At 47.4% G+C, this 57,671-nt stretch carries 38 protein-coding genes and 1 pseudogene (1 of these 39 running past the window's edge); 19 read left to right on the top strand and 20 right to left on the bottom strand.

The annotated features are described in order from the left end of the window. The 4 genes from NHN17_RS06040 to NHN17_RS06025 form a co-directional block, all read right to left on the bottom strand. Positions 1-2,808, bottom strand: the 5' portion of a protein-coding gene (locus tag NHN17_RS06040) for an efflux RND transporter permease subunit (RefSeq protein WP_255041222.1). 288 nt of this gene lie to the left of the window's left edge; the window shows 2,808 of its 3,096 coding nt (coding positions 1-2,808); it begins with the start codon at positions 2,806-2,808; its stop codon lies beyond the left edge, outside the window. Next, positions 2,808-3,884: an efflux RND transporter periplasmic adaptor subunit gene (locus NHN17_RS06035; protein ID WP_255041220.1), complete on the bottom strand. Its 1,077-nt coding sequence runs from the start codon at positions 3,882-3,884 to the stop codon at positions 2,808-2,810. The genes NHN17_RS06040 and NHN17_RS06035 overlap by 1 nt, the downstream gene beginning before the upstream one ends. A gap of 396 nt (positions 3,885-4,280) precedes the next feature. Continuing rightward, positions 4,281-6,563, bottom strand: a complete 2,283-nt coding sequence (locus NHN17_RS06030; RefSeq protein ID WP_255041219.1) for a patatin-like phospholipase family protein — start codon at positions 6,561-6,563, stop codon at positions 4,281-4,283. A gap of 118 nt (positions 6,564-6,681) precedes the next feature. Beyond that, complete coding sequence (locus tag NHN17_RS06025; protein WP_255041218.1) at positions 6,682-8,682, bottom strand: replication initiator protein RctB domain-containing protein; 2,001 nt, start codon at positions 8,680-8,682, stop codon at positions 6,682-6,684. 1,338 nt (positions 8,683-10,020) lie between these two features. On the opposite strand from NHN17_RS06025, the gene NHN17_RS06020 reads away from it, so the two are divergent. The 6 genes and pseudogenes from NHN17_RS06020 (at position 10,021) to NHN17_RS05995 (ending at position 17,684) form a co-directional block, all read left to right on the top strand. Beyond that, entirely contained in the window at positions 10,021-11,235 is a 1,215-nt protein-coding gene (locus NHN17_RS06020) for an AAA family ATPase (protein WP_255041217.1), read from the top strand. A gap of 7 nt (positions 11,236-11,242) precedes the next feature. Then, positions 11,243-12,217: a ParB/RepB/Spo0J family partition protein gene (locus tag NHN17_RS06015; RefSeq protein ID WP_255041216.1), complete on the top strand. Its 975-nt coding sequence runs from the start codon at positions 11,243-11,245 to the stop codon at positions 12,215-12,217. Positions 12,218-12,328: 111 nt separating this feature from the next. Next, on the top strand, positions 12,329-14,452 hold the full coding sequence (locus tag NHN17_RS06010; protein WP_255041214.1) for a tRNA(Met) cytidine acetyltransferase TmcA: 2,124 nt from the start codon (positions 12,329-12,331) through the stop codon (positions 14,450-14,452). Then, positions 14,452-15,195 carry a phosphatase gene (locus tag NHN17_RS06005; protein ID WP_255041213.1) on the top strand — a complete coding sequence of 248 codons (744 nt, stop codon included), beginning with the start codon at positions 14,452-14,454 and terminating at the stop codon, positions 15,193-15,195. The genes NHN17_RS06010 and NHN17_RS06005 overlap by 1 nt, the downstream gene beginning before the upstream one ends. A gap of 258 nt (positions 15,196-15,453) precedes the next feature. Continuing rightward, positions 15,454-15,858 (top strand): hypothetical protein, encoded by a 405-nt coding sequence (locus NHN17_RS06000; protein WP_255041212.1) that lies wholly within the window; start codon positions 15,454-15,456, stop codon positions 15,856-15,858. A 173-nt stretch (positions 15,859-16,031) separates the two neighbouring features. Beyond that, positions 16,032-17,684: pseudogene (locus NHN17_RS05995) on the top strand (flagellar assembly protein A). A gap of 68 nt (positions 17,685-17,752) precedes the next feature. On the opposite strand, the gene NHN17_RS05990 reads toward NHN17_RS05995, so the two are convergent. The 3 genes from NHN17_RS05990 to NHN17_RS05980 all read right to left on the bottom strand — a co-directional run bounded on the left by NHN17_RS05990 (position 17,753) and on the right by NHN17_RS05980 (position 23,051). After that, positions 17,753-19,705, bottom strand: coding sequence for an EAL domain-containing protein (locus NHN17_RS05990; RefSeq protein WP_255041211.1), 1,953 nt, complete (start codon positions 19,703-19,705; stop codon positions 17,753-17,755). A gap of 218 nt (positions 19,706-19,923) precedes the next feature. Next, a complete protein-coding gene (locus tag NHN17_RS05985; RefSeq protein ID WP_255041209.1) occupies positions 19,924-21,228 on the bottom strand; it encodes a sigma-54-dependent transcriptional regulator in 1,305 nt (434 codons plus the stop codon). Continuing rightward, on the bottom strand, positions 21,225-23,051 hold the full coding sequence (locus tag NHN17_RS05980) for a sensor histidine kinase (protein ID WP_255041207.1): 1,827 nt from the start codon (positions 23,049-23,051) through the stop codon (positions 21,225-21,227). The genes NHN17_RS05985 and NHN17_RS05980 overlap by 4 nt, the downstream gene beginning before the upstream one ends. A gap of 169 nt (positions 23,052-23,220) precedes the next feature. Here NHN17_RS05980 and pdxH point away from each other — a divergent pair, with 169 nt between their 5' ends. Continuing rightward, a complete protein-coding gene (gene pdxH / locus NHN17_RS05975) occupies positions 23,221-23,865 on the top strand; it encodes a pyridoxamine 5'-phosphate oxidase (RefSeq protein ID WP_255041206.1) in 645 nt (214 codons plus the stop codon). Positions 23,866-23,947: 82 nt separating this feature from the next. Here pdxH and NHN17_RS05970 read toward each other — a convergent pair whose 3' ends face one another. The 3 genes from NHN17_RS05970 to NHN17_RS05960 all read right to left on the bottom strand — a co-directional run bounded on the left by NHN17_RS05970 (position 23,948) and on the right by NHN17_RS05960 (position 26,751). Continuing rightward, positions 23,948-24,121 carry an addiction module component gene (locus NHN17_RS05970; protein WP_255041205.1) on the bottom strand — a complete coding sequence of 58 codons (174 nt, stop codon included), beginning with the start codon at positions 24,119-24,121 and terminating at the stop codon, positions 23,948-23,950. A 165-nt stretch (positions 24,122-24,286) separates the two neighbouring features. Further along, on the bottom strand, positions 24,287-24,997 hold the full coding sequence (locus NHN17_RS05965) for a helix-turn-helix transcriptional regulator (RefSeq protein ID WP_255041203.1): 711 nt from the start codon (positions 24,995-24,997) through the stop codon (positions 24,287-24,289). A gap of 794 nt (positions 24,998-25,791) precedes the next feature. Then, positions 25,792-26,751 (bottom strand): AEC family transporter, encoded by a 960-nt coding sequence (locus tag NHN17_RS05960; protein ID WP_255041201.1) that lies wholly within the window; start codon positions 26,749-26,751, stop codon positions 25,792-25,794. 590 nt (positions 26,752-27,341) lie between these two features. Here NHN17_RS05960 and NHN17_RS05955 point away from each other — a divergent pair. From NHN17_RS05955 to NHN17_RS05935, 5 genes are all read left to right on the top strand, one after another. Beyond that, positions 27,342-28,133, top strand: coding sequence for an AraC family transcriptional regulator (locus NHN17_RS05955; protein ID WP_255041200.1), 792 nt, complete (start codon positions 27,342-27,344; stop codon positions 28,131-28,133). Between the two features lie 434 nt (positions 28,134-28,567). Then, positions 28,568-31,705: a bifunctional proline dehydrogenase/L-glutamate gamma-semialdehyde dehydrogenase PutA gene (gene putA / locus NHN17_RS05950; protein ID WP_255041199.1), complete on the top strand. Its 3,138-nt coding sequence runs from the start codon at positions 28,568-28,570 to the stop codon at positions 31,703-31,705. Between the two features lie 25 nt (positions 31,706-31,730). After that, on the top strand, positions 31,731-32,423 hold the full coding sequence (locus tag NHN17_RS05945; RefSeq protein ID WP_255041198.1) for an aldehyde dehydrogenase family protein: 693 nt from the start codon (positions 31,731-31,733) through the stop codon (positions 32,421-32,423). Between the two features lie 138 nt (positions 32,424-32,561). Beyond that, on the top strand, positions 32,562-34,058 hold the full coding sequence (gene putP / locus NHN17_RS05940) for a sodium/proline symporter PutP (RefSeq protein ID WP_255041196.1): 1,497 nt from the start codon (positions 32,562-32,564) through the stop codon (positions 34,056-34,058). Positions 34,059-34,374: 316 nt separating this feature from the next. Beyond that, on the top strand, positions 34,375-35,484 hold the full coding sequence (locus NHN17_RS05935; protein ID WP_255041195.1) for a porin: 1,110 nt from the start codon (positions 34,375-34,377) through the stop codon (positions 35,482-35,484). Between the two features lie 212 nt (positions 35,485-35,696). On the opposite strand, the gene NHN17_RS05930 is transcribed toward NHN17_RS05935, so the two are convergent. Next, positions 35,697-37,067 (bottom strand): L-serine ammonia-lyase, encoded by a 1,371-nt coding sequence (locus NHN17_RS05930; RefSeq protein WP_255041193.1) that lies wholly within the window; start codon positions 37,065-37,067, stop codon positions 35,697-35,699. A gap of 9 nt (positions 37,068-37,076) precedes the next feature. Continuing rightward, positions 37,077-38,636, bottom strand: a complete 1,560-nt coding sequence (locus tag NHN17_RS05925; RefSeq protein WP_255041192.1) for a sodium:solute symporter family transporter — start codon at positions 38,634-38,636, stop codon at positions 37,077-37,079. Between the two features lie 355 nt (positions 38,637-38,991). On the opposite strand from NHN17_RS05925, the gene NHN17_RS05920 reads away from it, so the two are divergent. From NHN17_RS05920 to NHN17_RS05905, 4 genes are all read left to right on the top strand, one after another. After that, entirely contained in the window at positions 38,992-40,278 is a 1,287-nt protein-coding gene (locus NHN17_RS05920; protein ID WP_255041191.1) for an MFS transporter, read from the top strand. Between the two features lie 92 nt (positions 40,279-40,370). Continuing rightward, positions 40,371-41,387 carry a nuclear transport factor 2 family protein gene (locus tag NHN17_RS05915; RefSeq protein WP_255041190.1) on the top strand — a complete coding sequence of 339 codons (1,017 nt, stop codon included), beginning with the start codon at positions 40,371-40,373 and terminating at the stop codon, positions 41,385-41,387. Between the two features lie 163 nt (positions 41,388-41,550). Continuing rightward, on the top strand, positions 41,551-42,639 hold the full coding sequence (locus NHN17_RS05910) for a porin (protein ID WP_255041301.1): 1,089 nt from the start codon (positions 41,551-41,553) through the stop codon (positions 42,637-42,639). Positions 42,640-42,854: 215 nt separating this feature from the next. Next, positions 42,855-43,862, top strand: a complete 1,008-nt coding sequence (locus NHN17_RS05905; RefSeq protein ID WP_255041189.1) for a LacI family DNA-binding transcriptional regulator — start codon at positions 42,855-42,857, stop codon at positions 43,860-43,862. Between the two features lie 276 nt (positions 43,863-44,138). On the opposite strand, the gene NHN17_RS05900 is transcribed toward NHN17_RS05905, so the two are convergent. Beyond that, on the bottom strand, positions 44,139-45,269 hold the full coding sequence (locus NHN17_RS05900) for an HlyD family secretion protein (protein ID WP_255041188.1): 1,131 nt from the start codon (positions 45,267-45,269) through the stop codon (positions 44,139-44,141). After that, on the bottom strand, positions 45,269-45,652 hold the full coding sequence (locus NHN17_RS05895) for a DUF3302 domain-containing protein (protein WP_255041187.1): 384 nt from the start codon (positions 45,650-45,652) through the stop codon (positions 45,269-45,271). The genes NHN17_RS05900 and NHN17_RS05895 overlap by 1 nt, the downstream gene beginning before the upstream one ends. A gap of 306 nt (positions 45,653-45,958) precedes the next feature. Between NHN17_RS05895 and NHN17_RS05890 the strand changes: the two genes are divergently transcribed. After that, the gene (locus tag NHN17_RS05890; RefSeq protein ID WP_255041186.1) at positions 45,959-47,278 is read left to right on the top strand and encodes a tetratricopeptide repeat protein; all 1,320 of its coding nucleotides are present in this window, start codon (positions 45,959-45,961) and stop codon (positions 47,276-47,278) included. A gap of 67 nt (positions 47,279-47,345) precedes the next feature. Here NHN17_RS05890 and yieH read toward each other — a convergent pair whose 3' ends face one another. Continuing rightward, positions 47,346-48,014 (bottom strand): 6-phosphogluconate phosphatase, encoded by a 669-nt coding sequence (gene yieH, locus NHN17_RS05885; RefSeq protein ID WP_255041185.1) that lies wholly within the window; start codon positions 48,012-48,014, stop codon positions 47,346-47,348. Between the two features lie 326 nt (positions 48,015-48,340). On the opposite strand from yieH, the gene NHN17_RS05880 reads away from it, so the two are divergent. After that, positions 48,341-49,003 (top strand): CatB-related O-acetyltransferase, encoded by a 663-nt coding sequence (locus tag NHN17_RS05880; protein WP_255041184.1) that lies wholly within the window; start codon positions 48,341-48,343, stop codon positions 49,001-49,003. 373 nt (positions 49,004-49,376) lie between these two features. On the opposite strand, the gene NHN17_RS05875 is transcribed toward NHN17_RS05880, so the two are convergent. The 3 genes from NHN17_RS05875 to NHN17_RS05865 all read right to left on the bottom strand — a co-directional run bounded on the left by NHN17_RS05875 (position 49,377) and on the right by NHN17_RS05865 (position 53,425). After that, on the bottom strand, positions 49,377-50,828 hold the full coding sequence (locus tag NHN17_RS05875) for a sucrose-6-phosphate hydrolase (protein ID WP_255041183.1): 1,452 nt from the start codon (positions 50,826-50,828) through the stop codon (positions 49,377-49,379). Continuing rightward, positions 50,825-51,790, bottom strand: coding sequence for a fructokinase (gene cscK / locus NHN17_RS05870; RefSeq protein ID WP_255041182.1), 966 nt, complete (start codon positions 51,788-51,790; stop codon positions 50,825-50,827). Before cscK ends, NHN17_RS05875 begins: the two co-directional genes overlap by 4 nt. Before the next feature lie 195 nt (positions 51,791-51,985). Further along, positions 51,986-53,425 carry a sucrose-specific PTS transporter subunit IIBC gene (locus tag NHN17_RS05865; RefSeq protein ID WP_107348968.1) on the bottom strand — a complete coding sequence of 480 codons (1,440 nt, stop codon included), beginning with the start codon at positions 53,423-53,425 and terminating at the stop codon, positions 51,986-51,988. Between the two features lie 235 nt (positions 53,426-53,660). Between NHN17_RS05865 and NHN17_RS05860 the strand changes: the two genes are divergently transcribed. Then, positions 53,661-54,647: a LacI family DNA-binding transcriptional regulator gene (locus tag NHN17_RS05860; RefSeq protein WP_255041181.1), complete on the top strand. Its 987-nt coding sequence runs from the start codon at positions 53,661-53,663 to the stop codon at positions 54,645-54,647. A gap of 147 nt (positions 54,648-54,794) precedes the next feature. On the opposite strand, the gene NHN17_RS05855 is transcribed toward NHN17_RS05860, so the two are convergent. Next, positions 54,795-56,168: a carbohydrate porin gene (locus tag NHN17_RS05855; RefSeq protein WP_255041180.1), complete on the bottom strand. Its 1,374-nt coding sequence runs from the start codon at positions 56,166-56,168 to the stop codon at positions 54,795-54,797. A gap of 475 nt (positions 56,169-56,643) precedes the next feature. Then, a complete protein-coding gene (locus NHN17_RS25965; RefSeq protein WP_255041179.1) occupies positions 56,644-57,279 on the bottom strand; it encodes a helix-turn-helix transcriptional regulator in 636 nt (211 codons plus the stop codon). Between the last annotated feature and the right edge of the window lie 392 nt (positions 57,280-57,671).

The raw sequence follows: 57,671 nt of genomic DNA, 5'->3' as shown, positions 1-57,671 counted from the left end.
ATCGCGCAACTGGTTGGCGAACTCAACAATCAAGATCCCGTTTTTGGCCGACAAGCCAATCAGCATGATAAGGCCTATCTGCGAATAGATATTGAGGGTCTGATCAGTGAAGTAGAGCCCGAGCAATGCCCCCATTGTCGCTAGCGGCACGGTAAGCATAATAATCAACGGATGGATATAGCTCTCAAATTGCGCGGCGAGGACCAAAAAGACCACAACCAGTGCCAAGGCAAAGATAAACACAATCGATGTACTGGAGTCTTGATAGTCTTTGGACGCGCCTTTGTAATTGACCACAGCATCAGCAGGCAGCAACTCATCAACCAAGCCATTAAGATAGCCAAGGGCTTCGCCCAAGGTATAGCCGTCAGCCAAATTAGCCTCGAGGGTAATCGCCCTTACCCGGTTGTAACGGTTTAACTGTGATGCGCCAGCGTATTCATCAACACGGATGAGACTCGACAGCGGAACCAATGCCTCGGCCTGTTCAGCCCTGACATACAAATTGGCCAAGTCGGCAGCGGTATTTTGCCGTTCGCGCTGGCCTTCGATGACCACATCGTATTCTTCGCCGCGCCATGAATAAGTTGTTACCTGACGGGATCCGAGCATAGATTCGAGGGTCTGGCCAATCGTCTTTAACGACACCCCGAGATCGCCAGCCCGATCGCGATCTATCACGATCCTCAGCTGTGGCTTGGTTTCCTTGTAGTCATGATCCAGACCGACAATCTTGGGGTTACGAGCCGCCGCATCGAGTATGATATCCCGCCACTGGGCCAGCTCTTCATAGCTGCCGCCTCCCAATACGAACTGTACCGGTTTACCGACCCCGCGACCGAACGGCTGACGCATCACCGGAAAAGCCGTGATCCCGGCCAAATCACCCAAGCGCCGACGGATATCACCAATAATCGCCCCCGCCGGACGGCGCTCGGCCCAATCCTCCAGCACCACAATCGCAAAGCCATTGGAAAAATCAGCGAGCCGCCCCCATCCACGCGGCGCACGGATCAGCAAGCGTTTGATCTCGCCAGCTTCCACCAATGGCATCAAGCGGTGCTCGACCTCATCCATATAAGGCTGGATAAAATCAAAGCTCGCCCCCTGCGGGCCATTGATGATGATGAACATCGCCCCCCTGTCCTCCCGCGGGGCAAACTCAGAGGGAAGACGCTGTTGCAGCCAGCCACAGACAACCAATACCAGTACCAAGGCCACAATAACCCGGCGCGGGCGATTGATCGCATGGGCCAACATACCCTTGTAGCTCGCCGTTAGCGCGGCCATGGCACGACTACTGAGCCTGACCAAGCCGCTTTCCTTATCAACTGGCCGCATCAATTTCGAGGCCATCATAGGGCTTAACGTCAACGCCACCAAGGATGACAGTATTACCGCCGCACTGATGGCAATGGAGAACTCACGGAATAATTTACCCAGATCCCCTTCGAGAAAGCCGATCGGCAGAAAGACCGCCACCAGCACCACAGTCGTGGCAATAATGGCAAAACTAACCTGCTTGGCTCCGAGATACGCAGCTTTGAGCGGGGGCTCACCGCTACTGATACGGCGGTGAATGTTTTCCAGCATCACAATGGCATCATCAACCACGATACCGATAGCCAAAATCAGTGCCAACAAAGTCAACAAGTTAAGAGTAAAACCCAAGGCATAGAGCACCGTAAAGGCACCAATCAACGAGACCGGCAAGGTCAAGGCGGGGATCAGCATGGCACGGACACTACCAAGGAAAAGGTATATCACCACCACCACCAACCCGAGGGCGATCATCAGGGTTTTGTACACCTCGTCTATCGAGGCCTGGATGAACACAGAGGAGTCATAGGAGCGTTTAATCTCCATACCTGGCGGCAAGGTCGAGTTGAGCTGATCGACCAAGTCATTGGCCGCTTTGGCTACATCCAAGGTATTGGCTTTTGACTGGCGGGTGATCCCTATTCCAATCATGTCCTGGGTGTTGCCACGGAAGGTGATCCGCTCTTCTTCGGCGGCCAGTTCCACCTTGGCGACATCACCAAGCCTGATCAAATAACCATCATCACCGCTACCGATCACCAAGCGAACAAAATCTTCAGGGGCGACAAAGCTGCGCTGGGTACGAACCGTAAACTGCCGGCTCTGTGACTCCACCGAACCTGCAGGCAGTTCGATATTATCGTCCCTCAAGGCATCTTCGATATCCGTGACGGTCAAGCCCCTTGCCGCCAATTTCTGGCGGTCAATCCAGATCCTCAAGGCATAAGATTTGCCGCCGCCAAGGCGGATCCCTGCTACTCCGTCGATCACCGAGAAGCGATCAACCAAATAGCGGCTGGCATAATCTGTCAGCGCCAGCGTATCCATCCGATCAGAGACCAAGTTAAGCCACATGATCACTTCCGAACCCGCGGCTGCCTTCTGTACTTCAGGCGGGTCGGACTCATCGGGTAAGTTATTTAAAATACCAGAAATACGGTCACGAACATCATTGGCTGCGGCGTCGATATCACGGCCAATTGAGAACTCCAAAGTCACACTGGAACGACCATCACGGCTACTTGAACTAATAGAGCGGATCCCTTCGATACCGGCGATCCTATCTTCCACCAATTGGGTGATCCGCGTTTCAACTATAGCTGCCGACGCGCCCCTATAGCTGGTGGAAATTGTCACAACCGGCGGGTCAATATCAGGATACTCTCGCAATGGCAGCCGATCGAACGCCACCATACCAAACACCACCAACAACAGGCTGATCACCGAGCCCAGTACCGGACGGGTGACCGAGAGATCCGACAACCACATCAGCCAGCCTCCCTGAAGGTAAAGCGCTCTTGCTCGCGGACTTCCACTTTCTGCCCCGGCCTGATCCGTTGGATTCCCCGGGTGATCACCCGCTCACCTTCCTCTATGCCTAACAGCACTTCAGCCTCGCCCCGACGACGGAAACCCAGCTCGACTTCGCGCTGCTCAACAATGCCCTCCGCCCCAACCACAAACAAGAAATGTTGCTGCTGGCGGGGGACCAAGGCTTCTTCCGGCACCATCAACCCTTGATGTTCACCGACAATCAAGGACAGGGTCATCAGCATGCCGGGGCGTAACCGTAAATCACGGTTGGCAATATCAGCCCGTACCACCATTGCACGGGTCTGCGGGTTGATCCGACTACCAATACTGGCAACCTGACCACGGAATATTTCATCAGGATACGCTGCAGCGCTGGCCTCGATCACTGCACCTTGGGCTACCAAACCGAGAAACGCCTCGGGAATAGAAAAGTCGAGTTTTACTGTAGCAATATCATCAAGGGTGGTGATCACCGCTCCCGGTGTCACCAAGGCGCCGGGGCTGATCTGTCGAAAGCCCAATACACCTGAAAACGGCGCATGAATATACCTCGCTGCCAACTCGGCCTCAATCTGGGCCAACACCGCCTTGGCGACTTCGATATCGGTATAGATGGCATCCAGCTCAGAGCGGGCAATGGTATTGCGCTTGACCAACCCTTCAATTCGCTGATATTCACGATGCTGCTCTTTGAGGTTGGCCTTGGCAGCCCGTACCTTGGCTTGCTGCTCGTCAGCATGCAGGGTAACCAGTAACTGGCCAGCTGAAATAGACTGGCCATCTTCAAACAGCACCCTATCAACTTTTTCAGTCACCTTGGCCGTGAGCACTACCGACTCACGCGACTTTACGGTTCCCAACGCTTCCACTTCCCGCCGGACCAGCTTTTTTTGCACCTCAGCCACCACCACTGTTGGCGTCGGCATTGAACGTACGGCAGACACACCAGCTGACAAGTATTCCTTATAGGCAATACCCGCCACCAGCAAAACCAGGAGCAGTAAACTGAACAGAGTCCCTTTCAAACGCACGCAGTATCCTTCTGAGGGAATGGGAAAATTACAGCTGATATAATCAAGTATAGAAAGGGAGAAGCTGGTGGGTTATTTGTTGCAGATAAAAAAAAGCGAGCCGGTCGATGGCTCGCAAAATAACTCATATATTGCATTTCGAGAGGGTGACTAGGTCAACCTAGTATCCATACCGGTGAAAACCTAACTCATCGAAAGGGACAAAGGTTATATCCGTAGAGTATTTTGCCTCAGCTCTGAGGCATATTGTCAATAAAATGTCAGGAATAACAAAGCAATGATTGCCTTTGAGGTGACGGTTCCAACTTTAATGAAACGACCCTGTGACTCCCTGTCAAATCAGGAAGCAACCTCCACGCTGCTATCCTCCAACCGACGATAAACACTGCGAAATGACTAATCGAATGTTGTACCCAGCGATAGGTAGAAGGAATTTTGCCCTCCTTCTGCCATACCATAAGCAAGGTATACCGGTCCTATAGGGGTATCTAACCCCAAGAACAGGCTTCCAGCCGCTAAGCTGGAGCCAAAATCAATGTCCGACTTATCATCCCAAACACCGCCTTGCTCCAACGAACCACCGATATATACCGGAATCGACACGGCACCAAAATTATTATCCAGCAACCGGTAGCTATACATTAACGCCCCAAAAAGCTTATATCGGCCGTTAAGCTCGTAGCGGTGGTAACCCGACAGATTGAACAGTCCCCCCAGATCCTGCACATAAACCGGCAAGAGATCGTCGCCATCATAGCCACCCGCCTGCATGGTCGCGATCAAGCTATGCCTTTCATAGCTAAACGGTTTGAGTAATTTCACTTGTGCGTAGGCACTGTCGCTCGATACTGTTTCTTCATCGTTAAACGAACTGCGGCTCAAGCCAAGCCCCACTTCGGTATGGAGCATAAAACCTTCGCGTGGGAAGAACAGGCTGTCCAGATCATCATAAACAAAAGACACAAAGGGGCCGTGGGCCGAATAATCCTGATAATTAGTGGTATTGATTTCACTGACCTCACCGACACCACCACGGTAGCCCACCGCCAGCGAACTCCATGGTTGCAGGTTCCACCCCAGCTCGGCATAGCCATTGAAAACACTGTACTCAGTCTCGACATCCGTACCAGGATCTCGGCCAATCATGTCCGCTTGTTCGTCCGACAAAATAAATTCACGCACTTCGCGGTTCCAGTTGACACCAAACGAGGTATAGGTGTTCTTTTGGTAATCGAGTGGAAAGTAGAAGCTGGTATCAATTTTCTTCCAGCTCCCCAGCAGCCATTCGAACTGCCACTCGCCGCCCTTATCAGTCAGGTTGGTGTAGATATACTGGGTACCGAAGGCAAAATCTGAGCGGTTGGCAAAGTCATCCTCAAAAGCAAACTTCAGGTTAAGGTAGCCCGGGCCCCAGGATTTCTCACGGACATCCATCACCAAGGTGCTTTCATCATCCTTCTGCTCTATTTGATAGGTGACACGCTCGAAGATATCTTGTCGATTGAGTTTTTTTACCGCTTCGTCCATCTCTTCGTTGGTGATCACCCGATCAGCCTTGAGATCCATCACTTCGAGCAGCGCCAAATCAGAGCGTGAGGTATGGTTGTTCACCTCGATCCGATCGATATAGTAGGCCGGGCTGGCCAATACCTGTGAACGACGATCGAGCTTTGCACGCACATAGGCCTCGTAGTCTTGCTCTGGCAACTGATAGCGTTTGAGCTGCGGCAGTGCATTCAATGCTATCTTACGGCCGGCAACATAAGCCTGATCCATTTTATCGAAATCCGGTGCCAGCATGAAAGAGACATCCGGCTGGAGATAAACATCCCCCTCATCCATCAGCGCCATTTGTTGGTCAGAACTGGTATTGGTCATGAAAGTAGTGAGCTGGCCGATAATATTGAATGCACTATTGAGATCTTGCTCACCAAACAGCGCATCACGCAGATCAACCGCAATGATCACGTCAGCGCCCAACGCCTGAGCTGCATCAACAGGCATATTGTTGACGATGCCACCATCCACCAATATCTGATTGTCTATTCGCACCGGTTGAAGGGCACCCGGTACTGTCATCGAAGCCTGCATCGCCGTTGCCAGGTGCCCACTTTCAAGCACCACAGGCTGGACATGAACGATGTCCGTTGCCACAGCCCGGTAAGGTATCGCCAAATCGTCAAAACTATCGAGTGCGGGGAGATTGTCGGTTAGGCGGCCAAGCAAAATGGCCATGCCCTGCCCTTGGAAGGCACCGGGTTTGGATTGGTAGTTACCTTGAAGATCAATACCGATGTCGGTATAGATTTGATAATTGTCATTTTGCTGTTTGCGGCGCAATTCCAAATCATTACGACCAACCCGATCGTTGTAACCGCTCTGCCAATCAGCAACCATCGTTTTTTGCTGCACTTCTCGGGCAGACAGGCCCATGGCATACATGCCCCCCACATAGGCGCCCATACTGGTACCGGTGATCACATCAACCGGGATCCGGTTCTCCTCCAGTACCGCCAGTACCCCAATGTGGGCAGCCCCTTTGGCTCCACCGCCACTCAGTACCACGCCGATCTGCGGTCGAGACTCTGTCGCCACAGCACTGAAGCTCCCCAAAACAACACCGAAGATCCCGAGCCAAAAGCCGCCCAGCCAGCGCCGACACATTTTCCGCCACTCCATGACACATCCTATAACTGGAACTAATAGCAATAATATACCCAGTTAGCTGAACAACAGGCATAAAAAAATCCGGTCAGTTCCTCACTGACCGGATTTTTTTATGATTCATGACGAGAACTTAGCGACCGCTGGCAATATCGCTCAGCGCATGCATTACCTGATCATTAACGTGCCCTTCATAGACCAACTTACAGACTTTGCGCCTTACAGCCAGGCCAGAAATAAGCCGTTCAATCGACAAATGGCCTTGGTCGTGTTGGCCATTGTATAACTCAATAGTTTTGCTCAGGGTTTCGTAAGGAACGACATCCCCCCCCACCCGAAGCCAATCGAGCTTCTCCAGCAAGCTGTGGCACTCTTCACTGATAGAGGCAACTGAGTGTCCACTCATTGCCGATAACGCCGTTATACTGCGCTGTAGAGCTTCTGAGGAAGTATACTTGGACAAGGTAATGGTCAATTCATCCGCATTGATTTCAACCAAGTGTTTGCGAAGCTTCACACGGCGCCCTAAACGTCCCTTCGGACGGCTTTCTTTGCGCTGGATAGGTTCAAATTCACCATCAATGATCTCGGAAAGCTGATCAAGCTCTTTCTTAGGCAAAATTTCATTGCGCAGCGGGTTAGGCATCGTCGGTGCCATGGTGCGCTTGCCTTCGTTGGTCGTTTTCGCCCGCGAGAAACGGATCACTTCATCGACATCACAACGGATATCGATCTGGTAATCGCAATAACGCTTGCCTTCCTCGTGCGGTGTGATCGTCAAGTGATAACCCCACAAATTAACCGCAAAGACCTGATTTGTGATCTTCTCTTCGGCCAGTTTGCTCAGCTCGCGGATCAAGTCAGTTGAAAAACGGCGCCATTCAATGTTGCGAGCCAGTTTTTGGTTCAACTCACTCAGCATCATCGAGTCAGTGTAGCGACGTGACATCCGGCTTCGGAAGAACGAATACAGCTGGAAAACCAAGGTATGCTGGCGCAGGATCTCTGGTGGGAACAGAAAGAAATAATCCCGGGTCAGTAACTCATCGAAGAATGATGGCTCCCACACCAAAATATACAAATTCGGCTTGATCCTGATCTCACCATCATCCCCTTCCGTCGGTGCTTCTTCGGATGCGGTGATGGTTCGGGCCAGGAAACGGAAACGGTCACTCTTGAACCCTTCCGGCATATTCTCGCTCATCCAGCGACCGGTCAGCTCATGCAGTTGGAAATCTGTAAATTCAATGCGATCAATACTTTCGCGAATAGAGTCACGAGCCGGCCCACTGTCCTTCTTGCCCCTCAGAGCAAGAATATCCGTGATATATACTGGGGTTTTGTTACCCATGCTGCGCGATTGAATTTCATAATCAGCAATGTGATGATCGTGGTATTGCACCGTCAGGGTGAACAAGGCAAACAACGTCATCAGATCATCAACTGTCATGATCGATTTCGATGATCGTGTTTCAATGATTGCCTTGGTGCCACTGATCGCCACCATGGATTTCTGATAACTCTTTTTGGTACGAGGTGGGGCCAGCGCTTGGTCGATGATACCCGCCCAGCTGGTGGGAGAGATCACAATCTGATCAGCTTCGTCTAGCATGCTTGGCGGTGTACCCAATCCGTGCTCACTAAGCAATTGGCGGTTTACATGGTTTTGTGCCAATGCTTTTGAACGTTTTTGTTTTTCTTTCGCTTTGGATTGCTCTGAATTCAAGCTTCCAGTACCAAGCTGTGAGATCAACATGGCCGGGTTGATGAAATGATGCAACATGGTTTTACCCGCAAGCCCTTCTTCGAATCTTACGGGTTGTTGTTTGAACAAACCGATATTAACCGCCGCTCTTAAGCGTTGCTGGATCGCCGCCCGGGTCAAGTGTCCTTCCGTTGCTTCAACCAACTCTGTGGTTGATACCATACCATCATGAGTGGATAAGCCGCGTAGCGAAATCAAGTTAAGTAACTCGATAATGCTTTTAGTGACACCTTTGAAGTGTTGGTACTGTGGAAGCCAATCAATTAAGTTTGCCGGGATCGAGAACAAATGCCCATCTTTGTGGGATCGTGGAGCGAGGATCAATACCTTCTCAGGGTTGTTATTCTTTGATGAAAGCGCGGAATTCATTTGTCATTAGCCGTAGATGCACCATTTTTCCGTGAAAGATTAATAGAAATATGACAAGAAAGAAAGATCTTTTATTGGCTTTTTTTAAATTGATCTTATTGTTTATTTTGATCTTATTGATTATATGATCTTATGATCTGGACGTTAATAAGCGCGTAAGGCATTGAAACTTAAAGATATAAAAAGCGACCACTTCGAAAGCATGATCATGGCTGTTCTGGAAATATGATCAACAAGTAATAGAAACGATGATCATCATGAGGTTGGAAGTATGATCATCATCAATCTGCAAACATGATCATCAAGAGTTAGAAAGCATGATCATGGCACACTCACAGGTTATCCACAGGTCAAATTGAACATCAGCTTCAAAATGGGCTATTTCGATGTATTGGCGAATCCCAAAGTCTTCATTTTCCCCTTTTTGTCACCGGAAAGATGATCATGCTTGTGTCATTCAACGTTATTTTTAGTGTTCTTTTCCTCGGAGCACCCCGTAGCGAAGAAATATTGACCAAAGTTGATTTAACACTCGCCGTATTCTACAGGGTATTTATCATGTGTCCGAAGCGGATGTATGATCAAGCCGTAGCTCGTGCATTTCAATTTTAACACCAAAGGTTATTTTACAGCCTTTGATACGGAAAAAGATTACGCTTCTTTGTCTGCTAAGCCCTTATTAGACCTACATTCACCGTAATTTGAGCGGATATATCCATGCTTTCGGGGGGAACCGTTCTAAGATCGATTTACACCGTCAATCACTTGATCATTTTTCCGATCATACTAGCGTGCAGTCGAGTCTCCTGTGTGGCTGAATTTTCCCTTGATCATGCTTCGTGATCTTGCTGTCGATACGGGAACGATGATCAAGACTATGGGGCTTCAATCTAACGTAGATTAAGCTAAGCCACTAATTTCACGCTGATCGCCGTGATCATGTTTTGTCGGTGTTTGGTCGATCATAATGAAATTGAAGGATTTCATCATCATTTTTGTTAATTTTCATTGAATGCTATTCATCGGGGCCATTGGGGGTAAAATTTAATCAAAGTTACAGCGTCCGTAATCTAGCCAAAAAAGACACGCTTCCGGAATAATTGGGGGTTAATTGGATTTACAATGTAAAATAGTGACGCCGTAACACTTTAAATTTATCTCTCTTTCCAAGTTAATCACTCTCGTTTGTTCTCAAAATTCAAGAGGAATATGTCTGTTTTTTGCTTTACTTTGTGCTTTATGCTGAGATAAATATCACATGTCACCGTTCAGCTTTTTATTGTTTTAGTGTTTTTTTGTTGTACAATATAGCAAAATGTTTCAAGGTGAATAAAGACAATGAACAGGGAACAAACCATAGACAACTTGCTCAATATCGCCGAGCAGACGAAGCAGGTCCAAGCAGACCGAATTGAGATTGTGTTGGAGGAGCGTCGGGAAGAAGCGTTTCCTCCAATGTCGAAAGCATTGATGGAAAGTCGGTCAGGCCTTACCCGCCGTAAGCTGGATGATGCTATTTCACGCATGGAAGCGAATGGCCACCAATTTACGAAAAATAACGCAAATCATTATTCAATTAGCCTGGAAGAAGCGCATCAATTGATGGATGCGACAAAAAAGCCAGCATTTTACGAGCGTGAAGGTGCGGGGCGTAAACCGTGGATTGTTAATGTCCAAAACCAGAAAGGTGGCACCGGCAAATCGATGACAGCTGTACACCTTGCAGCATGCCTCGCGCTGGACTTGGATAAGCGCTACCGAATTTGCTTGATTGACTTGGATCCGCAGGGTTCGTTGCGTTTGTTCCTTAACCCACAGATCAGTGTCGGCGATCAGGAAACCATTTATTCAGCGGTTGATGTAATGCTGGAAAATGTGCCTGAAGGGCAGGATATCGACAAGGAATTCGTGATGGGTAATGTGGTAATGCCCACTCAATACCCGAACTTGAAGACCATTGCAGCCTTCCCTGAAGATGCCATGTTCAATGCTGATGCATGGCAGGATCTGGCTGAAAATCAGGACTTGAATATTGTTCGCCTGCTTAAGGAAAAGGTTATCGATCCTATTGCTGATGAGTTTGACATCATCATGATTGACACCGGTCCGCACATTGATCCGCTGGTATGGAATGCCATGTATGCTTCCAATGCCTTGATCATTCCCTGTGCGGCAAAACGTCTCGACTGGGCCTCTACCGTTAACTTTTTCCAGCATTTGCCTACAGTTTACGAGATGTTCCCAGAAGATTGGCATGGTTTGGAATTCATCCGACTGATGCCGACCATGTTCGAGGATGACAACAAGAAGCAGGTATCGGTGCTGACCGAAATGAACTACCTGCTTCGTGAGCAAGTCATGATGGCCACGGTACCGCGAAGCCGTGCCTTTGAGACTTGTGCCGATACCTACAGCACTGTATTCGACCTAACGGCGGCCGAATTTGAAGGGGGTAAAAAGACCCTTTCAACAGCGCAAGATGCGATCCAACGTGTTGGTCTAGAGTTAGAGCGTGTAATGCACTCTCACTGGGCTAACCTGAACCGGGAGTAATAAGTGGATGGCGATTAAAACCAAAGATCTTAATGCGCGTTTGTTCGGTAAAGCTGACAAACGACGCGCAACAACGCCAACAGAGGCCCAAACAGCGGCACGTGATAAAGCATCCGTTATTGAGTTGGCGGTAGCTGGCGAGGACACTGTTGCGTTTGAATTAATCAAAATCCAAGCCAACCAGGTTGCTGAAAAAACGCGTGTTTTTGCTGAGAATGCCCGTGAACAGGCTTTCCTTAACGAGCATGCGCTGGCTGATATCCTCAACACGCTTAAAGATCGTGGACAGCAGTACCCAGCTGTTGGTCGTTGGTTGGATGATGGCCGAATCGAGGTGCTTGACGGTAGCCGCCGTCGCATGTCATGTATCTTGGCTGAGAAAGATTTCCTTATCTATGTCGGTAAGGGGATTAATGGCGAGCACGCCAAATTCCTTTCTGATGTCGCTAATGCGCATAAACCGCTGTCATTGTTTGAACGTGGTAAGGAAATGCAGGCGCTGCTTGAAACCGGTAAAGTCGCCGATCAAAAAGAGCTCGCGAGGTATTGTCAGTGTAGCGAAGCCTTGGTCAGTGGGGCATTGAAGGCAGCATCTTTGCCAATGGAATTGCTGATGGCTTACCCGAGTGTCGGAGAACTTGGCCGACCGACGATTGTTAAGCTTCACCGTCTGTTCTTCGGCCTCAACAATGATCAACAACAGTCATTTGTTACCGAAATTTCTGCCGGTGATGAAGCGATGTGGAAGTCAATCGATGCTTCTGGTATTACCCGTATTACCCGTGAGGTGACCAGTAAACTTGAGCAGATTGGTGAGACTCTTCAGCCAAAAGTCGAGATCGAGAAGCCTAAACCGCAAGAGTTGGTGAAGGGAAAAATCAGTTATTTGCGCGATGGTGACAAGCTTCAGCTTAAGCTGAAAAAGTTGACCGAGCGACAAGCCGATGAAATCCTCACCTACCTTGCCGATTATTTGAAATAGAATATTCAGCTGACTCTGTATATTAAAACCACGCTTTTGAGCGTGGTTTTTTTTCGCACCACTACCGGCATATTGGTATTATCGGGTAGTTGTTTGCCATTGAGTTATAGCATGTCCCTACTTTCTGAATTCTGCCGTTCACTCACTTCGATTGCGGCTGCTCGTAATATCCGATACCTTGTTGTTGCCAAGGGCGGCACAAACTGGTCGGCGCAAGTTTTAGATGCTTTTGCACCTCATTATCCGAATCGGCTTTTTTGTGGCGAGCCACTCTGTGCGGATATAGACGCTATTCCTTTCAAGAAAGCCAAATTATGGTTAGGTAGGGAATGTCAGATGCTGACTTTTAACGGACATAGTGGGCAGGGAGCTCATGCTCTGGATGTTCAAGCCCTTGGTGCATTGTCCGGTACCGTCGTTGGTGGAGGGATCTTGCTGTTGTTATTGCCACCTGAGTGGTTTGAAAATTGCGGTTCAAATTTTACCAGACGGTTGAGTGAATTGTTTCAGCATCCCAACGTCGTGATACTCGAGCCGGACTTGGATTTGCCGGCATTGCCTTTTCATGATTTAGCGAAGATGGATACTCTTGGCCCAACAGAAGCTACTTTCCCTTTTGGTACTTTGACCGCTTGCCAAGCTAGTGCCGTTGAATCTATTCGCCGGGTAGTGACAGGTCACCGTAAGCGACCTTTGGTTTTAACCGCGGATCGCGGTCGGGGAAAGTCAGCGTCGCTGGGATTAGCCGCGGCCAGTTTGCTGGCTGAGCGAAACATCAAAATTGTTGTCACCGCCCCCTCTTTTGCAGCTTGTCAGGCAGTGTTTCGTCATGCTGCGGATCAGTTTGGAGTGCCATTTACCAACCAAAAATGTCTTGAACTTGGCAAAGGTTCGCTGGCTTTTATTGCTCCGGATGTGTTGTCATCAGAAAAGCCAAACGCCGATCTGGTGATGGTAGATGAAGCTGCGGCTATACCGGCCCCTGTTCTCAACATGCTACTCAACAGTTTTGGACGTTTGGTGTTTTCCAGTACTGTACATGGTTATGAGGGAACGGGACGTGGTTTCGCTGTTAAGTTTCGTCAGCTGCTGGATAAACTCATGCCACAGTGGCGTGCGTTTGAAATGAAGCAAGCGATCCGTTGGGCAGATAATGATCCGTTGGAAAACTGGATTTTCAAAGCCTTGCTGCTTGATGCTGAGCCTGCCACGTCAGGCCTTGATCCCAATACGGCACAGTTTGAATATCTTGATAAAAACCAGCTGCTCGTTTCGGAAAAACTTCTTTCTTCATTATTTGGTTTATTGATCAATGCACACTATCAAACGTCGCCTGCCGATTTGGTAAACTTACTTGATGATGACAGCTTGCATATTTGGGTCTGCCGAAATGATGATAATGTGTTGGGTTGTTGTTTGATTGTCGATGAAGGGGGCTTCTCTCCAGAACTTGCCGAGCAAATCCAACTTGGTGTACGAAGGCCACGAGGCCATCTACTTGCCCAGTCTCTTGCTGCTCATCTTGGTATTTCTGAAGCCGCAATGCAACGTTCTGGCCGTATACTAAGAATTGCGGTTCACGCCGATTTTCAGCAGCAAGGCATTGGTCAGCAATTATTGTCCTCAGTCAGGCTCTGGTCACAGGGTCGATATAATTTCCTCGGCACCAGCTTCGGTTATGTCGCCGAGCTTTTGCATTTTTGGCAGCGAGCAGGGTATATGCCTGTTCGTTTGGGCCTGCAAAAAGATGCCTCGAGTGGGTATCCATCCTTGCTGTGTGTACAACCTATTTGTGATTTAAGTCAGCAGTGGTTTACCAGGGCGAGGGTTTTATTTGCGATAGGTTTGACTACTAATGCATGTGAAGCTTTTCGCGAGATGGCAATTGAAGAGTTTCTGCCGCTGTTGATTGAGTCATTATCGCTTAAAGCCATGCAGCCAGCCCTTCCGACTCAATGGGTAGAAGATCAACTTTCGTTATATTGCCAAGGTGGCTTGGGGTACGAATCAGTGTTGCCTGCGCTGCAGCAATATCTGTATCACCGCTTGCTTCATATCGGACAGTCTTGCGAATTGGCTACGTTTCATTTGGCAGTGTCTAAAGTTATTCAACGCAAACCTTGGCAAGACATTGTCCAACAATTCCAACTGACGGGCCGTAAACAGGCAGAGCAGGCTTTACGTGATTTTGTCAGATCTGATTTTAAAAAGAATTCTTTAGCAAGGAGCGAGTAATGAAATTTGTTGTCGACACCCATAGCCATACAGTCTCTAGCGGGCACGCGTATAGCACGGTATTAGAGAACGCGGCTGCTGCTGCAGACAAAGGTCTGCAATTAATGTGCGTCACTGACCATGCCTCCTCAATGCCTGGCGCCCCTCATTTTTGGCATTTTGCCAACCAGAAAATCTTGCCTCGCTTTCTTCATGGGGTAGGTATCTTACGAGGTGTTGAAGCAAACATAATGAATGTTGAAGGGGAAATTGATATCTCTGCCAAAGTGGAAGGTCACCTTGACTGGATTCTGGCGAGTTTCCATGAGCCAGTGTTTGCGCCATCTTCATCGACGCAACATACAGAAGCGTTGCTTAATGTTATTAAGTCAGGTCGTGTTGATGCGTTGGGTCATTTAGGCAACCCTAATTTTGATTTCGACTTTGAGCGTGTTCTGGCGGCAGCGGCTGAGGCCAACGTGTTGGTTGAGATAAATAATTCTTCGCTGTCAGGCTCTAGGATAGGAAGCCAGCCAAGGTGTGAACGTATTGCTGAAATTGGTAAAGAGGTTGGCGTGTCGTTCACAACAGGGTCTGATGCTCACTTTGCTTACGACATAGGAAAATTTGATTCTGCGGCAGCATTGTTTGACAAAGTGAATATCGACGAGTCTTCCATTGTTACAACGAGCGCATCTCGGTTTATTGAATTTCTTGAGTCTCGTGGTCATGCGCCGATTGAAGAGTTCCAGTCTCTTCGTTAAGATAATTTACAGTGTAAATTTCAGCATAACAATGTGCGTGAAGTTTTATTTGAAAAGGTGGCTGTTGCCACCTTTTTTGTTGTCAAAATTTACACTGTAAATCTCAGGTGAGACTGCTTTGTGATTTAGATTTGTATTCTTTTGCCTCATTGTCTACGATTTAAGAATGCCACTAAATTTTTGCTTGGGCTTTGTGTCGTATACAAAGGCTAATTATTGTTATTGTGGTAGGCAAAAAAATAATAATAAGGAGTCAGCATGAGTTTAATAAAAGATGTTCCTCCAGCGCTAAAAGAGATGATTCATTCATCTGTTTGCCAAGATTCTGATATCGAAAAGTGCTACTCCGTTGGTCGTGGCGGTATCGCTGGTCGTCTGTTTGGCCACCTTCTCAGCAGTGGTGAAACCATCGACAGTCATGATTATGGAGTAAAAGTAACGGTAAACAGAATTACCCGCCAAATGATCTATTTTGAATCATCGACCCCCCTGCCTTTGACAGCCTGCTATCAACTGTATCTCCAACCGGTTGGTATGTTGGAAGGCTATCTGCGACAAGATAAAATTTCCGTAAATAAAAAGCACCCTAATAATGGTAGTTATATGTTTATTACTGACCAATGGCTGACGTCTCATCAGTTACGCACTATCGCCTTGGTCTGACTTGTATGAATTGTTATTGCTAAATCAATATGCATTCAACTGCCTATTGTTGAGTTATTGATAAATTTCACATGAATTTGTGACTGAACATATACTAGGTAGCTGATTTGTTACTGTAATATTGAGGGGTACCATTACTTTATTGTTCGCCAATAGCAGAAAAAGGAGTTGATATGGCAGAGCTTTTTCTGCGTATCTCTGATGATGGACAATCAGTGTTATTTGCGGCAACCGCAGACCAGCAAACAATACCAACGCGTGGGGTGTTACTCGAACAACTTACTATCGTTGGTGCTGGCAATTTCTATTTGTTCGAAAAAGCGATTGATTCAGCGCTTGCTGTCACTAGCCATGACAATGATATTGACTCACAAACCACTGAGCTTGAGCCTATTGTTATCGCGGAGCGGCGTAACGCTAGCCTCGTGGTGAAAGCTGACCCTGATTTTATGCGTGCTGCTATTACCCTAACAGCACCTTATGGGGGAACTCATACTACCGGGCCTGATATTCTAGAAGCGCTGAAGCAGAACAGGATCATCAAAGGGATCCGTAAAACTCAACTTCATCAACTTTTGCATGAAGCCCATAGCCTCTTGCCCGGTGAAAAAATCACTTTGCCCGTGGCTTTCGGCCGCTTACCCGAAAACGGTGCTGACGCCTGGTTTGAATCACTGGTCGATGATGCAGGTCACCGTATATTGAGGCCTCAAGCGACAGATGATGGCAAGGTGGATATGCGTGATTTGGGTGAACTGATCACGGTTAAAGCTGGCCAGGCATTGATGCGACGCATTCCTGCGACGGAAGGTGTTGTGGGTTATACCGTAGAGGGGAAGGTTTTACCGGCTAAACCAGGTAAGGACAACCAGTTTCAACCAGGTGAAGGGACGCTTATCAGCGAGCAGGATCCTAACTTGTTATTGGCAGAAAAACCCGGGATCCCTGTTGCTAAACCCCGAGGAATGCAAGTTGATGAGGCATTAATCATAAAAGGGGTGAATGTCGCAACGGGTCATATTAATTTTGATGGGAGTATCTTGATCACTGGGGATGTAACACCCGGTATGAAGGTTACAGCTTCGGGGAATATAACTGTCGCTGGTTTTGTTGAATTGGCTGAATTGAAAGCTGGCGGTGATATATCAATTATTAAGGGGATCATTGGGCGTAAGTTCGAAGGGAACAAGCTTGGCTGTTCTATCGAAGCCAAAGGCAGTGTCACGAGTAAGTTTGCCCAGTTTGCTGATATTTCCTGTGGGCAGAATGCGATGTTTACCTTACATGTCCTTCATAGTGTCATTCGTGCTGAGGGCGAAGTTGTTGTTATGGATTAGTTCAAGCGGCAAGGTAGCTTAAGCGGTGGGGTAACTGAAGCGGGTTATAGTATTCGTGCGGTCAACCTTGGTGCGTTGTCTGGTGTTCCTACGTTGTTAACTGCTTTTACCAAATTTGAATACCTTCTAAAGCAACTGCAAGATAAGCATCATGACTATCAGATCGAGCTTCAAAACGTCGATAAAATTAAGCAAGCAGAGCTTAAGCTGCTGAAGCTCCCTGAGCATAAGCGCCCTGTCGAATTAAGTGAACGGATTCATTATGCTGCCGAGCAACATAAGTTACAGATTGGTATGCTGGAATCTGACTATCAACAGTTACGCGACGAGTATGATGAGCTACGCTCTCGGGTCATGATCACTGCTGTTAATCGGCTCTATGCAGGGGTTCAAAGTCGATTGGAAAAAGAGAAATTGCTTATCACACAAGATCACGGTCCTTCCAAGCTTCATATCTTTGAGCATGTTTTTCAGTGCTCACCGCTTTAATCGGGGTCATTTAATTTACAGTGTAAATCTAATTTACACTGTAAATTAAAATACATTCTCTGACCTATTTAATGTAGATGCGGATGTGTCGGTAATCGCTTATCTTTAGCTTTCTGTTCAGTAAAGAAGCCTTGGAAGCCACTGACAAATAATTCAGATAGCCTCTCAAGCTGTGTTTCTGTTTCTACTCGGGTAGCAATGGTCATGACATTGAGGCTGTGAGCCGTTCTACATACTGACGACAGTAGTTGTTTTTTCAAATCATCGTTGAGCTGATGGGTATACGAAAAATCAACTTTCACGTAGTCGGGGCGGAACTCTTCAAGATAAGCGAGTGATTTGAAATAGCGGCCATAGCCGTCCACGCCGTAGCGAAATTTGTAAAAACGAATGGCTGAGCACAATAAGCCACAAGCATCGGGAGTTCGAATAAAGCATGATTCCGGAATTTCGAAATGCAAACGCTGAGACAGGTGTTGGTTACGCGATAGCATTTGATCAAGCCAGCGGTTGAATGCCGGATCCGTGATACTGTTTGTCGTGAGGTTGATAGAAAATGGTCCGCGGCTCTGGTCACCATTCAAGACATTCACATGGTGGGCAATGACGTGTTTGTCGAGCAACACCCCCGCACCGACATCTTCAATCGCACCGAGAAACTGATTTGCATTGTAGTGTGACTGTTCAGCTTTGAGCGATGAAAAAACTTCGAAATGGAGTGGTTGTTGATGCTCATTGACAACCGGTTGGTACTGATAGCTCATTGCGTTGTTATCGATGGCGTCGAGCAATAATGACTTCCATTGCTGCTTACCGAAACTCGGCACTTGGTGCTGGTTGTCTGCCAACTGTATCGGCTCAGCTGGGTTACGTGATGCTTGGGCCTGGATGTTATCAAGTTGACCTAGGACATGGCTGGCACTACTGGCCTGCTCAACCATCAACAAGCCCAAAAATGCGCTGTCTGTGATTTCACCTCGGTACGCTTTTTCTTGTTGTCGATGCACGTCAAACATTGCATCGGCAACTTGCAGTAACTTGTGTGTGGCGATATTGGGCAGTAGAACCGCAAACTCATCATAGGATAACCGAGCCAGATAAACTTGGGCATGAATGATGTTGGCATTGAGATCGTCGGCCAACTTGCGGGTAAAGGCATCTCCTTTTTCAAAACCATATTGCTGATACACTTCATCGAGTAAGGTTGATTTAAGTAAGATCAAACCACTTTGCTGTGGGTTCTCGAGCCAGGCATTGAGTTGATTAATAAAGTAGTGGCGATTACCAAGACCAGATACTTTGTCTTGATAGGCTTGGGCTTTCAGTTTATTGGCTTCATCGGCTTGTTGTTGAAAAATGTCATCGAGCCGTTTTTTAAAACGTCCGAACATTTTTACCCAGGCCTTTGCCTCAATGCTGTTTAATGTTCCCGGTGGAATTGAAAGCGAGTTATGACCAATAGTCGAAGACTGCAGTGCCAGTTGCGTAAGTGGCTGGAGCTTTCGCTTAAGCAGCACGAACAAAAGCAACAAAATGAGCAGATAGATGCCAGTACCAATCACTACCCCGGGCAGAAGCCTCAGCCAAAATGATGCTGTGATTTTATCGATAGGAACTTCAGCCGTAAATCGGATAGCTTCTTCGCTACTGCCGAACAAGATACGTTGCGATGAGATTGTTGGCCATAAACGAGTTGGTTGCGGAGTTATCTGTGTTGACTGGCTTAATGCCGGAGATGAAAAATGTTGGTTGGAGGCGAGCACCTGTACGTGTGATTGCACCTGCGGGGCGATTTGACCGACCTGGTCCAGCAGCATCGTGTAGTTAGCTTGGATATGATTGTCTTGTATATCCAATAACCCCAAGCGCTGTTCAAAATATGAGGTACTTAATTGCAGTTGTTGCTGAGCCTGCTCGATGAGAGCACCGCGTATACTCAGGGAATGTAAAGCGACAAAGCACAATAACAGGGTGGTGAAAGTACTCGCAACCCAAGAAAAAGTGTAGCGGAATAAGTTCATTGTTGATCTCCGCAAGCTCGAAGAGAAATTAATTGATTGGAACCGTTGAGGCGACTGAGGCTGTCAATTCTAGCGCTCTGGTAAAGGTATCAAAATTTCGCGCTAGCTAGACGTGCAGGGCTGACTAACATCTTGTTTTATGGAGATAGTTCGAAAAAATGTGTAAACCATTCCTGGTTTTCATTTGGCTTTGCTTTATGGTTCCGACAGTGGATGGGCTAGGCTTTAAAATCTTTCTTATCAATGTGATATTTTCTTAGTTTGTCATATAAGGTCTTTCGCGCAAGGCCCAGTTCTTGTTGTACCTCCTTTAGTCTCCCCTGATGGCGATTGAGCGCGTCGTGCAGTACTTTACATTCAAAATCGGCCACTCTTACCGCCAGTGTTGCTGCCGGTGATTGATCACTGCCATGCTGTGGCTGGGTGTCGAGCGCCTTGGCTCCCAACAATGCATAGCGCTCAGCAAACTGCCGCAGTTCGCGCACATTTCCCGGCCAACCTTGTTCAATCAACCACTGCTCTAATCGCGCGTCAATGTGCGGCGGTTCTATACCAAAACGGCTACAGTCCGTTCGAAGAAAGTTATGGAACAGCAGAGCTATATCGTTCCGCCGTTTATGAAGCGGTGGCAAATCTAGTGAGATGAAGCCCAACTTGAAATAAAGACTGTGCAACAGGCCGGCTTGGCTTTGTTGATGGTTGTCGGTATCGGCGCTGACAATAACCCGAACAGCCTTATTTTCTTTGCATAGTGATTCAATGAAATGTTCCAATGCAGGTTGAATTTGTGGCGGTGTTTGGCCGATGTGCTTAAGGTAGAGTGTGGCAAAGTAGGGGGATAGCTTTGTATCTGAACCACATGACTGCTCTGTGATACTCGCGATAAGCTCCCTCAGTTGCACTTCGGCGCCGGTTGCACTGCAATCAATGGTGACAAACGGTTGTTGTGGCTGTAAGCCATGGTCATGGACAAATCGGGCAACGAGGGATTTGCCACAACCACTGGGGCCGTGGATAAAAAGCGGAGTATGTGTTTTTGACTGGTGAGATAAGATCCGCCTCAGCTGTTTGATGGACGGGTCATTGCCTAAAATTCGAGGCCCGGGGCCACTTTGTACTTCAAGCTCTCGGCGTAGCTCCCTATTTTCCAGTACTAACTGACGCTTTTCGCCAGCCCGTTTGACGACATCGAGTAAGTGTTCCGTTGAAAATGGTTTTTCGAGAAAGTCATAAGCGCCGAGCCGCATGGCTTCAACGGCCATTGAAATATCTCCATGGCCGGTGAGCATGATGATGGAAAGCTCGGAATCTAATGTTAGCGCCTGTTTGAGAAAGGTGAGACCATCCATGCCGGGCATGTTGATATCGGAAATAATGACGCCTGGGAACTGATTAGTCAGCTGATCCAGAGCGGGTTTGGCGCTGGCAAAGAGAGCGACATCGTAATCCTCTATCTCGAGTGTTTGGCCAAGGGCATGTCGGACTGACTTTTCGTCATCTATAAAGATAACAGGGGTGTTCATGGTTTGCTCTCGCTCTCTAATGGTAAGCTGAGGGTAAATTCAGCACCTCCGCCGGGGTGATCACTGACGCTGAGTGTGCCATGGTACGCATCGATAATACGTTTGGATATTGTCATTCCAAGCCCTAAGCCATCCTCCTTGGTGGTGTAAAACGGCAAGAAAACCTGCTTTTTTTGTTCTGGACTTAATCCGGGACCATTATCCCATATTCGGCATTCAACCCGGCCTGAATGGACGATTAGCGTGATCCCAACCTGAGGTTCGGAGTGATTCTTGAGTGCCTGAAGGCTATTTTGCAATAAGTTAATCAACACTTGTTCAAATTGCACAGCATCGATATTAATGATTACATTGTCTGGAAAGTCCGCCAACCGAAGTACAACTCCTTGTTTGATTAACGCGTTGCGTACTAACGACAAGGAAGAGCGGATAGAGTCTGCGACATTGGTCCGAGGCGAGGCTTGGTAAAAATTTCGCTTGCGGGCGAAAACTTTGAATCGGGCGATGATGTCGGTGATCAACTGGTTAAGCTCGATGATTTCATCAATATTGCCACTGACCATATCATAACGCTGTTTGGCTAATAGTTTCCGGCTGTTCTCGGCATAGGTCCGAATGGCTGCGAGTGGCTGGTTGATTTCATGATTGATGCTGGCAGAAAGTTCACCCAGCATCGCGAGCTTGGCGGCTTGCAACAGTTCATCCTGGGTTTGTTTCAATTCTGCTTGGCTATGCTCGTATTGGCTTAGGGTGATTTTTAACTGCTGGTTAGTTTCTTGCAACCGTCGGGTACGCTGGCTTACCCGCCTTTCCAACCGACTGTTAAGGTTGGCCAGATCGATCCTGGCTCGGTAGGTTTGCCACCAAGAATGGACCGCGATACATAGCAGGGTGTAGATCAGGACAAACAACAACAGTACCTGCCCCATATATTCAAATGCTTTTGCTTGTGGTGTAAAGCCGAAGATGTACCAGCCAGCTTTATCCATGTCATGCTGAGCGGTGATATAGGTTTGCGACGTAGTAGCGGCAGCTCCATGCAAGGGGATGACGGGCTGCTGGTTGAATGCCGTAAGGTTCTCTGCTTGGGTAAGCGTGGCGATATCTACATGGCCATATTGCCGCGATTGTTTTATTTGTTGCTTCGTGGTGTCGCTTAGCGGTGTCAGCGAGTGATAAAGCCATTGGGATTCAGAGCTATAGAAAATGATTCCCAGGCGATCGGTTATCGCATATTCAATATCATCGTACTGCCAGATGTCGGCGAGTAATGAAAGATCCACCTTGATGGCGAGTACGCCTACAGGCTGTTGGTTTATCGTGACGGGCGCAGAAAAATAATACCCTCGTTTATCTGATCGTGCACCCAACGCAAAGTACTGTCCATTTTGCCCCTTGGCGGCCTGCTGAAAATAGGGACGATAACTGAAGTTTTGTCCTACAAATGAGTCCGGTTGTTGCCAATTGCTGGAAGCTAGCGTGGTGCCATTCATATCAATGAGGTACATAGTGTCGGCACCTAAGGTTTGGCTCCATTGCGCAAGTAGCTGGTTCACGGCTTGGAATTGATCACCAACCGTTGAAACGGGTTTGTGTTTGGTTAGAAGGGGAGCGAGCAACCGCGGATCACGGGCTAAAACATCGGGAAGCTGGTTGTAACGTTCAAGTTGGGTGTCAATTTTTGTACCCAGCTGAGTGACATCCACAATGAGTTTTTCGCTGAGGTGGCGCTGGATCTGTGACAAGGTGGCCCAACTGATGAGCATCGCGCCCACGCTGCCTATTAGCAGGGCAATGCAAAAAAATTTTTTCTTATCCGACATTGGAAGGCCTTTTTTTTCAATGTAACAAATTCAGCAGGTGGAAACGTCGAGCTTGGTTACAGAGTCGCGTGTTGGCTTAGACTGTCGGGCAATTTACTTGTGTTTCAATCAGACAAAGCGCACAATTTCAGCGTTATAAGATACATCCAGAGAATGAGCGGAGATAACAATGGAATTGTCTGATATTCGTCGCGACTATACACAGGGTGGTTTGCGCCGTCATGATTTGCCGGAGCAGCCGGAGCAACTATTCAACACCTGGCTTGAGCAGGCGATAGATGCAAAGCTGACCGATCCCACTGCGATGACAGTGGCGACTGTTGATGAGCACGGGCAGCCTTATCAGCGCATTGTGTTATTGAAGCACTTTGATAAAGATGGGTTTGTCTTTTATACCAATCTTGGTAGCCGCAAGGCGTTGCATTTGGCTGATAACAGCAAAATCAGCTTGCACTTTCCATGGCACCCTCTTGAGCGGCAGGTCCACATTACTGGCTGCGCGGAAAAGTTGTCAAAAATGGAAGTGCTGAAGTACTTCTCGTCACGACCAAAAGAGAGCCAGATTGCTGCATGGGCAAGTAAACAGAGCGCGCGAATTTCTGCCAGACAGGCGCTGGAAAGTAAGTATTTCGAGCTGAAAGATAAATTTGCCAAAGGTGAGGTGCCGGTGCCGACGTTTTGGGGCGGTTATCGGGTAAAAATCAATTCGATTGAATTCTGGCAGGGCGGTGCTAACCGCTTGCATGACCGTTTTTTGTATACCCGGATACAGGATGCAACCCAGCAATGGGGCATTGAGCGCCTGGCGCCTTGATCAAATCCATCATAAACATTTGATCAAGACTGGTATCACTGGGTTTAGACCAAAAAAGAGCAGCTCTTCGCTGCCCTTTTTTTTATGCCGCTAATTGCTGCTGACTAGTCACTATACTTACCCCTTCAGGGTGACGCACTTTAAGGGCTTTTTCGGCGTTAGTGATGGAATCGATTTCACTCACCGCTTGGATTTGGTATTTGCAAGGGATGTTGAAATGCGGGTGTACAACGTAGGTGACAGTAAATTGCTTCATAGTTTTTCCAGCATATCGTTGGCGCTTAGGCCGGTAAATTTAATGACTGGGCGAATTATAGGTAATTGGCCCAGTACAAAAATTGATCTGGAAACAAGCTTTGGATTGCAAAAAGGCAAACTAAGTCTGCGTCTTTTGCGGTTACAAATGACAAAATTGAGCCATCTATTCTTTCAAAATTACCGATAGCTGGCGTTTAAGCATACTTTCGGGGATATGCGAGCCAAAGCCCAGATCTAGCGCAATGTCGATAAGTTCGTTCTTTGAACGGGCATTGAACTTCTCGCGCAGTCGAATGACATAATTCTCTACTGTTTTAACCGAAACACCGAGCACCTTGGCCATATACTGTGGCTTTTTGCCGTAAAGCAGCAGAAAGAGTACTTCAGATTCACGGGTGTTAAGGTTTATGGCGTTGTGGTTGAGGTCAAGATTGAAAGAGGCTTGCTCTTTCGGATCGATACCAGCTGCCCGGCAAATCCAGTGGCCAACTTCTAATACTGCCGTATCTTTGAGTTCGACACCTGAAAAAATGGTTCCGACGACGTCGTTTTCATCGTTTTTCCAAGGGGTTTTAGTGAATAAGTGTGCACGCCAGCTGCCATCGGAATAAGGGTGGATATCCAGTACTCGCATTCTTTTTCCTGATGTCAGCACAAGATTATCTTGTTCCCTGAATGCTTCTGCACATTCAACCGTCGGGCTTGGCATGTCGAAATCGGTACGGCCGATACAATCTAAATGATGATCAACACCAATTATGTTTCCGTATTCGGAATTAGCATAAACGAAGACTGAATCTTTATCTTTACATCCCCAACACCCTGGGAGCTGATTAAATATATGTAGTAAAGAGGGGTCGACTTTATTTTTCACTACGTGTGCCTGAGTTAATAGAATAGAGCAGTTGCAACAGTGAAGTTTAATTGAATAGCTAGAGGTTACAATATCTGAATGACGGATTTTTGGACACATTTGTAAAAAAGATAAAAAAAAGCCGACCTAATAGGTCGGCAAAGACAAGAGTTTGACTCCGAAGAGCACAATCCTGTACGACGTGTAGAAGAGGTACCCAATCAGGTTCATATTCTTTGGTATGAGGGTTTATACCAAAGTGAACCCGCTTGGCATGTATCCAAAGTTGGATACTGTAGGCAGAAAGCGGTAAAACCGTCTTTCTGTCGACGGAAAGTACTATAACAATAGTGTGATAAGCAGGTAAGGGGGGAAATCACCTATTGACAAAGGTGTGGCAATGTGATTTTTGGGTTTTTTATGTTCGCTATAAAACATCGTGCATAAAAATGATTAATTGGAAAAATGTTTCATTTTCAGCGCGATTAATTTTGGCTGGTTGATTGAAAACGATAGATTATTCAGATGATTTGCATAACTTTCAGCCTGTTTTGATGCACATTTTTCGGTAATAAAATAGACAGTAATGTGTTGTGAAAGTAGGTCTGCCTAGCTATGCATATACCTGCAATCATAAGGTTTTATATTCAAAAGAAACCGCTAAAGTGTAACTATATTTATTTGTTTAAGCTGACTGTTTTTGAATAGGATTACTCTTTATTACAAATGGCTAATTACGCAGTGTAATTAGCCATCTGTAGCACCGCAATATCCTCTTTATTTTTAAGGGTAAATAAGACGGCAGTGACTTTGACTTAATTGACGTAATTAAACGTTCTAAGCAAAGTGATTCCTAAACTACTGGTGAATATCGATCCTAGCGTGGTAACGGCAATAATATTTGCTGCGAGGTAAGCGTTACCTCCCATATTTCTTGCCATAACATAGCTGGCAGCAGCTGTTGGGGCGGCACTCATCAGGAAGATAAGTCCGAGTTCGAGTTCCCTAAAGCCCAATCCAATACCTGCAAGGGTAATAAATAGCGGAGCTATCACGAGCTTTCCTATGCTGGCATACTGAGTATTCGCTGGCTCCTGCCGCAACTGGTTGAAATTTAGGCTTGCACCAGTACACAACAATGCCAGTGGCAATGTCATTCCTGCAAAGTACCCACCGGATTTAGTGATGAGTTCCGGTAGCGGAATGGCAAAAATAGAGAATGGTAGCGCGCAGATTATGCTGATGATCAGCGGATTCTTGATAATGGAGCGTAGCAGGAAGCGAGTATTGAGGCTTGGTAAATTTGGATTAGAGCGAGACAAGGTGATCACTGCAAGGATGTTATACGCGACAGTAATGACGGCTACGTATAACGAACCAAGGGCAAGACCATTGTCGCCGAAGGCATTACTGGCATAGGCAAGGCCGATGATACCGGTGTTGGCCCGAAAGGCACCTTGGACCACGACGCCGCGATCTATCTTCTGCTTGATTGTTCGCTTTGCCAATAATTCGAACATTAGATAAGTGAGAATATTCGCAGCCAGTGCAAACAGTAATAAATCAGGATTTCCTATTTCAGATATGTTGGAGCGGGAAACGCTCAGGAACAGCATTGCTGGTAAGGTAAGATTGAAAACCAGTTTGGAGCCGGTCTCTATAAATGCTTCCGTCAGCATACCGATACGTTTGAGGTAAATCCCTAATCCCAGCATCAGAAATATAGGGCCGGTGATGGAAAATGAATAATGTAGTTGTGCAAGCAGCTCTGTCATGATCGCCTATTCCTAGTATGAAGGCTATTTGTAACACAATTAGCCTCAAGATTGGAAACATGATCAAGGATCATTGTTTCGATCTATTTCTTATCGGCAATCAAAGATTGGCAACCTACTGAAAATATACGGAACGATGATCAAGAGGTGTGTCATAACGGGCAATGTAGTTCCGACTGGAACGATGATCAAGTTAGATCGTGATCTTGGCCTTTTTCCCAGAACGATGATCAAGAGAATCTCTGTTATTGACTGTTGAAAGTGCCAGCAGCTAGCCAAGGGAGCTTGGCCAATTGCACTCTTTTTAATTTAAAGCGTTGAAAGTATATCCGTTTTATATGATGGGAATGAATTGGTCTTTTGGGCTTTGTTAGCTAACAAATCTGATTGCTGGTTTTTAAATCAACAAAATAGAATCAGAATCACACTGGCCGTAAAATATCCCCACTTGATCATGGTTCCGATATAAGTCAATGGATTTCAAGATGAACGGTAATGATTGCTTAGCTGGTGTGGGCTGGGTATAGCTATTGGGGGAATTATGGTACTATCGATCTACGAATCACTGTCATATTCTTCGATCATTTAGCATGAAAGAAAAGCTAAACACGCCAATGTTCAAACCTTCTGAAATCGTTACATTGCCGGCGCAGATGGATCACCATAACCATGGCTATAACCAGGTGGTGATTGGTTTATCAGGGCAAACAGAATTTGATATCGAAGGAGCGGGTAATCTGGTATGTCCCGGTCAGGGATGTTTGGTAACGGCAGACTCAGAGCATGCCTTTTCCGGTGTTGGTAATAATGAAATTTTGGTATTGAATGTTGCTAATGAGCAATTTCAGGCATCTTATTCTCAAGATCATATTGCCCAGTTGTTTGATCAATCGGGTTATTTCCACCTTGACCGCCAAGCACAGCACCTCATTCAGGCCCTGACTGCTGAGATGGCTGCCCATCCAGATGATTTGCTGCTCAGCAGAGCATGTACCGATACTTTGATGTGTGTGCTGCATCGCCACTTCAAGCCGCTGAAACTTGATCGCCAAACCTACCGGTTGAACATGGATGTGATTGATCAATATATTCTTCAGCACCTGACCCGAAAAATTTCTGTTTCCCAGTTGGCTGGCTTGGTCTTTTTGGGGGAAAGTCAATTTCATCATCTGTTCAAAGAGCAGACAGGAGCCACTCCTCACCAATATGTATTGAAAAAGCGGCTAGAACTGGCAAGGGAGCTTATTGAAGAGTCCCTGCTAAGTGTTGCGCAAGTGGCCCAGAGTACAGGCTTTGCCAGTCAGAGCAGTTTTACCCAAGCCTTTACCCGATTGTATGGCAAGCCGCCAGCGCGCTATCGCCGTGACAACCCCGCAAATTAATCTGATCATCAATATCTACCCATTTGTTGAAAACTTGTAGCATTCCTTCTCTGGTCTAACTGTTTTTCCTATTTGATATTCCCTTTAAGCTACACATCATGCTGATGAGTAGCTTCACTGTGCACATCCAATGTCTGAGCTTACTCTATCATTGTTCCGTTCTCCCTTGATCATCGTTCTGGATTTGTGTGATTTTTCAGCAGTGTCAGGCTTTGGGTTACGGGAAAATGCATATTTTTTAAATAATTCCCGTCGAACTTTGTTAAAAGCCGGACTTTTACTAAAAAGTATCGGAGAATATAGCAAGACTATCGGAGTGTTGGAAAATAAAATCCCCTTACTGGTAACACCGATGTAACAATTTTCTTGGGTAGGGGCAGTCAGTAACTGAAAATGCTGTTTACCTTATCCGGTACACTATTGAGGGAATCACTATGTTCAATGCGGCAGAAGTACTTCAGCCTGATTTTATTGAGCGTCCACTGGATGAGCTCTGGTCTCAGATTTCGCCACTGTACAGTGTGGATGAATCACAATGGCTGGGTCAGTTGATGCCGTTGGCTGAGCCAACAGCGCAAGAGCGGAAGTTTACATCTGACCAAGCCACCAGCCTGATCGAGCGGGTTCGATCCGATCAGAACGCGATCCAGATGATTGATGCTCTGCTGCTTGAATATAGCTTGGACACCAAAGAAGGGATTTTGCTGATGTGCCTGGCTGAAGCGTTGATGCGTATTCCAGATGCCGCCACGGCCGGTGCCCTGATCCGTGACAAACTCAGCGTGGCAGATTGGAAGTCGCACCTGAAAAGCTCCGATTCGTTATTTGTTAATGCGTCTACCTGGGGTCTAATGCTGACTGGTAAAGTGGTTAGCCTGGATGCCAAGGAAAGTGGCGCACCAAGCCATGTTATTAACCGCCTTGTTAACAAAATGTCTGAGCCGGTGATCCGCCAAGCCATGAATCAGGCGATGAAGATCATGGGTCACCAGTTTGTCCTTGGCCGTACCATTGCTGAAGCGATGAAAAATGGCAAAAGTAAACGTGACCAAGGCTTTACCTATTCCTTCGATATGCTGGGTGAAGCTGCTCTAACCGCTCAGGATGCCCAGAAATATTTCAAAGATTATGTAATGGCTGTTGAGGCGGTAGGTCGTGACAGCTATGCCAGCGAAAGTGGCAGTAATACCCGCTCACCAGACCCAACGGTTTCCATCAAGCTTTCAGCCTTGCATCCACGCTATGACGTGGCTAACGAAGCCCGCGTGCTGGATGAAATGTACGAGTCGGTGTTGTCGCTGCTTAAGCGCGCCCGCGAACTCAATGTCGGCATTACCATTGATGCCGAAGAGGCCGATCGTCTTGAGCTTTCATTGAAGCTATTCGAAAAACTCTACCGCTCTAATGACGTGAAAGGATGGGGACGCTTTGGCTTGGTCATACAGGCTTACTCTAAACGCGCTTTGCCGGTGCTGGCGTGGTTAGCTGCATTGGCTAAAGAGCAGGGCGATGTTATCCCGCTACGTTTGGTCAAAGGGGCTTATTGGGATAGCGAACTGAAACTGTCTCAGCAGAGTGGTTTTAGTGGCTATCCTGTATTTACCCGTAAGGAAGCGACCGATGCGTCTTATCTGGCTTGTGCCCGATTCTTGTTGGCCCCTCATCTTAATGGTCTGATTTATCCGCAGTTTGCCAGCCATAATGCCCATACGGTATCGGCGGTAATGGCGATGGCCCAGTCACACCGCAACTTCGAGTTCCAGCGTCTGCATGGCATGGGGGATGCACTGTATAACCATGTGATGAAGATGCACCAGACCAACGTCAGGATCTATGCCCCGGTTGGTAGCCATAAAGATTTACTGCCATATTTGGTCCGTCGCTTATTGGAAAACGGTGCGAACAGTTCGTTCGTCCACCGTTTGGTTGATGCCAACTGCCCGGTAGAAAGCCTGATCCAGCACCCGGTTGATACCTTAAAGTCACGTCCTACGTTGCACAACAGCCTGATCCCGTTACCGCCGCAGATTTTCGGAGACGAGCGTAAGAACTCTGCTGGGGTCAATATTGAGATTGCTTCGCAGTGGCAGCCATTTAATGAATCTGTTCAGGCATTTGCCCAGCATCAATGGCTGGCCGGCCCTATTATCAATGGGGTTGCAGTAACGGATAGCGAAAACACTTTTGCCGTGACTGCGCCCTATGATCGTCGCGAGAGCGTGGGAACGGTGGCCTTTGCTAATCAAGAACAGGTTAAACAAGCAATTGCTATCGCTGCGGGTACTTTCCCGCAGTGGTCGGCCTGCCCTGCTTCCGAGCGTGCAGAGTGCTTGCAGCGTCTGGCAGATTTGCTGGAAGCGCATACTGGTGAACTGGTGGCTTTATGCCATCGCGAAGCGGGTAAAACGATTCAGGACGGCATTGACGAGATCCGCGAGGCGGTGGACTTCTGCCGCTTCTACGCCAATCAGGCATCGGAGGAGTTTGCCCAGCCCAAATCTGTAATGGGCTTTGACGGTACAACCCGTCAGCTAAGCTACCAGGGGCGCGGTGTGTTCGCTTGTATCAGCCCGTGGAATTTCCCGTTGGCAATTTTCCTTGGTCAGGTGTCTGCGGCGCTGGCTGCGGGTAATACCGTGGTGGCCAAACCGGCCGAGCAAACTTCGCTTATTGCTTTTAGAGCGATTGAGCTGATGCTTGAAGCCGGTGTTCCTGCTGGCGCTATCCAGCTGTTGCCGGGCACCGGTGCCGAGGTGGGAGCGCCATTGACCGCTGATACCCGTATTGCCGGGGTGGCGTTTACCGGTTCGACAGAAACGGCCCAGCGGATCAACCGTAGTTTGGCTGCCCGAGATTGTGAGCCGGTTCCGTTTATTGCCGAGACCGGTGGCCAGAATGCCATGATTGTCGACAGTACTGCCCTGCCTGAGCAAGTGGTGCGCGATGTGGTGCGTTCGGCTTTTGCCTCTGCGGGTCAGCGTTGTTCGGCACTGCGTGTCTTGTTTATTCAGCAAGATATCGCCGATAGGGTGATAGGCCTGATTAAAGGAGCAATGGCTGAGCTGTCGGTGGGACGCCCTGAGCTGCACAGCACTGATGTTGGCCCGGTAGTCGATGCCACGGCCCGCGACAAGCTGTTAACCCATATCCAGTCGCTGAAAAACCAAGCTACGTTAGTGGCACAGGCTACGATTCCAGCGACTTGCCAGTACGGTGATTTCGTTGCACCGTCGGCGTTTGAAATCCCTTCTATTGATGTTCTGGAGAATGAAAACTTTGGCCCAATCTTGCATATCGTTCGCTTCAAAGCCAACGAGCTTGATCAGGTGATCGACCAAATCAACCACACGGGTTTTGGCTTGACGATGGGTGTACATAGCCGCAACGAGCGAACCTACAGCCATATCGAGCGCCGTGCCCGTGTCGGAAACTGCTACATCAACCGGGATCAGGTGGGTGCGGTGGTTGGCGTTCAGCCCTTCGGTGGACAGGGACTGTCGGGGACTGGCCCGAAAGCGGGTGGCCCGCACTACCTGTACCGCTTTACCCAAGATTGTGTTGAAGCCCAATAACCGTCGAGAAATTTAAGGAGTGATCATGACGATTCAAACATTGGTAAATACAAGCTCGGCGGCATGGGAAGGCTGGAACAACCTAGGCTATGAAGCGCGTACCCGTATCTTGCGTCATTGGACCGATCAGCTGGCAACTGAATGCCGTGCCATGGTGGAGTTTCAGTGTCGTCATGCTGAAGAGCATGTGGCTCAGACCTGGTTGATGCCGGGTCCAACCGGTGAAACCAACGAGCTTTACTGTGCCGGACGTGGCAGCTTTATTGTCACCGCAGACAGTGATACACCGCTGGTGGCAGTGGTTGGCCAGTTGTCCGCTGCATTGGTGACGGGCAATACTGTGTATGTCTGCTTAGCTGCAGATTACCCGGTAAAAGCGAAAGATTTGGCCGCACAGCTGGAGCAAAGCGGCTGTGCTGGCGGGGTGATCACCGCTATCGATAACGATCAGCTTGCTGACTTGGCCAGCCACCCTTCGGTGGCTGGCGTGGCCTATGCTGGCAAGCTGTCAACGACCCAGGCGCTTGCGCGCCAACTTGCTGCCCGAACCGGTTTGCTTGCTCAGCTTATCAGTGAGACTGATACCGACAAGCTTCCTGTTATCGGCAGTCCAACATACTTACTGCGTTTTGTGACCGAGAGAACACGGACCATCAACATTACAGCGGTTGGCGGTAATGCCACCTTGCTCGAGTTGGGGAGTGGTGAGGAACACTAACCGAGGGTTGGGCCGCTAAATACGGGGAAACTAGCTTGCAACCTGCGGGCGGCCAATTAACAACCCATCGCTGATTTCAGCGTTATAATCAAATCGCCCTGCAATGAACAGGGGGCTTTAAGTGAGGGAACTCAAAAAATGATAGAGAACAGCTTTGCTATTACAGCAACGTTCATCGCCTACCTGATTGGTATGCTGGCCATTGGCTACATCGCCTATAAGCGTACGTCAAATTCAGCCGATTACTTCCTCGGTGGACGCACGTTGGGGCCTTGGCCTGCAGCACTGTCTGCTGGGGCATCGGACATGAGTGGCTGGTTGCTACTGGGTCTGCCTGGCTACGCTTATGCGGCGGGTATCGAGTCATTGTGGCTGGCTGGCGGCTTGCTACTCGGTACATGGCTCAACTGGCTGATCTGTGCCAAACGTCTGCGTACATACAGTATTACGACCGACAATGCGCTGACCATCCCTGAGTTTTTGGCCCGCCGATTCAACGATAAATCCAAGTTGCTCCAAACTATTTCAGCATTCTTTATCTTGCTGTTTTTCCTTTTCTATACCAGCTCGGGTTTGGTTGCCGGTGGTAAGTTGTTCGAGACGGTCTTCGGTCTTGATTACACTATTGCGGTCGTTGTCGGTACGGTGTGCGTGGTCTCATACACCTTGTTCGGTGGTTTCCTCGCCGTATCTTGGACCGACTTGGTACAGGGCTTGTTGATGTCGGCGGCGTTGCTGATTGTGCCTATTGCTGCGATGAACGGTAGCCCGGGCGATCTGGCAATAGCACTGGAAGCGAAAAACCCTGAGCTGATGTCCTTGTTCAACGATGTGAAGGGGGAACCGCTATCGGCCATTGCGATTATCTCGCTGGCTGCTTGGGGTCTAGGGTATTTTGGTCAGCCGCATATTTTGGCGCGATTTAAGGCAACCCGAAGCAACGCTGATATCACTACCGCTCGACGCATAGCGGTTGGTTGGACTGCCCTGTCCATGGCTGGTGCTGTATTGGTGGGTCTGGTGGGGATCTTGTTTGTTGATAACCAGCTAGCCGGTAACTTGGATGACGGTGAACGTATCTTCATGTTACTGGTGAACTCGATGTTCCACCCTGTGATTGCCGGTATTTTGCTTGCCGCGATTTTGGCGGCGATCATGAGTACGGCGGATTCCCAGTTGTTGGTGTCATCTTCGGCGTTGGCAGAAGACTTCTATAAGCAGGTATTCCGTCCGCAAGCAACCTCTGAAGAGATTGTCACCGTTGGCCGTATTGCGGTTATCGTCTTGTCGATTGTTGCCCTGATGCTGGCAATGAACCCAGACAGCACTGTACTTGGTCTTGTGTCATACGCATGGGCAGGCTTTGGTGCGGCATTCGGCCCAGCATTGCTGCTGAGTTTGTTCTGGAAAGAGATGAACCGTAACGGCGCACTGGCCGGTATTATCACCGGTGCACTCACCGTGGTGATCTGGAAACAGCTGACCGGTGGTATTTTTGATCTTTACGAAATTGTCCCAGGCTTTATCTTTGCCACAATCACCATTGTTGTGGTGAGCAAGATGACCGGTGGTGCGTCGGAAGAAGTGGAAGCACAGTTCGACACTTACCAGAATAATTTGGTTGAGTTTAAGTAATCGTTTTGGCGTAAACCATCATTAAAACAAGCGGCTTCTCTTTTGAGAAGCCGTTTTTTTATCGGAAAAACAAAGCCGACACAGTTGTTTTGACTGATTTTTAATCACTTGAACGAATGGGTTAAAAAATTTCTCGAGTATGCCTTTTCGATATAACCTTATGATTTAATAGGTATAAGCCGGGTCTGTGATGTAAAATAAGCGAAAACAACCCCATTTGTGTACTAGTTTACTATTACATTGTTGCGGTTGTTCTGATAGTTTGTGCTGGCAAACACGCATTATTGTCAAAACTATCACTAGAAGTACCTATTAAATGAAGCTGAAAATTTCCTCTGTAGTCATCTCTACCCTTTTACTCGCTGGTCAGGCATCGGCATTTACTCTTTATGAAGATGACCAAAACAAATTCGATGTGGGTGGCGTTTTCGTTCTTGATGCATTCCAACCTGTATGGGGTGAGGATGACATTTTCTCTGCCACCAGAAGTATTTTGAACATGGGCTTTGAGCGCCAACTTCAGCAAGGTTGGACGCTGGATGCAAAATTTGAGTGGGATCAGTTTCTGAATAACCCAACCTCGGGCAGCAGTAATTTCCGTAACCGCTTGGGTTATGTGAGCATCAATAACGAGGAGCTGGGCAGCTTGCGTTTCGGTAAGCAATGGTCTGCCTACCATGATGTTGCCCGCTACATGGATAACCTGATCATCATCGACCCGGATGCAACGCCTATCTACTCAGAGGGTACTGACGGTGGCTTTGCTGCGACTGGTCGTGGTGATAACTTGGTAGCTTACCGTTACAGCAATAACGGCGTGAACGTATCGGCGCACTACGGTTTTACCAGCAATGGTGAAACTGGCAGCTTTGAGGATGAAGACAAGCAAGTTCAAAGCGATACGGTTAAGCGTGACTACAACTATGCGCTATCGACCAGCTACGATTTTGACTCAGGTGTAAGCCTGGGTGTGGCTTACCTTGAAAACAAAGTTGAAGTGGCTAACGCTCAGAATGTGAATGGTCTTGAAGACGGTGACAAGCAAACCGCACTCACTGTCGGTGGTCAGTATGTTGCCGGTGGCCTGAAAGTGGCAGCTGTTTATACCCAAGGTGAAAACATTCACAAAGCCGGTCTACAGGGTGGCCCACGCACCGAGTGGGCAGATGCCAACGCCGTTGATGTGTACGCCCATTACGCGCTTGAATCTGGTTTACGTCCATATGCTTACGTCTCGCATGTCGACTTCGACGGTGAAGGCGATGTGACTGGCGACCGCCAAGTCTATGCTGTCGGCCTATCTTATGCCTTCACGCCGAAAACGGTACTGTCATTCGAAGCCAAGCGTAACGAGCTGAATGAGTTCCGCGGCGAGTCTAGCCGTACCGATAATGGCGGTGGCTTCAACTTCGCTTACGTATTCTAGTCTCGCTTCCAAGCATAGACGAGCATAGACGAGCAGATATAAGGCTGGCATTGGTGTCAGCCTTTTTTGTATTCATTGACCTAACTCAAGCTAATTTCATGTGTGGTACCAACCTGGATACGCCGTTGAACTATAGATTGCACAGGAAAAATTGTTGTTATCAAGGCAGAGGTTGCAGTAACGGCCGAGCCTTGAAAGCTCGGCCTGGGTGTTTATTCACATGGTGGTGCTAGATGGATCATTGCCAAGCCGCCTAAAGAGGTTTCGCGGTACTTCTTGTTCATGTCCTTACCGGTTTGGTACATGGTGTCGATGACCTTGTCGAGGGAGATGAGCGATTTGCTGTTGCGTTTGAGTGCCATGCGTGAGGCATTGATGGCTTTCATCGCGCCCATCGCATTGCGTTCGATACATGGGATCTGAACCAAGCCACCGATCGGGTCACAGGTCATTCCTAGGGAGTGCTCCATGGCAATTTCTGCCGCCATGCAGATCTGTTCGTTGCTGCCACCGCGGATCGCTGTTAACCCTGCAGCCGCCATCGAGGACGATACACCGATTTCGCCCTGACAGCCCACTTCTGCACCCGAGATAGATGCATTCATTTTGTAGAGCATGCCTATGGCCGCAGAGACAGCTAAGAAGTCCTTGATTTGCTTATCGTTTAGCTCTTGGATGAACTTGTTGTAGTACATCAGTACGGCAGGGATCACCCCCGCAGCCCCATTGGTGGGTGAGGTGACGACTTGGCCGCCAGCTGCGTTTTCCTCGCTGACGGCAAAGGCGAACAGGTTTACCCAATCCAATATCACCATCGGATCGTTTTCGATCTCTTGGTTGGACTCTAGCTTTTTCAGCAGGGCCGGCGCGCGGCGCACCACATGTAGGCCCCCTTCCAGGACTCCCTCAGTTTCAAAACCACGGGCCATACAACTCGACATCACCTGCCAGATTTGAGCTGCTTTGGCATCCAGTTCATCTTGGCTGCGGAAGGCTAGTTCATTACGCAAGAACATCGCCCCGATGCTGATGCCTTCGCGCTCAGTAAGCGCGAGAATATCTTCCGCGGACTTAAACGTGTAGGGAACGGTCACTTCGTTGGTGGCTTTGCCGTTTTGCAACTCGTTGGCGGTTGCAATAAAACCGCCACCAATAGAATAATAGGTCTCGATGAAAAGTTGCTTACCGGCCTGGTTGAAGGCGGTAATGGTCATGCCGTTTTCGTGCAAGGGTAAGTTACTGCTGTGGAACAGCATGTCAGTATCGACATCAAAACTGATGGTTTTTTTACCCGCAAACTGCAAAGTCTTGTTCGTCACTCCTTCAGCCATCGCCTTGTTGGCCGCTTGTATATCAATCGCATCAGGCTTGTTGTTCATCAAGCCTAAGATTGATGCACGGTCAGTGTGGTGTCCTTTGCCTGTTAGTGACAACGAACCGTATAAATCCACTTGCACCCGTGCCACATCGTCTAACATGGCATCGACTTTCTGGCAGAAATCGAAACCAGCCAGCATGGGTCCGTTGGTGTGGGAGCTGGATGGGCCTACACCCACTTTGTAGATATCGAAAATAGATAGCATGATCGTTCCTTAAAATAATACTTTTGCCAGTAAACTTGGCAAAAAGAAGCATGTCAGCACTGTAAAAGCTGCGAATACTAAAAGCATATACTGGCTGGTCGTTGGTGCATGGTAGAGGCTTTTTTGTTGTTCGAAAAAGGCAAGTTGGCTTGCCGTTGTTTGTCCTATCAGTCGGCTGACAATTAACCCTGTCGCGATAAATACCACGGTGCCTGCTGGGGCATACCAAGGCCAAGCCACTCCAGCGGATTGGCACAGTAAGATAGCCAATATACTGGCGATACTGGCTGCGATGATGCCTGCTTCGTTAGAAGATCGTGAGAAGATCCCTAACAAGAAAGATCCGAGACGGATGCCAACAAAGATGGATGTCAGGCTCGCGATACTTTTGAGTACACTTTCATTGGAAATTGCCAACATGGCTGGGATCACAACAAGCATGGCGCAACTCAGACTCAGGCGTCGTGCCACTTTTTCATAGTGGATATTGTCTTTATCCGGCTTGATAAAGCGCTTATAAATATCGAAAGTAGCGACTGTTGCCATTGAGTTGTAGGAGGAGTCTAGGGTCGACATTGCAGCGGCAGAAAGCGCAGCCATGATTAATCCTACTATCAATGGGTGAGTATGATTGAAGACAAAGTCCAAGATCACGTCGTTGCTATTTTCAAAAGGTTGTCCTTGATAGAACACAAACAACAGCACACCCATCAAGCTGAAAAATAGGTAAACGAAAAAGGCACCATAACCACAGACAAGCATCGACTTCTGTGCGGTTTCTACCGAGCGGGTCGCAAGTGTACGTTGAATAATCAGCTGGTTAGAACCATATACACTCAAATGGAGAAAGCTCACTGCGATAAGGCCAGCCATTAACGTGGTGTCATCACCAAAGCTGGTGGATAAGTTTGCCATTGACAGTTTGGCTGCTACGGCACTGGATAGTTCTGGGAGCGCACCCAAATCAGGCAGACTCATGACCAGTGTTACAAAAATCGCCACACAACCCGCAAGTAAGAAACCGGATTGCATAACATCAGTCCAGATCACTGTTGAAATCCCGCCCGCATAGGTATAAAGCGCCGTAAACAGGCTGATATAAATGATTGCTTCTTCAACGCTTATTGGCAGGATCCTAACCAGGATAAGCGAAACGGCGTACAAGATAATACCAGAAGTAATACACTGAACTACTATAAAAACCAATGAGTTAATTGTTCTTGTTATGACGCCGAAGCGGTGCTCGAGGTATTCGTAGATAGAGGTTAACCCCAGCTTGTAGAAAATGGGGATAAAGAACACCACGCTAAAGAAAATAACGATGGGGTAATTGAGGTGGATAGCAATTGCCTGCATGCCATCACTGTATACCCAGCCCGGCATTCCGACAAAAGTCATGGCACTAATATAGGTGGCTAGAATTGAAACCCCTACTGTTAACCAGCCAAACTGTTTCCCACCCGTCGAAAAATCGCCTCTATTGGATGTTTTTTTGTTTACTAAGTAGCTAATAAATATAGTAAATACCAGGTATATCAGCACGACAAGAATTCTTGAGTACGCAACCATAATGGGTTTGCCTTGTTGTTTCTATGGGCGTTGCCCGAATAATTATCGCGATGGATAGTACATAAAATCACCTTGATGTGGGACTTCATTGGTATGTTTGCGTGATCGTGATCAATGTTGACAGGGTTTTTAGTGTTATCTGTATAAAAAACATACTGAGTGTGATCGATGTCCCATGAAATCCTTTTTTGGGTACGCATTCATGTAAAATTGATTTGTATCACGGTTTTTACCCTGCATGGCTGTGTAATATCTGCCACCAGAAAGCGGAAGGGGGGATAGACCCTCTACACAGCTTCGGTCACCCAATTGTTTAACAAGGGTGATACAAATAAATTTAGAGGATTATTCGCTCATGACAAGCAAGAAACACATGAACGAAGTTCCAATGGTGCAACGCGCAGCTGCCTATTTGGCGATTTTGGTTGGTTACGTGTTTTACTGTTACAACTTCGTGGTTATAGATTACGTCCGTCCCTACATCGTCGACGCCTATGACAGTATCACCCTTGCACATACTGCCCAGTTCTATACTTGGCAATCACTTGGTGCCCTGATTGGCGCCCTAAGTTGTGCTTGGTTCGCAAGCCAGTTCGGCAAGAAAAACGTACTGATCACAATTACTGCGATCAATGGTGCTGCGACAATCCTTAACATGAGTTTTACCAGCTATGAAGGCTGGGCGGCAATGCGTTTCATTGTTGGTATCGCACTGGGTGGTTATTTCACGGTTGCGGTTTCATTGATGATTGGTCTATTCACTGACTCTGTTCGCGGTAAATTGACGGCATTTGCTTCATCTATGTTCTCTGTGGCTGTCATGGCAATGGGTGCGTATGCAGCTTACCTAGCAAGCATTGATGCTGCATGGGAAAATATGATGATTGTTGGTGGTGTTCCACCACTAGTTGCTGCTGTTGTTATGTTCTTTGTTCTACCAAGTGACAAAAAAGTGATTGCGTTTGGTGAAGAAGTACAGCAAGACGCAAATGGTAAGGATATTGAGGCGAAGAAAGGATCATGGGGCGAGATGTTCCGCGGTACTAATCTACGCATCACATTAACGTGTCTTCTGCTTTCTGGCATGAACTTTTACGGCTTCCAATTCTTCAATGGTTTCGTAACAACGTACCTAAAAGAAGTACGCATGTTCGATGGTCAAACCATGGGCGTTATCTTCTCAATCTCAGCATTTGGTAGCCTATTAGGTGCGTGGGTTTGGGGTGCAGTTGCCGATAAGTGGGGCCGTAAGGTGAATGCATTCGGCTTCATCCTTGCCGGTATCATGGCGTCAATCTTCTTTATCGCACCATCTGACGCTACTTTCATGGGGCTAAACATGCTAGCGATCCTTGGCCTTGTTTATAACTTTGGTCTTGCATCAAGTGCGGTTTGGGGTGGTTACTTCTCAGAATTGTTCCCAGCACACCTTCGTAGTTTCGGCGCTGCTCTGTTCCACGGTGGCCGTCTGATTGGTATGTGGGCACCCATGGTGTTGGTATTCATCCAAGAGCGTTCAGACCTACAAACAGCAATGTGGGGCTCGCCAATCGTATGGATCTTAGCGGGTCTACTATGGCTATCTCTACCAGAAACGCTTAAAAGCGGCGTGTTCTCAAAGAAAGATAAAGCAACAGCTTAACGAAATTTTGGGCTTCGCCGAAGCGAAGCCTACAACCATTATCAACGACAGACTGTGCTCTGTTGAGATTAAATAAAGACAGGATTTGCATTATGAGCAAGTATCAAGAAGCGAAACACGTTGTACGTAACTACTTCGACGCAATGGAAAACGCAACTCACGAAAACGTTGCTGAAGTACTAAAAGCACATACATCTGAAGGTTACCTATGGCGTGGCGTTTACCCATTCCGCGAGCAAGAAGGCGCACAAGCAGCCGCTGACGTTTTCTGGTCTCCACTAATGAAGTCAATGACTCGCATGCAGCGTCGTCAAGATATCTTTATCGGCGGTGAAAACGAAGTAACGCCAGGCGAAACGTGGGTTATGAGCATGGGTCACTTCATGGGTCTACTAGACGCTGAATTCCTAGGCATGCGTCCTACTGGTAAGATCATGAACGTTCGCTACGCAGAATTTAACTGTGTTGTTGATGGCAAGATCACTAAGACCGGTCTTTTCCTTGACCTTCTAGGCATGATGGATCAAGCGGGTTGTTACCCACTACCTCCTTCAACGGGCAAGCACTTCGTTTACCCTGGCCCACGTAACCACGACGGTCTACTGTTTGAAGATGCTGCGCCAGAAGAAGGTGTTGCGACTCTGGCTCTTGTTAACAAGATGGTTGATGATCTATCTGCACTTAACGACAGCGGCGCGATGGGTTGCCCACCAGAAGTACTGGCTAAGAGCTGGTCAAAAGACATGATCTGGTACGGCCCATGTGGTATCGGTGCATCATACACTATCCCTCGTTACCAGCAGCAGCACCAACTGCCGTTCCGTAACAACCTAAAAGACAAGAAGTTTAACGGCCACGTTTGTCGTTTCGCTGAAGGTAACTTCTCTTGTTTCTTCGGCTGGCCAAACCTTTCAAACACACCAACTGGTGGTTTCCTAGGTATGACTGGTGGCGAAGTGCGTGCAGACATGCAAGTGGTTGACGTTTACTACCGTGACGGCGACAAACTGTCCGAGAACTGGGTTCTTATCGACCTTCCATACTGGCTGAAGCAGCAGGGTTTGGATGTATTTGAGCGTACTCAGCAAATTTTGAACCCAGCACTGTAATTCGCAAGCTCCACATTTTCCTCTTGTGAAAGATAGCACGCCTGTGCGATGTCGGGCGTCCCTTTGGGGCGCCCTTTTTTACGATTAAAAAAACAATATTTATCAATTTGTCAGGATGTCAGCCTGAGGGTTGCTGACGCCTGATTTTGAGGCAAGTAGTATGATGAATAAAACAAAACTATCTCTGATTATAATGGCTGCACTGACTTCAGGTTCTGCGGTCGCTGCTCATACCTTCTTTAACGACAGCGGCGATAGCCTGACTATCGATGGTCGCTTTGAAGCGCGCTACCAAGATAACGGTGGTGATTCCGAGCCCGTTTGGAACAGTGGTAGTTCGCGCTTTGGCCTTAAAGGCGTTAAGCAGCTAGATAATGATTGGCAGGGCTTTGGCCATGCTGAATGGGGTTACAACTCCGGCTCCAACGGTAGTGACATTTATGACCGCCTACTTTATGCCGGTGTCGAGCACGACAAATACGGCAAAATTGCCGCAGGTACCAAGCAGTGGTCAACGTTCTACGATGTAGCTTGGTTCACCGATATGGGCCGCACCTACGGAACCCGAGGATCAAACGTTTACAACCTCTCAGATTTGGGGATTAGCAGTGGTACTGGCCGTGCTGCAAACTCTCTGACTTACCGCAATAATCTTGGTGATCTGAAATATGGCTTCACCTATCAGACAACACGCACCGATGTAGGCCTCGCTGGCGATTCGACGGCGACCTTGAAGAATGGCATCGGCGCATCGGTACTTTACCCAATCGCTGCGGGCCTAACTGTGGGAGCTGCTTACCACCAGAACGAAATTACCGATATTAACGGTGTTATTGATCACTTCAGCACACAAAACGGTGACACAGCCCGCATCGGTCTTGTTGGCCTGAATTACAGCTCGGCGAATTACTTCTTGGGAATGACTTTCCACACCGCAGATAGCTGGGAAGTTGTTGGTAAAGATACCAGTGCAGAATTCTTCGACTCACGCGGTGGTGAGCTTTATACCCATTACCATTTCAATAATGGCTTTCGTGCTACGTTCAATGCTAACTATATGACCGAAACGGATGGGCGTGCACAGGGCTATGAGCGTAAAACCTTCACCCCGGGTGTGGAATACCACTTTACTAAGAATACTTTCCTACTTTGGGCGGAGTACCAGTTCGATGAAGGTAAAGATAAATGGAACGGTGCAGAGTTTGTTAACACCGATGACAAGCTTTCTGCTGGTATTCGTTACTACTTTTAATCACTAAGGTGTAAGTAGTCGAACAGAAAAGAAATTAACGATAAAGCCGTTATCAGTCCGGACGCTGGTAGCGGCTTTTGTTATGTCGATGATGACAATTTACGATATGGTAAAATGAGGCATTTCTGTTTTTCCTTATAGCTAGATAAAATTGCATGCGCATTCAAAGGGTTGTTTGATATAATTATTCCAATAGTTTCAACCGAATCCCTAATATGTCTGTTAAAAAACAACCAGTTACCGCTAGTGATGTTGCAAGGCTTGCTGGTGTATCCCAGTCGACGGTGTCTCGCGTATTCATTGATGGGAGTTCAGTTTCCGCCACAGCCCGTGAAAAGGTGTTTGCGGCAGCCAAAGAGCTTAACTATCGCCCAAATGCATTTGCTCGTAGTTTGACAACCAATGAATCGAGATTGATTGGCTTGGTTTTCCCTGACTCCGATTATCCTATTCATATGGAAACCTTGCAGCTGCTCAGTAAAGAGTTACAGAAAAACGGCTATTCAGCAGTATTGATCCCTTGGGAGCTTGATGACCAGCAGCAACACTCGATCCCGAATATTTTCCAATACCGTGTTGATGGTGTGATGGCTGCCTCTGCACAGTTCAATACTGCTCTGTATGAGGAATGTCGTGATTTTAATATCCCGATTGTTCAATTTGCGCGTATTGAAGAGGGAACAAAGTGTAGTTCAGCGATCAGTGACAACTACAGTGCGGGGAAAATAGCCGCGCGTACGCTGGTACAGCGTGGTGCTGAACAGCTCGCATACTTGACCGGTAATATTCCTGCTTATACCAATACCGAACGCCTTGAGGGATTCACCGAGGAGCTTCAGTCTTTGACTGGCCAAACGCCAAGGGATATTCAGACCAGTTATGTGTATGAAGAGGCGCTCGATGGTATTCGGGCTGTGTTAGCTGAAGATCATCATCCTGATGCTTTTTTCTGTTCGACAGACACTTTAGCCATTGCCCTGATGGATATTGCTCGCAGTGAATTTGGTTTGTCGATCCCTGAAGATATCCAAGTCATTGGGTTTGATGATATTCCCCAAGCCAGCTGGCTGGGATACCAGCTCTCAACGTTTAAACAGGATTTTAATCGCTTGGCCAAAGAGGCGGTGAAGTTATTGCTTAATCAAGTTCAGTCAGAAGACCGTGCGTTAGTGAAGTTGATGATCCCGGTGGAGTTGGTCGAGCGTAATACCCTGAGAAAATGATGGCGCTGTATTGACTGAATAAAGTCAATAATGCATATCGATCGAATAACAGTGTCGATTTCCTCCCAAAAGAACCCATCGCAGTAATGCTTATGAGTGAAAAACGGTTTGCTGCGATTGGTCATATAAAAGCAAACAAATTGTTCGCTAAGGTTCTCATTGGTTGGGTGGCCTTAGAGTCAAGGCCACACCACCTTAGTGTCTTTCTTTACAAGTTATTGTAATTTAGTACCTTATTCTTATTTATTGTGATTTTTTCAGATCAATGATCAATGATCAATGATCAAGGAACAGGTAGTTCTGCCAGCTTTTCATTCGGATCAGTACTTTACGCATAACCGAGACATGTTCGAAGCTGTCTGAGTAAACCGCAATTTCGACATTTGCCCCCTGTGGCAGGTGATACTCAGTCAGATCATCGGTGATTTTCAGTTTAACCAATGGACGGCCTTGGCGTAGCAGCTGATCGCTGCCATAAAGAACACCTGAGGCTTGAACTTGGCTTTCTCCAATAGCCGGTAATACCTCGATCACTTCACCCTGGAACGTCTTGCCAGGCAGGGCACGAAAGATAAAGTCGGCCTTAAACCCAGGGCGTAGCCTGAGCAGCGAATTTTGCCTGAAGGCACCGATAAAAAACTGCTCTTCCTGGTGGATAAAAGTCATCACCGGTTTTAGTGGCAAGGGAACAGCCATCATGCCGGGGCGCAACGTTACTTGAGTGACATAGCCAGCCGTCGGAGCGTGGACCACGGTTTCTTCCAAGTTGAATTGGGCTTGGATCAGCTGGGCGCGGACCTTAGCTATTGCTGTATTTTCTCCCATGATTTGCGATTCGTAGGTTAGCTTGGCGCGTTGTTCTTCCGCCCGTGCAGCTGAAAGAGAAGCCTCGGCACTGCGGTAGAATTGGCGGCGGTTATCGACTTCCGATTTGGTAAACGCACCGCGCTTAAACCCCTGTTCATAGCGCTGGTATTGGCTAAGAGTCCGATCACGTTCGGCTATCGCCCGCTCGGTACTGGCTTTGGCTGCGTGGTATGCCGCTTCAAGGCCCAGAACATTTTGCTTTGCTTCGGCAAGGGCGGCCAACTGCAGTTGGACCTCAGCTTCGTACAGGGTGGGATCAATACGGAAAAGTACATCACCTTTTTTGACTGGGGTATTGGCCTTAACAGGTACCTCTATCACCTTGCCCCTCACGCCTGAAACAATGGGCGTTGTTACATAAAATTGCCCGCCCATATTGCTATGCGGATGGTTGTAGTTCATCAGCAATATCAAGGTACCAATCAGAATAATGCCGCCGAGCACTGCGGTAGGTACGGTCCACTTGTTGAGTGGGATATTGAAGATTTTAAAAACGGCAATACACAGCGCGGCATAGGTCAGAATGAGTAATAGATCCATTAGTGCTCACCTCCCTGCTGGGTGTCTGTCGAGTTATCTTTTCTGGCCTGTATCACTTCCAATTCTGCAACTTTACCGGTGAGGTGCTCGACTTGCTCTGACAGCTTCAGTATTTCATGGTGCAACTCGTTCTGCTCGTTTTGGATTTTGGTAAATCCCCAGCCGCGATCTTCGCGCCAAAGCGTGGCCCAAATCCACAGAAACGGCCAAATGGCATGTAAGGTAAATAGACTCACCCAGCCAGCATAGTGAATTGCATCTTGATGGGGGTGGTTACGTTTTACTGAAATTTCATAGGGGATATCGTGAATGGCGATGATCCCGTAGAACAGGAATACCGCGACAAAGCATAAAACGCCTAAGGCAAAATAGTCGAGAAACATCCTTGCTCCTTATCCTTACTGGCAATGATTCTGTGGAGGCTACCAAGATCCAGTAACCACTAACAAATTTAGCACTGATTTACTTTTATGCTTGTTTTTGTTGGCTTTATTTCGAATTCAAACAAGCTGAATAGAGAGGATTTGTCATATACTTATGGGGAATCTCCCCTCCAGTTTTTGATCTGTTGGTCGATATAAGTAATCAAAGAGAAAAAGACCGCTGCTTTTGGGAAAGAGGGAGTGGTCTCAGCGAATGCGGTAGATGTTCGGTATTATATAAATATAAATTCGAAGTGTAGAGGGGATATGCCTTATCTAATGGTTGTGACAGGCCTTTCAGCAGGCTTACTGGCGTGGATCCTATACCGTGTTTTTGCCTCCCAGGGCAAACAGCAACAGCTTTTGCTTGAAAAGCGGCAGAAAGAAGCTCGATATCAGCAAGTGCTGGAAAAAGCGAAAATTGCCGAGCGTGAAGAAAAGATTTTCAAGGCGCAGACCGGTCACGTATCGAGTCAGTTGTCTTTAGCCAAGGAATATGAACTGACCAATGTGCGAGAAGCCATTAACTGGTATGACAAAGCGGCCAAACTCGACAATATCATTGCCCAGAATGCATTGGCTCGCTTGTGTCGGGCCGATATTGACGATCCTGAAGGTGAAGCCAAATCGCGATACTGGGAGCAGGTAGTCAAAGCGAAGTGCGGCGAATCGAAAGAGTTATTTGAACTTGGACTGCTACTGATCCGTGGTCAGGGAACTGACATCGATGTCGAAGCGGGTTTGGAAATGGTACAGGAGGCTGCAGACAAAGAGCTGATAGCCGCGATGCTGTTTCTTGGTGATTGGTACCTGTCTGAGTTTGCCCAGCCACATCAGCCTCTGGAGGCATTTTTGTGGCGCTTTCGAGCGGCAAAGCAAGGGGATATCAATGGCTTTATGAAAACCGCTTTTTGTTATCAGGTGGGTATTGGTGTGAGTAAGGACTGTCACCGAGCCATGTATTGGCTTGAGCGGGCGGCCGAAAGAGGGGACGGTGAGGCCCAGATGCTGGTGGCCAAGATGCATAATCGCACCACTATGACCGATGCCACTATCGCCTATATTTGGTATTCCTTGGCATATGTGAATGGTTATAAGCAGGCCAAAGAAGCACGAGATGAAGTCGTTCAGCTCCTTGATATAGATACTATTCTCGGGGTTCAGAATGTGGCAAACAAAGTCTATAAGATGCTTAAGCAAGACGAGGACTTAGCCCCTCATTCGGTGATGTATTTGCTCGATAAGCTCTATGGCAGGGAGGGCTACCGGCCAACAGAAGAAAACCTCGAAACGTTGGCGTTGGGCGATCTAGCCAGTGAAATGTCAACACTGCAACCCGTTGACAATATCGGCTCCGCTGAGATTGTACAGAATGGATATAAAGGTGAGGAGGGTTGGTCTGAAACTGATATGCGAGCAGCTAAGGGGGGACTGACGACACATGATTTGCAGGCCAGCACAGCAACGTCGTTCAGCGCGGCTAACTCCGAAAGCCAAACATCAATGTCGGGCTACCAGCAACAGCCGTGGCAGGCGTCGTGGGATAGCTTGCTGTCAGGAAACGATGATAATCAAGGAAAGTCCTAACGGATGAACGCTGATAGAAGAGGCCCGGTTGAGTTGGTTCATAGCAACTCAACCGGGCCTTTTCTCGTTATTGGGCACGAATATAATCAAGCAGCTGCGGCATTTTGGTCAGAGTGATCACCCTTGGGTCAGTGATTTCTGGCGCATGAGGGGCGGCGTAATGGAACGTCGGGATCCCTGCATTGAGCCCAGCCTGAACGCCACGCGCAGTGTCATCGACAAATACGCAGTCTTGCAGTCGGTAGCCCATATTCATGGCGGCAAAGTGCAGCAAGTCCGGATCCGGTTTCCAGCTGCTGGCTTCAAAGCCGCTGAAGAGCTTACCGTCAAAATAGTGCAGCATGTTGGTCAGGCCGAGGGTATGTTCCATTTTATGGACCGGACCGTTGGACGCAATACACATATCAATGCCAAGTTGGGTCAGCTCTTGGAGCAAGTTGGGAACACCGTCTATAGGTATTAAATGCTCGTTGAATAGCTTACGGCATTCTTCCCGGTACATAGGCTCCAGGGTATCGATAGATACTGTAACCCCTGTACGTCGTCGGGTTTCGGCGAGAATATCGACAATCTTACCTCCTTGGAAATGCTCAATACACTCGTCGAGGCTAAGCTCTCCGCCAAGCCGGGAAAAGATGTTCACTAATGCTTGGTTGCACAGCCGCTCGCTGTCTACCAAGGTGCCGTCGCAATCGAAGATAACGCAACGGGTGTGATAGGGCTGAACCTTATTCATATTCTCATCCTGTATATCTCGCTGCATTGATTGTTAATCCAGCCCAGCGCATTCGACAATACAGAGATTGGTATTTTGCTAGCTGTATCGCCAACTGGTAATAAAATGATAAGAATAATTTGATTCAGCACGCATTGAATGCCAGTTGAATACTGGCCTTATCATGTTTGGACAGCAGAAGCCGGTAGCCGTTTATCCTGTTATAAGCTTGGCTGCAGTGATTTGTTCAACCTTTATCAGACGTTGGCATTTATGGATGTGGTTATCGTCACTATACTTGTTGGCATAACGAGTAATAAAGCAGTGCGCATTTATAAGGGGTGGCTATGACTTCATCCATATTTCCTTCATGGCTTGGCGGTTATGAAGTCAGGGAACATGTAAAGAATCCAAACATTACAGTCGGAGAACATACGTATTACTCCGGCTATTACCATGACAAACATTTTGAGGATCATTGTGTTCGGTATTTGCTGGGCGACCACTCGAGCCGGGCGGTTTGGGAGTCAGGGATCTTCGGCGAGGTCGACCAGCTTATTATCGGCAAGTACTGCTCGATAGCATCCGGGGCGACTTTTATGTTGGCTGGGAATCAGGGCCATCGGCATGATTGGATTTCATCGTTTCCTTTTGATGTCAGTAAATTCGGCGGCAAGGTTAAATCGGGCTTCGAACGCGCTGGCGATACGGTGATTGGCAACGATGTCTGGGTCGGCAGTGAGTGTGTCATTATGCCCGGCATTACCATCGGTGATGGGGCGGTGATCGGTGCGCGGGCTGTTGTTACCAAAGATGTTGAACCTTATGCCGTGATCGTCGGCAATCCCGGCCAGAAAGTCAAAAAGCGTTTTAGCGATCCGCATATTGCGATGCTGCTAGAAATGAAATGGTGGGACTGGCCGATGAAACGCTTGCAGGAGAACATGGACGTGATGTGCAGCAACGATATCGAGGCCTTGTTCGAGCGTTACCAGCGCTTTGAGGTGTAATACCATCACCTGTAGACTGGCAGATCTAGGCCGTCCATTTTTGGGGCGGCCTTGTTGTTTCTAAGCTTGATTTGTGACAATCAGCTAGACGCCCCCCCTGGACTATCTGCACAAGTCATTGGATGAGCATCCTAACTTCTCTTGTAAACTCGTTATCAAGTATGAAAATGTAATGATAGTCACTTACTCATCAATCAACTACATGACGTGTCAGCTGCCCCCTTTCAGGCTGACACGAAACGTCCTGTGTATACGGAGGTTGCCTCACTTATCCCGACTGTAACCTGTGGTTTTAAGGGGTATCCAGAAAATCAGCTGTAAACTCTCCATGAGTCACTATTGCAGGATGTAAGTATGAGAGCTGATGGTAATCTTAATTATCAAGCCCTTTAATTGGCCCTATCGAGTGATAAACGGTTTTCACGTCGCCAGTAATGGACAACAAGTTCAAATCGTCAATGAAGAAGCGGCTGGTCATTGTATGTTTACCGCCATTAATGAAGATTTCGATCACCGACTTATCGACATAAACTTCGATGGTTTGCTTGGTGCTCAACCTCGGCGCTTTTCTCACACAGCCAAACTTTTCCGCGTAGAGTTGAGACATCTTGCTGCGATCAAGAATGAACTCCGTCGCCGTGGCACTGAACACGATGTTATCACCCGCAGCATTAGCTAGCGTTAACTCAAACTCGTCCGTTTTCGTATCCGTTTCGAGCTGGACCATGAAGCTCGTCGTATCCAATTCGAAAGCATTCTCAACCGCAACCGCTTCTCCTTGTAGCGCTTTAAGCTCAGATAGTGGAGACTGAATGAGATAGCCATCTTGAATTTTCAACTCGCGAGGTAAAGACAGCATACCTGCCCATTGATGCTCGACAGATGGAGTATCAATATCAGGAAGACCTACCCAAGCAATCATTATCCGACGACCTGAATCATCCAAGTAAGTCTGAGGTGCGTAAAAATCAAAGCCGTAATCTGGCTGCGTGATGTCTTGATGGTTTTCTAATTCCGCTGAATCTAGATTTAGGCGATCGCCGACAAGATAAGCCACAGAATAGATGTTTTTGAAATCGTATGGGTTATCGCTAGACACACCTTGCGGAGAAAACAGCATCACCGATTGGTTGCCTATTTCAAAGAAATCTGGGCATTCCCACATATAGCCAAGGTTGTTGTAACGAGTTTGAATTGGGCCCTTGTGCTGCCAATTCATCAGGTCACGGCTGCGATACAACGCCATAGAACCTGTCTTTTCAGGCGTTTGAGCCCCAACAACCATTAGGTAATCGTCACCCTGCTTCCACACTTTTGGATCGCGGAAATGCTCTGTGTAGTGATTGTTTTCGATAACCACGCCGTGCTTTTCTATCTTGCCGTCGGCAAACATCTTGGCAAAACATTGAGTAGGGACTCGCAGCCAATTTTCATCGCGTTTGTTACCGGTAAAGAACAGCAACGCATTATCGTTTTCAACCAATGCTCCACCAGAATAAACACCGTGAGAATCGTAATCTTGGTCTGGGTGTAAGCCAATGCCGTGGTCTTCGAAATGAACGAAGTCTTTGGTAGAAAGGTGGTACCAATACTTCATACCATGGACAGGGCCAACTGGCGTCCATTGGTAAAATAGGTGGTGTTCACCATTAAAGAAACACAAGCCATTCGGATCATTGAGCAGGCCAAACTTAGGCGCAATATGGTAGTCAGGGTATCCAGCGTCTTGTTTGCGAAGCTTTACCATCGCATCAATGCTGTTTTGAGAAATCTGCTCTACACGACGATATCTTTGTTCTACTGTCCAGTTTGAATTCAAACTCATACATTCCCCTCAGTGTTCGTCACACTTGAGGAATCTTGTTCAGGAGCAATAAACTGAGCAAGCGTATCTTGCGTTGGAAGTGCGGTCATCGCGCCTTTTTGCGTTGTTGCTAATGCACCACAACCATTCGCCCATTGGATGGCAGAGTCGACAACTTGATGGTTGTTCCACTCTTCATGTTGAGAAAGTTTTGCAAGCAAGCCACCAACAAAAGCATCGCCAGCCCCTGTGGTATCAACTGGCGTCACTGAACGACCTGAAATCAACACTCCTTGGTTTTCAAATACTCGCCAAACGCCTTTCGCACCCTGCGTTACCAGAACAAGCGTATTGTTAAGATCAGCAATATGAGCCAAACCTTGTTCCATCGAAGTAGAATCGGTTAAGAAATCCAACTCTTCTTCTGAGAATTTGACCACATCTGCCAACTTAACCGCTTTCATGACCACAGACTTGATTTCAGAAGGGTCTTGCCACACTTCATCGCGTAGATTTGGATCGAAGCTGATGTAACCGCCCGCGGCTTTCATGCGTCGGATAGCTTCAAAGGTACTGCTTCGGCTTGGTTCATTAGCCAAAGAGATTGAGCAGACGTGTAACCATTCGTTCTTCTTAAATTCGGGAATGTCTTCAACAGACATAAACTGGTCGGCACTTGGCTTAACCATGAACGTAAAGCTACGCTCGCCTTGGTCATCAAGATCAACCACCACAGTTGATGTGCGTTGTTCAGGGTCCTTCACCAAACGCTCGGTATTCACACCTTCCTTTTGCAGAGTCACTTCCATAAAAGTGCCAAACGGGTCGTTACCCACTCGGCCGAAAAATGCGCTTTTGCCTAAAAGGCGAGAAATCGCTACCGCGACATTGGCAGGCGCACCGCCCGGACATTTCAATAATGTCGCGTCAGTCTCCGGAATGAGGTCGACGACAGCGTCTCCAGTTACCCAAACTTGATTCATCTTTCTTACCTTAAAACTGAAAATCATGACAACCGAAAGCGATGGCAATCGAAAGCAGTAGCAACCGAAAGCAAGGTGACACTTCACGCTGTCATATAAAAATATAAAAAGGCTAGCTAAGCCAAATCACCTAGCTAGCACCCCAAAGCTTAGGAAATGAAGTGAAAAGGGGGGCTTCACTTCTAGGGAGAAACGTTAAGCTGTTGCTTTAATATTTTGCTTGCTGCGCTCACGCAGACCTAAAACAACGGTCAGAGCAAAGGCAGTCACGAACGCGATAATCATACCTACCACGTAGTAGCCAATTTTTTCTGGTGATATTGAGATGATGCCCGGAATACCCGCTGCACCCAGCGCTTGTGCTTTCACATTGAACATGGTGATAAATGCACTTGATACAGCAGCTGCACAAACCGCGGCAATGAATGGGTAGCGAAGCTTCAAGTTCACACCGAACATTGCAGGCTCAGTAATACCAAGCAGACCTGTCACACCAGAAGGAATCGCAATACTCTTCATTTTTGTATCACGAGTCATGAAACCAACAGCCAGTGCCGCCGCGCCTTGTGAAACGTTAGACATCGCCGCGATAGGGAAGATGAACGTACCACCCGTCGTTGCGATATCCGCAAGCAACTGAGTTTCGATAGCGATAAAGCTATGGTGCATACCTGTGATAACGAACGGCGCATAAATCAAACCAAACACCGCACCACCAATGAAGCCAGCACTGTTGTATAGCCAGTTCAGGCCATCACCCAGTAGAAAGCCGATATCACGTGTAAATGGACCCACAACCGTGAATGTCAGTAGACCAGTCACGAAGATAGCCAGTAGCGGTGTTAGCAAGTTATCCAGAACAGAAGGTACCACTTTACGCAGGCCAAGCTCGACTTTCGCTAGAATAAACGCAGAAACGAGAACTGGCAGTACTGAACCTTGGTAACCCACTTTCTCGATTTCGAAGCCTAGAATGTTCCAAACTGGAATGCTGCCCGACACCGATGCGCCACCGAAGCCCCAACCGTTAAGAAGATCTGGGTGAACCATCAACATACCTAAAGCCGCGCCAAGGTATGGGTTACCACCAAACTTCTTACTCGCTGAAAATGCTAATAAAATAGGTAAGTAAACAAAAGGTGCATTAGCAAATGTGTTGATCATGTTTGCTAAGTCGGTCAACCCCGGATTAGCGTCGATTAAAGATTTGCCATCAATGAACAAGCCTTGAGCTGTCAATAGGTTGTAGATACCCATTAACAGACCACCAGCAACAATCGCAGGAATGATTGGGACAAAAATATCAGACAGGCCTTTCACTGCTCGTTGCACGATATTTTGATTGTCAGCACCCGCAGACGCCACATCGTTAGTTGACATTTCCGTCATTTCGGTCAGCTTAGCCAGCTCTGCATAAACTTGGTTAACGATGCCTGAACCAAAGATGATCTGATATTGCCCCGCCACTTTAAACTGGCCCTTAACCCCTTCTAGGTTATCAATCGCCTGTTCATCAATTTTATCTTGGTCTGCAACCGCAAGACGCAGACGAGTCGCACAGTGTGCGAGTGCGGTGATATTACTTTTACCACCTAATAGAGAGAGCAGCTCTTTTGCTATTTTTGGATAATTCATTACATACCCCATTGGATTATCATTCGAGTTTTTGAATTTTCGGGAACGTTTGCAAAACAAATTTTTGCCTAGAAATAACAAATGATCAAAGATAACTGCTCAATACTGTGAGAATGATCTTCAAATTATCTCCCTAGGATAAGAAGACAGGGTTAAAATCTCCTGATAAGCAGACAAATTTGATGGTCTGTTTGCAAACAATCCCAAAACTAAAATTACAAATGGATAATGAATAATGGCTAGTCTTCATGATGTCGCTCGTCTCGCTGGAGTTTCCAAATCGACGGTCTCAAGAGTAATCAACGATGAGTATGGCGTAAAAGATGCGACCAAGGTGAAGGTGCGTAAAGCGGTAGAAGAGTGTGGCTATCTCCCAAATCAAGTTGCTAAAGACTTAAAGTCTCAGAAAACTAACCTTGTTGGGGTGATTGTTCCTAGGGTTTCTTCCCACGCCACATCTCAAGGGGTCGACGGTTTAACCGCAGTTTTAGAGCAAGCGGGCAAGCATGTTCTATTGGCGAGCACGCACCAAACACACCACAAAGAACTCGAATATATTCAGATATTTAAACAGAAGCGTGTTGAAGGCATCATCCTGTACGCGACCCACCTCGACAACAAATTAGTCAAAGCGATTCAAAGCTCTGCAGTGCCCGTAGTGTTGGTTGGTCAAGATGGTTCGATGTTTAACATCCCAAGCATTGTGCACGACGACACCCGTGTTGGATTTGAAGCTGGCAACCGCCTCATCTCGAAGGGTTGTCAGCATATGGGGTTCATCGGTGTACAAGGCGATGATATCGCGGTTGATAAGATGAGATCGGAAGGCTTCGCTCAATCGCTTCAATCTAACGATCTCACAATGCAATTTCACGCCCGTGGTGACTTCACCATAGATTCAGGCTACAAGCTGGCTAAGCAGTCTCTCAAAGATCACACTCAGCTCGACGGCCTGTTTTGTGCAACTGACCGTATCGCAATAGGTGCGATCAGAGCCATTCAGGAAGCAGGGCTTGTTCCTGGAAAAGATGTATTAGTTCTAGGTGTAGGTGACGATGAGCTTGCTTCAGTTTGCACGCCAACGCTTTCTACGTTTAACTATGCGTTTGATAAAGCGGGTGAAAATGGAGCCAAGTTACTACTTGAGCGTATTGATAAAAAAGGCTTTGAAATGAGTAAGATGGTGCTGACCTTCACCACCATTGAGCGAGAGTCTTGCTAGCGAGTTATACCAACCTACACTTTAGACATTAAGTCGTTTCAAGATACAAAAATGCCAACCTTCGAGTTGAAACGATAAGGTTGGCATTTAATGATGCGAACATCACATCATGATTAAAACTCTTTATCTAAACGATATATCAGGTAATTAGAACCAAGTTTCCATCTGCAGTGCAAATAGAACCTCGCCGCCCTCTCCCATCGTTGCTGCATCTGCTTCAGTGCTGATCGAGTAACCATTTAGGTCTTCACTCCAGTCCACATAACTCACAGCGAAACGCAGTTCTGGTCGATCAAAAAAGCCGTTACTGGTTGAAAGCTTTAGTGTTGGCGCAACTGTGGCTTTATAGAAACCACCGCTCGCTTGCTCTGTCGAGTTGTCCAAATCCATGTACTGTAATGAACCTTCGTAAACCATCTCAAAGTTCTCAGTGAATTCTTGAGCTAATCGAACGTTCAAAGAAGCCCATGTAAACTCGTCATTCTTCTTCAGACGGTCTTGGCTATGCTCTGCCATCAATGCAGGTGCTAAACGCCAGTTGTCGCCAATGCGAGTCACACCGTAGCTAAACAGACGAACAGCTTTTGCGTCATCCAGTAGATCACCATTTGAACCGATGCCTTTTAGCTCCGCACCTAGGCCGCTACCGACTAGCATACCCGTTTTAGAGAAGCCTTCGCTCAAACCAAAGAAGTTGTCTCCATGGTACGCAAACATAGCGTGTACACCACTTTCAGCAGCACCATTTAGGCGGTTATCGTTGTCAGCTGACGTCATGCCACTCAACATCACTTGCCATGGGCCAATGCGGTTATTCATGGTTGCAATGTAATTTTCTACATCTGTCGATGAGCTATCAATCTCACCAAAATCTCGGCCATAAATAGAGAAATTCGCTTTCCAGTTGTCGCTCATCTGAACGTCGTAAACGCCTGCGCCAGTACCTGATAAGAAGACAATATCCGAATCGAAAAAGTGAATATCAAAATTGTCGCGATCGAATCGTTTACCCGCCCAAAACGTTGCTTCAGAAAACGCTTCAGATTCAGAGAACATGCTCAGACGGTTCAGTTCTGAATATACTTGTCGTACATTTAACTGGCTTTCGCTGGCAGTCCACTCGTTATTTGTCTCAGTACTGTCGGCTAACATGATACGAAACAAGGCACTAGAACCATCATCTGCAAAGCGCTTATGAATCAAGTTCGCTTCAACGTAATGATCATCTTCAACACCAAGTCGTCCAACTGGCGCACCAATGGCACCTGCAGCCGTCATATAAGGTCCTGTGCCTGTCGCGCCGTTGAGGTCGTCGTTGATCAATAACCCAGAGCGTGCATAGCCGTGAAATTCAAACGAAGAAGCCTTTTCATTTGCTTCGGTAGAAATCTGCTCTGTTTGTACAACTCTTTGTTCTAATGCATTAATACGTTGCTCTAATGCTGCAACGTCTTCACTTGCTAAAACCGATGTAGTCATTAGCCCCATTGTTACAGCAACCGCTAAAGTGTGTAGTTTCATTCTTATGTTCTCACATTAATTGTTTTGGTTTTTTGCAAACGTTCCCAAAATAATTCGTAAGCGTACTTCGGCTTATGCTTTTGATGTACAAGCTCTATATCGAAGAAGAAATAGAAACCAGTTGTGTTGGTTACTTCACTTTTTGTATCTGGGTGGATGATAGATCGATTTTTTCGGGAACGTTACCTAAAATGCATGTTTCTGATAACTTTGTCACAAGTGAAATTGATTGATGAGCGAAAAATAATGTATCGCGCACATTGATAGCTTTAGGAGGGGGTCGATAAACTTGTGTGCATGCTGCGCAAAACGTGACAAGCAGCATGATAACGATCCACCTTAACTGATGAATGACTCTATTATCGAAAGTGAAGTCAGTTTTGTTCAACCTCATAAATGACGATTTAATGGTAAAAGTAAAGGTTTATGGCACTAGAAGGCAATCCCTGAGTATATCAATTGGCCTACCACCGGATCATAGGAAATGTGTTGGGCTGTAGCCGGTCCAACTTTTGAATGCCCGGGAAAAGCTACTGAGATCAGCAAACCCGAGTCGGAAGGCGATATCGGTCAGATTGATATTGGGTTGGCTTAGTAGCAGTAGGGCCTTTTCCAGCTTGTATTGCTCCAGTACTTGCCGATAGCAAGAGCCCAGAGTCGAAAGGCGACGATTGAGGGTTCGCACACTCATTAGCATCTCTGCTGCGATTTTTTCCCGCGAGACGGTCTGCAGGTTCACTTCGTTATCCAGCAGCTTATAAATACACAGGATGATATCGTGGTGTGCCAGCTTGCTGACTGCCTGGCGCAGAAGGGGAACGGCAGCTGAATATATATCGGGATCCCTGCCTTTTAGTTTTATTGCCTCAACATCGTTGGGAAAACTGATAGTGATGATTGGTGAGCCTATTTCGATTTTACATCGCATCATTTTCTCGAATCGCTGCTGTTGCTGTTGCTGTAGGCTGAATGGCCACCGGCCGATTTTCAATATCAGGTTATCTATGCCGCCGGATACTTGCTGGATCATCTCGATTAAAGTGGCGATATACATCATAAAGCCAAGATCAGACACCTTTAACTTGTCGTTGTAGGGATCATGGTTGATCACCCACAGCTCGCTGTTCCCATGCGGCGTTATATGGCGCTTTAGTCGAATGGGGGAACCAATCAAGATGCAGTATTGGCAGGCGTCCTGAATAAAAGTGTTGAGATTGTTGGCTGTCCACAAAGCCAGCGAAAAGCAACTGAAGGTCAGCGGTGAGACATGCTTGGCGGCAAAAGCGGGTAATAGTGGCTCCCCACTGTCTTGACACAGCAGCTTGAACTTGGCACTGAACGTACGTAGATCGGTTGGACGTATGTGAATTTGCTCACCCCATTTACTTTCCGGAAAGTAATCTTCAGGTTTGAGGCTAAATTGAATCGCTATGTTCCCTTAAGTTGTTGCTACACTTAAAGTAGGCAGCAACTGGAGGGAATTTTTATGCTCCAAGCTCACTT

Source organism: Photobacterium pectinilyticum (assembly GCF_024357955.1).
In the GTDB taxonomy this organism is placed as follows: Bacteria; Pseudomonadota; Gammaproteobacteria; order Enterobacterales; family Vibrionaceae; genus Photobacterium; species Photobacterium pectinilyticum.
The sequence above is the reverse complement of the archived record's forward strand: the minus strand, read 5'-3'. Positions and strand labels throughout refer to the sequence as shown.

Coding starts and splice junctions, on each gene's coding strand:
- NHN17_RS06030 (WP_255041219.1), bottom strand. CDS start 6,563: ATGGAGTGGCGGAAAATGTGTCGGCGCTGGCTGGGCGGCTTTTGGCTC.
- NHN17_RS06025 (WP_255041218.1), bottom strand. CDS start 8,682: ATGAATTCCGCGCTTTCATCAAAGAATAACAACCCTGAGAAGGTATTG.
- NHN17_RS06020 (WP_255041217.1), top strand. CDS start 10,021: ATGAACAGGGAACAAACCATAGACAACTTGCTCAATATCGCCGAGCAG.
- NHN17_RS06015 (WP_255041216.1), top strand. CDS start 11,243: ATGGCGATTAAAACCAAAGATCTTAATGCGCGTTTGTTCGGTAAAGCT.
- NHN17_RS06010 (WP_255041214.1), top strand. CDS start 12,329: ATGTCCCTACTTTCTGAATTCTGCCGTTCACTCACTTCGATTGCGGCT.
- NHN17_RS06005 (WP_255041213.1), top strand. CDS start 14,452: ATGAAATTTGTTGTCGACACCCATAGCCATACAGTCTCTAGCGGGCAC.
- NHN17_RS06000 (WP_255041212.1), top strand. CDS start 15,454: ATGAGTTTAATAAAAGATGTTCCTCCAGCGCTAAAAGAGATGATTCAT.
- NHN17_RS05990 (WP_255041211.1), bottom strand. CDS start 19,705: ATGAACTTATTCCGCTACACTTTTTCTTGGGTTGCGAGTACTTTCACC.
- NHN17_RS05985 (WP_255041209.1), bottom strand. CDS start 21,228: ATGAACACCCCTGTTATCTTTATAGATGACGAAAAGTCAGTCCGACAT.
- NHN17_RS05980 (WP_255041207.1), bottom strand. CDS start 23,051: ATGTCGGATAAGAAAAAATTTTTTTGCATTGCCCTGCTAATAGGCAGC.
- pdxH (WP_255041206.1), top strand. CDS start 23,221: ATGGAATTGTCTGATATTCGTCGCGACTATACACAGGGTGGTTTGCGC.
- NHN17_RS05970 (WP_255041205.1), bottom strand. CDS start 24,121: ATGAAGCAATTTACTGTCACCTACGTTGTACACCCGCATTTCAACATC.
- NHN17_RS05960 (WP_255041201.1), bottom strand. CDS start 26,751: ATGACAGAGCTGCTTGCACAACTACATTATTCATTTTCCATCACCGGC.
- NHN17_RS05955 (WP_255041200.1), top strand. CDS start 27,342: ATGAAAGAAAAGCTAAACACGCCAATGTTCAAACCTTCTGAAATCGTT.
- putA (WP_255041199.1), top strand. CDS start 28,568: ATGTTCAATGCGGCAGAAGTACTTCAGCCTGATTTTATTGAGCGTCCA.
- NHN17_RS05945 (WP_255041198.1), top strand. CDS start 31,731: ATGACGATTCAAACATTGGTAAATACAAGCTCGGCGGCATGGGAAGGC.
- putP (WP_255041196.1), top strand. CDS start 32,562: ATGATAGAGAACAGCTTTGCTATTACAGCAACGTTCATCGCCTACCTG.
- NHN17_RS05935 (WP_255041195.1), top strand. CDS start 34,375: ATGAAGCTGAAAATTTCCTCTGTAGTCATCTCTACCCTTTTACTCGCT.
- NHN17_RS05930 (WP_255041193.1), bottom strand. CDS start 37,067: ATGCTATCTATTTTCGATATCTACAAAGTGGGTGTAGGCCCATCCAGC.
- NHN17_RS05925 (WP_255041192.1), bottom strand. CDS start 38,636: ATGGTTGCGTACTCAAGAATTCTTGTCGTGCTGATATACCTGGTATTT.
- NHN17_RS05920 (WP_255041191.1), top strand. CDS start 38,992: ATGACAAGCAAGAAACACATGAACGAAGTTCCAATGGTGCAACGCGCA.
- NHN17_RS05915 (WP_255041190.1), top strand. CDS start 40,371: ATGAGCAAGTATCAAGAAGCGAAACACGTTGTACGTAACTACTTCGAC.
- NHN17_RS05910 (WP_255041301.1), top strand. CDS start 41,551: ATGAATAAAACAAAACTATCTCTGATTATAATGGCTGCACTGACTTCA.
- NHN17_RS05905 (WP_255041189.1), top strand. CDS start 42,855: ATGTCTGTTAAAAAACAACCAGTTACCGCTAGTGATGTTGCAAGGCTT.
- NHN17_RS05900 (WP_255041188.1), bottom strand. CDS start 45,269: ATGGATCTATTACTCATTCTGACCTATGCCGCGCTGTGTATTGCCGTT.
- NHN17_RS05895 (WP_255041187.1), bottom strand. CDS start 45,652: ATGTTTCTCGACTATTTTGCCTTAGGCGTTTTATGCTTTGTCGCGGTA.
- NHN17_RS05890 (WP_255041186.1), top strand. CDS start 45,959: ATGCCTTATCTAATGGTTGTGACAGGCCTTTCAGCAGGCTTACTGGCG.
- yieH (WP_255041185.1), bottom strand. CDS start 48,014: ATGAATAAGGTTCAGCCCTATCACACCCGTTGCGTTATCTTCGATTGC.
- NHN17_RS05880 (WP_255041184.1), top strand. CDS start 48,341: ATGACTTCATCCATATTTCCTTCATGGCTTGGCGGTTATGAAGTCAGG.
- NHN17_RS05875 (WP_255041183.1), bottom strand. CDS start 50,828: ATGAGTTTGAATTCAAACTGGACAGTAGAACAAAGATATCGTCGTGTA.
- cscK (WP_255041182.1), bottom strand. CDS start 51,790: ATGAATCAAGTTTGGGTAACTGGAGACGCTGTCGTCGACCTCATTCCG.
- NHN17_RS05865 (WP_107348968.1), bottom strand. CDS start 53,425: ATGAATTATCCAAAAATAGCAAAAGAGCTGCTCTCTCTATTAGGTGGT.
- NHN17_RS05860 (WP_255041181.1), top strand. CDS start 53,661: ATGGCTAGTCTTCATGATGTCGCTCGTCTCGCTGGAGTTTCCAAATCG.
- NHN17_RS05855 (WP_255041180.1), bottom strand. CDS start 56,168: ATGAAACTACACACTTTAGCGGTTGCTGTAACAATGGGGCTAATGACT.